The organism is Acidobacteriota bacterium, assembly GCA_016196035.1.
Taxonomy (GTDB): Bacteria; Acidobacteriota; Blastocatellia; order RBC074; family RBC074; genus JACPYM01.
The window spans coordinates 57,672-102,044 of sequence record JACPYM010000040.1 but is presented as its reverse complement, the minus strand read 5'-3'; the positions used below and the strand labels follow the sequence as shown (position 1 = coordinate 102,044).

Sequence of the window (44,373 nt, the reverse complement as noted above, 5' to 3'; positions counted from 1 at the left end):
GGCTTTGCACAAACCGCTCAATTTGCATAAGTCGTTCAAGGTTTGCACAAATCGGTTAGTTACATTGCCTTATTTTGCAAGGCGATATGAGTCCCCGATTTGTGCAAAAATCCGAGTTGCACAAATCGGGGACTGTTTTCGGGGCGCTTTGTGCAAAGCCGCGGTGCGTACCCAAAATGTAAGTTTCACCATTAACCCACAATCTAGCCACCGGCTAGCCACAAACGAGGAGCATCCCATGGCCAATGAAACACCAGCCAACCCTGCCACCCCTACGACAATGATGATTCCCGGCACGCCTGATACCGCCGCCGCGCCGCCCACGAAAAAGCTGTTTAAGGATGAGGTCAAGGTCCTCAGCGCCTTCAACATCAAACCGCCCTCGCGGGATGGCGGCCCTGCGGAATTTGTCACGCTCGACGCCAAGGATCTGGAAGGGAAAGTCGTCGAACTGGAATTCGAGAACGGGCAGAAATTGTGGGTCTCGGGCGAACGCCTCACCCAAAAGCTGGCCGCCGACAAACAGGCGGCGAAATCGCGCGGCTTGGCGACCGGCGAACCCGATTCGCAAGTGCGCCTGCCACACGCCTTTGCCTTGCCGGGCGCCACGCGCGGGATTGCCGGGACGGCAATTTTGAAAGCCCTGAAAGTCATCGGCTTCGACCCCGCTTTGGAAGTGGCGAAAGGCGCGGCCCGCCTCGCCGTGCGGCGCATTGAAGACCAATTGGTCGAGGGCACCTTAGAGAAAAGCCTGGCGCAACTCAACGAAGGCGATGCGGATCGTTCCGGCTGGCTGTTCCCCTTTGATGACAAGGTGCAACTTGTGGTGGACAAGCAGGTCACAGACGCCAAAACCATCGCGGGCGTCGAGCCTTATCTGCTCTTCATTCACGGCACGGCTTCGAGCAGCAACGGCAGTTTCGGCAAGCTCGCCAATACCGAGGAATGGAAACAACTGCGCGCCGATTACGGGTCGCGCATTCTCGCCTTTGAACATCGCTCGCTGAGCGTCAGCCCGATCAAAAATGCGCTGGATTTGTTGGAGGTCATTCCCGAAGGCGCGACGCTGCATCTCGTTTCGCACTCACGCGGCGGGCTGGTCGGCGAATTGCTTTGCCTCAGCCAGGTCGCGCGCAAGGAAGTGCAGCTCGAAGAGTTGCTGCAAGTTTACGCCAAGGCCAGCGCCGGTGATGGCGATGCGCAGGCCGCGCGTTCCAATGAACGCGAGTTGCTGAGCAAACTTTGGGAGGTGTCGGCGGGCAAGCGCTTAAACATCGAACGCTTTGTGCGCGTGGCCTGTCCGGCGCGCGGCACGACCTGGCTGGCGAATAATCTGGATTACTTTTTTTCGGCGCTGCTGCACGCCATCGAATTGGTGCCGGGGCTGAGCGAAAATCCGATCTACGATTTCATCAAGGCGACCATGACCGCGCTGGTCAAGTTGCGCGCCAATCCGGCGGAGTTGCCGGGCTTGGAAGCGATGATGCCGTCCTCGCCGCTGATCAGCTTTTTGAATCAACCGGGACTGACGACGGCGGCGGATTTGGCCGTCATTGCGGGCGACGGCGCCATCGGCGGCTCGCTGTCCAGTTCGCTGCTGACCTTGCTGAGCAACGCCGTGTTGTGGGAGCAAAACGATTGGGTCGTCAACACGCGCGCGATGGATGGCGGCCTCAAGCGGCAAGAGCAAGCCTGGCGCTTTTTTGACGAAGGCTCGGACGTCAATCACTTCAGTTACTTTTTCAATGCCGACTCGCGCCGCCGTTTGGCCATGCGGCTGGCGCTCAAGGCGCAGCCCTTCGAGCAAACCAAAGGCTTCGACAAACTGACGCAACGCGGCGGCGAGAAAATTGATGTCGCCGCCGCGCGTGGCGGCCCCGTCAGCAGGGATGGCAAGCCGGTGGCGGCCAAGGGCACCGTGTTCGTACTGCCTGGCATTATGGGCAGCGAACTGAAGTCTCAGGGCAACGCGGTCTGGCTCGATCATCTGGCGTTGTTGCGCGGGGGCATGAGCAAACTCACGATTGATCATCTCGCGCCTGAAGTGCTGCCGGAAGGCCTGATGGCGAGCGATTACAAACGCCTGGTCGAAGAGTTGAGCCGCAGCTATCGCGTGATTCCCTTTGCCTATGATTGGCGGCAATCGGTCAAAGAAGCGGGCGAAAATCTGGTGCGTGCGGTGCGCGGCGCGCTCGCCGATAGTGCTGGCAAACCCATTCATTTGGTCGCGCATTCGATGGGCGGGTTGGTCGCGCGTTCCATGATCGCGCACGATGGCGCTTTGTGGCAGGAACTCATCAAACAGCAAGGGCGCTTGATTATGCTCGGCACGCCCAATAACGGCGCGCACCAGATCGCCCGCATGCTGCTGGGCGAAGAAAAATTGCTGAAGATGCTGGCGCTGCTCGATTTCAAACACGACCTGACCGAGTTGCTGCAAATTCTGCGCGCCTATCCCGGCGTGCTCGATTTGTTGCCGGAGGAATACTTCGACCCCACCGCTTGGGAGAAGCTGAACGCGCCGCTCAAACCGGAAAATCAATTCCCCTTACCTGACAAGCAAGCGCTGGCGAATGCCCGCGCGTGGCGCACGGAATTGAAAACCAAAGCGGCAGGCCCAGCGCAAATGGTCTATGTCGCCGGTTTTGCCGAACGCACGCCGCTGGAATTGCGCCGCGCCGCCGACGGCGTGTTGGAAGTTACCGAAACCACGCAGGGCGATGGTCGCGTGCCTTACGTAATGGGCAAACTCGACAACGTGCCGACCTATTACGCCGATGTGGTGCACGGCGATATGGCCGATCATCCGCCGCTCTTCCCGGCCATCACTGATTTGCTGGAACAGGGCCGCACGGATCGGTTGCGGCAACAACCACGGCTGGACCGGGCAGGCGCGGCTGCCACGATTGTGACGCGCGCCGAAGAACTCGAACCCGTCTTCCCCACCGAAGAAGAATTGCAGGATGAGATTTCGGGTGGCCGCAGCCGCCTCACCGTCGGTGCCGCCGATTCGGCTTACACGGTGCAGGTCTCGGTGATGCACGGGCATTTGCGTTATGCCAAATACCCGGTCGCCGTCGGTCATTACACCAGCACCCCCATCGTCAATGCCGAAGCCGTACTGGATAAACGGCTCGGTGGACGTTTGTCCGAACGGCACAAACTCAATCGCTATCCCGGCCCGCAAAACACGGCGGCGGTCGTGTTGATGAAACCGGATAATCAACCGCCCGGCGCTCTGATCATCGGTTTGGGTGAGATCGGCGAAATCCGCGCCGATGTCGTGCGGCAAGGTGTGACGACGGCGGCACTGGAATATGCGCTGGCGCTGGCGGAATGTCCGGCGCGCGCCGCTGAAACGGGCGTGCGGTCAGCCGCGTTCAGCACGCTGATGATCGGCACCTATGGCGGCCACGCCTTGACCGTGGACGAATCCGTCGAAGCCATTTTGACCGGCATCGTCAATGCCAACCGCATCCTGCAAGCGCAAAAGCTGTGGGACAAGGTGCGCATTGATAAAGTCGAACTGGTCGAACTTTACGAAGACGTGGCGATTCAGGCCATTCACGCGACGCACCGCTTGCGCCTGAAACCGCCCGCCGAATTCGGCGATCAAGTGGGCATCGAGGTCGCGCCCAATTTGCTCAACCCGCAACGCGGCGGACGTTATCAGCGCCCCTACGCGCCTTACGCCAATGATTGGTGGCGGCGCATTCAGATTGTGGGGGTCAACAAACAGGCGGGCACCGCCATTTACCAGAGCTTCCCCGAATTGCTGCGCCAACTCAGGGCCGCCCCGGCGTCGCGCGAGACGCTGCGCGGATTGATCGAAAAAGTGATGGAGGAATCGGCGCGCGTGCCGGCGCAACGCGCCTATCTGATCGAACTCATCAACTGCCTGCATGAATTTGAAGTTGCCGCCCGCAAGGCCGAAGACGACAGCCTGGAATTTACAGTGCTGACCGACCGGGCGCGCGCCGAAAATCTGATGCAGGCGACGCAGCGGCTCTGGGTGGATCGCCTGGTGCGCGACTCGATTGCGCAACCGGCCTTCAATCCCAGTCTGGCGACCACGCTCTTTGAATTGCTGGTGCCGAACGAGCTGAAGAATCAATCTGAGAACACGCTGTTGGTGCTGGATCGCGAAGCCGCGCGTTACCCCTGGGAATTGCTGGCCGAACGCTCGCAGAAGGACAAACCCATCGTCACGCAAATCGGCATGTTGCGCCAGTTCAAGACGGTTGATTTCAGGCCCAACCCCATTCCCGCGCGCGAACGCAACGCGCTGGTGGTCGGCGATGCCGCCGATCATGGACTGCCCGAACTTTTCGGCGCGCAACAGGAAGCCCAGCTTGTGGCGGCGGCCCTCAAACCCGCGCAATTCGCGGTGACAGAAATGATCAAGCGCAATGGGGCCGATGTCATCACCGAATTATTCGCCCGCGAATATCAAATCCTGCACATCGCCGCGCACGGCGTCTTCGATCCCAACGAAAGCAAACGGCAGGGCGTCGTGCTGGGCCGCGAGCAATATCTGACCTCGACCGAAATCGTGAACTTGCGCGCCGTGCCGGAACTGGTTTTCATCAACTGTTGCCACTTGGGCCAACTCGACGCGCAAGCCCAAAGCGACCAGCGGCGGCTCAATACCGAATACCCGCACCGGTTGGCCGCGAGCGTGGCTGAAGAACTGATCAAGATCGGCGTCAAAGCCGTCATCGCCGCCGGTTGGGCTGTGGATGATGGCGCGGCGCTGACCTTTGCCGACGAGTTTTATCGCGAGATGCTCAGCGGCACACGCTTCGGCGAAGCGGTGCTGGCGGCGCGCCAACGCACGTTCCAACTGCACAGCCAAACCAATACCTGGGGCGCTTATCAGTGTTACGGCAACCCCAGTTTTACCCTCAACACCGGGTATAACCGCGGCGACGGCGACGGGAGTTTTTATTCGCGCCGTGAATATCGTGATGAAATCAAGAGCATTGCCGAACAACCCGACGCCACCGATCCGCTCAACAATCGCCGTTGGATCGAGTGGTTGGAACGTGTGCAGCAAGCGCTGCCGGACGGATTGCGTGATGGCGAAATGCTGACTGATCTTGGCGATACCTGGCGCGAGTTGGGCGAGTTCACCAAAGCGATTGAGGCTTACAAGCTGGCCGTCGAGAAGGACGATGCGCGTGCCTCTTTGCGCGCGGTCGAACGCCTCGCCAATCTGGAAAGCCGCCGCGTAGATAGTGAATTGCGCAAAGCCGAAACCGCCGGTCAGGACTTGGAGCCGGAGTTGGTGAAGCAGGCAGGCCCGGGTTTGAAGAAGGCTATCGCCCAGCTCACCTGGTTAAATGATGCGTTTGGCGAAACGACCGAACGGCTCTCGCTGTTGGGCCGTGTTTACAAGAGCCAGGCGCTGCTCGCGGCGCAGCAACAGCAGGAGTACGAAAAGCCCTTGCAACAGGCTGGCAAGTGGTACGAAAAGGCCAGTGAGCACAGCGTTGCCGGCGGCCAGCCGCGCGACAATTACTCCACCTTTAACTGGCTGGCCTGCCGCATTCTGCTGGGCGAACACGCGCCCGCACCGCCCAAACGCAAATCCGGTCGCGCCCGGAAAACCGCTACGCCCCCCGTGCAGCCAGAGTTTTTGCGCTTGCTGGAAGATTGCGTCAACGCCGCGCGCCAGAAACTGGCGGTGAAAGAAGACTTCTGGGTGCGCGTGGCGATCCCCGACGCCCTGGTGTTGCGGTACCTTTACCTCGGCACACTGCCCGAAAACAAAGAGCAGATCATCGCCGAATATCAAGCCACCTTTGGCACCGGCGCACGGCCCCACGAAGCAGATTCGGCGCTGAGCCAACTCGATTTCATGCGCACCATGCTGGCGCAGCAAAAAGCACAAGCGACGGTCGTCGAGGCCTTGGGCGAGATCAAAGGCCGGCTACTGCTAGGCGTACAAACTGTGAATGGATGAAATGATGATCTCCGCAAGAGGTGTTACTGAGAAAATTGCGGCGGCCCTGGGCGCGCGCACATCCTTGATTCTGTTGGCGAACCCCAAAATGTCCGACAAGCTGCCAGCTTGTCGGCGGCTGCGGCAGTGCGGCCAGTCGGTTGGCTGCCACGCCGCCGACAAGCTGGCAGCTTGTCGGACGCTCAAAGCGCGTTTGCCAGCAGAATCATCCTTGCGTGTGCACCCAGTGAAACGCCTGGCGTTATGCTTGCTGGCGTTGCTGTATGGGTTGCCAACCGGTCACGCCCAGCAATCACCCGCCAACCTTGCCACCGCCCAAACCGAATTTTTCGAGCAACGCATCCGCCCGTTGCTAGCCGCGCATTGTTACGATTGCCACGCCGACGCGGCCAAAGGCGGGTTGCGAGTGGACACCCGCGCCGCCTTGCTCAAAGGCGGCCAACGCGGCCCGGCCATCGTCAGCGGCGATCCCGCCAACAGTCTGTTGCTACAAGCCGTCAACCACACGCACGCCACGCTGCGCATGCCCAAAGGCGGCGCGAAACTCAGCGATGCGGAAATCGCCGATCTGACGCGCTGGATCAAAGGCGGCGCGCCTTGGCCCGTCACCCTCGCCACCAAAAACGAATACCTCATCAAACCCGAACACCAAGCCTTCTGGTCGTTTCAACCCGTGCGCCGGCCCGCCGTGCCCGCCGTCAAAGGCGCGACGAACAATCCGGTAGACGCCTTCCTACTGGCTGAACTCGAAGCCAAAGGCTTGAGCTTCAATCCGCCCGCCGACAAACGCACGTTGTTGCGGCGCGTGACTTTTGACCTGACCGGCTTGCCGCCGCCGCCCGCCGAAATGGAAGCCTTTCTGGCCGACCGTGCGCCTGATGCTTATGCGAAAGTTGTCGAACGGTTGTTAGCAAGCCCGCATTACGGCGAACGCTGGGGGCGGCACTGGCTCGATGTCGCGCGCTATTCCGATACGTTGGGCATGATTGACGCGGGCCGCAATCTGCAAGGCTGGTTCCCCTTTGCTTACACCTACCGCGACTGGGTGGTGCGCGCGTTGAACGAAGACATGCCTTACGACCAATTCATCGTGCAGCAACTGGCGGCGGACAAATTGCCCAACAATGACAGGCGTAATCTGGCGGCGCTCGGTTTCGTTTCGCTCAGCCGGGGCGGGCTGAATGTGAATCAGCACGAACGGCTGGATGACAAGATTGATGTCGTCTCGCGCGGCTTGCTGGGGCTGACGGTCAGTTGCGCGCGCTGCCACAATCACAAATTCGATCCGATTCCGACGCGCGATTACTACGCGCTTTACAACATCTTCAGCAATACGCGCGAGCCGAAACAATTGCCGCTGCTTGATCCGAACGCAGCCGTGGGCGGTGAGTTTGAAGCCGAAACCAAAGCCGAAGAAAAGAAGATCGAGACCGACATTCAAAAAAAGCGTGCGGCGCGCTTTCCCAAGTTGAAAGAGTTGTATGCCAGTGCGCCCGAACTGGCGAAATCGCTGCGCTTCGCCGCCGAGGCCCGCGCGTTGCCAGACAGTGAGTTACCAAAGTATGCCCAAGAGAAGGATTACAACGTTTACCTGCTGCGCCGTTGGCGCACTTACTTGCAACAAGCCAAAGACAATCCGGTTTGGGCCATCTGGCAACGCCTGAGCACGCTGCCCGCCGCGGAATTCAAAGTAAAGGCCGTTGCTGTGTTGACCGATCAGGCCGCCAATCCGCTGGTGCGCGCAGCGTTCAAAGAGCCGCCCGCTTCGCTGAACGAGGCGGCGGAAACATACGGCAAACTGCTTGCGCAATACGACAAGCCGGAAACGCTAACTGACGCCCACGTCGAAGCCTTGCGACAGGTGATTCGCGGCGCTGACTCGCCCCTCAACTTTCCCTTCAGCGATTACGAAGCGGTGCGCCTCTCGACCGACAAGCAAAACGAAGACGGCAGCCGCCGCAAGCTGGAAAGTCTCTTTTTAGCGCAAGCCTATCGCGGCGCGCCGCCGCGCGCGCAAAGCGTCGAGGATGCCGAAACGCCGCAATCCGGTTACGTCTTCCTGCGCGGCAAGCCTGAAAACAAAGGCGAGCAGGTGCAGCCGCAGTTCCTGCAAATCCTCGCCGGCCCTGACCGCAAGCCTTTCACGAACGGCAGCGGGCGTTTGGAACTGGCGCAGGCGATTGCCGACCCGCGCAATCCATTGACGGCGCGCGTCATGGTCAATCGCATCTGGCAGCATCATTTCGGCAATGGGTTGGTGCGCACCCCCAGCGATTTCGGCACACGCGGTGAAGCCCCCACGCATCCGGCGTTATTGGATTGGTTGGCCTCGACGTTTATGAACGACGCAGACAATCCGCAATCCGCAATCCGCAATCCGCAATCGGATGGCTGGTCACTGAAAAAGCTGCACCGGCTGTTGGTACTTTCACGCGCTTATCAGCAAAGCAGCACCGACAACGCGGCGGCCCGCCAGCGTGATCCGGAAAACAAGTTGCTGTGGCACATGAACCGGCGACGCTTGGATATTGAAGAGTTGCGCGACGCCTTGTTACAAGCCAGTGGCAAGCTTGATCTCAAGCTCGCCGGCTTGCCCGCCAGTGCTGAAGCGTGGCCGTTTATGCAGCGGCGCACGCTTTATTCGTTTATTGATCGCGCCATCGTGCCCGGCGATTTTCTGGCCTTCGATTTTGCCAGTCCCGAAGCGCACAGCCCGCAACGTTACCTGACCACCGTGCCGCAACAGGCGCTGTTGCTGCTGAACAGTCCATTTGTCATCGAACAGGCGCGCGCGCTGTTGCAGCGACCCGAAATCGCGACGGAAAAAAATCCGCGCCGCCGCATCGCGCAACTCTATCGCTTGCTATACAACCGTCGGCCTGGGGCTGGCGAGTTGGCGCTGGCGCTGCAATTCATCAACGAACCTGCCAACACCGACAAAGTTCTCTTGGACAACACGTACAGCCAGGCGTGGCAATACGGCCAGGGCGAATTGGATGAAAAGGCCGAGCGCGTCAAAACCTTCAAACCCTTCGCCTGGTTTTTGCAGGGCGAATGGCGCAACTCCGCGATGCCCGGCGACCCGCGCACCTCGCTGGCGTTGCTCAATAACAAGGGCGGGCTGATTTACGAAGGCAAAGCGAACGCGCTCATCCGCCGCTGGGTCGCGCCCTTTGATGGCCGCGTGAAGCTTGGTGGCGTGCTGGAACAGACCTTTGAGAACGGCTGCCGCAAGTGCGATGGCGTGCAGGCGCACATTGTTTCCAGCCGCAACGGTCGCGCGGGCAACTGGACGGCGCGGCCAGAGCAAACCTCGACTGCTGTTGCAGAAGTGGCCGTGCAACGCGGCGACACGCTCGATTTCGTCGCCGAGGTCAGCAAAGGCTCGGCGGGCAATGGCTTCAAATGGGCGGTGACGATTCAACGCCTAGCTGGCAACGATGCTGGCAGCGGCGAGACGTGGGATTCGCTGCGTGATTTTCGCGCGCCGTGGGTAACGCCGCTGACGGCGTGGGAACGCTACGCGCAAACCTTGCTGGCGGCGGCGGAATTTCTGGTGCTGGATTGAAGGAGGAGTTATGCCGATACAACAAACTGCGGATGATCGTGTTTCTGATGCGCAAGCTGAGATCGAAGCGTTGCTAGCAAAATGGGCAACGGCCGAACCACAACGTTGCCGTAAAGTTGATGGCCAGTTTGAGGCTTTGTATTTTGGCAACTGGCTTAAGGTGGATGCCGCGCGAGCGCATCACGGCAACATCATTGCGGCGGTGCTTGACGCGTGTCATGCCAATTCAATCTATTGCGAAATTGAATATACGCCGCGTTATGAGAAACAGCCTCCGTCCATTGAGGTCGGCTGCATCCCCAAGATGTTCCGTTGGGATGAAGGCGACGAGGTCATCGCTTCAATCCCAGAGTTACTGTTGACGGAGTATTTGGAGCGTGTGGATAAACGCCCGTTGAATTGATTGGAAAGAAAGGCCGGTTATGTTTCACCACAAAACTGAGTTGGCTGACAACTTCCTGACCCGCCGCGAACTGTTGCACCGTTGCGGCATGGGCTTTGGCGCGCTCGCCTTTGCGCAACTGTCCGATCAAACAGCGTTGGCCGAAGACAAGCGCCTCGCCAATCCGCTCGCGCCCAAAGCGCCGCATTTCGCGCCCAAGGTCAAACGTGTGATTCACCTGTTTATGAACGGCGGCCCGTCGCAGGTAGACACCTTCGATCCCAAGCCAATGTTGACCAAATACGACGGCCAGACGCTGCCGATTCACCTGAAGACCGAGCGCAAGACTGGCGTAGGTTTCGGCTCGCCCTTCAAGTTTGAAAAGCACGGGCAGAGCGGCATCGAGGTCAGCGAAATCTATCCGCACACGGCCCAGCACGTAGACGAACTGTGCGTGATTCGTTCGATGCACACCGACTTGCCCAATCACGAGCCGTCGCTGTTGCTGATGAATTGCGGCGACCCGCGCCAGTTGCGGCCCAGCTTCGGCGCATGGCTGACGTATGGCCTGGGCACCGAAAATCAAAACCTGCCCGGCTTTGTTGTGCTGTGCCCATTCGGCTATCCGGTCAGCGGCGTGCAAAATTGGACGGCGGGTTTTTTGCCGTCGGTCTATCAGGGCACGCACATTGACACCAAAGAAACCGAAGTCGAGCGGCTGATTCAGCACATCAAAAACGAATACACCTCGCGCCCGCAACAGCGCCGCCAACTCGATCTGCTGGCGCAACTCAATCGCCGCTATCAACAGCAACGTCAGGAAGACGCGCTGATCGAAGCGCAGATTCAATCCTACGAACTGGCCTATCGCATGCAGGCCGAAGCGACCGACGTGTTTGATGTCAGCCGTGAGCCGGAACACGTGCGCAAACTTTACGGCGAGAATCTCTATGGACGGCAGGTACTATTGGCGCGGCGGCTGTTGGAACACGGCGTGCGCTTCGTGCAGGTGTGGCAGGGCAAAGACCAACCCTGGGACAGCCACGACAATCTAGCCACCGCGCACAAACAACTCGCCCAAGCCACCGACCAAGCCATCGGCGCGCTGCTCACCGATCTCAAACAGCGCGGCATGCTCGACGACACGTTGGTCATCTGGGGCGGGGAATTCGGACGCACACCTGTCGTCGAATTGACCGGGCCATCCGGCGGCAGCAATCGCGCCGAATGGGGCCGCGATCACAACAACCACGGCTTCTCGATGTGGCTCGCCGGGGGCGGCGTGAAGCAAGGTTATGTGCACGGCGCGACCGATGAGTTTGGCTTTGCGGCGGCGGAAAAGCCTGTGCACGTACACGACCTGCACGCGACGGTTTTGAAGCTGTTGGGCTTTGATCACGAACGGCTGACGTATCGTTATGCTGGACGGGATTTCAGACTGACGGATGTGCAGGGGTTGGTGGTGGATGATTTGCTGGCGTAGCGGTCAAACGGCATTTGTGGCTAACACTTTTCCAGCAATTCGAAGTAACGCTCGCGACTGATCCCGGCAGTGCGCAAGTTGTTTTGATCATAAAAACCGGCAGGGCAGCGTATTTGGGAATCACGACTGGTCGCGGCACGCCCGGCTTGGTGAAAACCAGGTGATCGCCTTCCGTGCGGACGTGCGTAAAGCCGTCCAACTCGAAGATGCATTTCGGGACCTGATAAGAAACGGAGCTAAGCTTTGGCATTGGCAAACTGGAATGGCAAGGTAGCTTGCTGAACTGTGATGAATTTGGGGCCGACTAGCATTCCCTTGCGTTTGACATAACCAGCTTCTTCAAGAATTTGATTGAGTGTGCCCAGCTTTTCGGCTTCTTCCAAAAATAAACGGACTGCCTCATACAGATTACTCTTGGCCTTGGCCTCGGTTGGGCCGCACGAAGAGACGTCAAGTTCGGGTGCATAGGCAACGTAAAACTGGGCTTCCTTGAAAACCTGAAGGGTGAATTGAATCTGCATAACGATAACCTCTATGGGCGGGAATCTAACACTGCCCGGTCGCCGGCACAAAGCTCTATGCCGTCCGCCGATGAAATCAGCCACGACCTGCGCCAGTTCAGCGTTCTTGCTCACCTTGCAAGCTGGAGCGGCTGAGTCTGGTATTGGCACAACCATTATTTCATTTCTCGTGCCAGCGCGAGCGCAGAAAGTGCGCGGCCATCTTGGGCCGCCGGTCGCGCGTGAAGACGCCCTTCAAATTCATGCCGCCCATGCGAACGATGCCTTGCCCGGTTTTGAAATCGGCGAAGTTCCAGACCTGCAAGCCCGCGACGAAAGGCTTGCGCGCCGCCACGTCCAGATAACGGCGCAGGAATTCGACCTGATACTCTTCCGACCACATCTCATCGGGCTGACTGTGCACCCCGGCGACGGTGTCCGTGCCGAATTCGGTAATGATGACGGGCTTGCCAAAGGCTTGGTTGAGCGCGTCCAGTTCTTTTTCCAGCGCCTGTTCGGCTTGATCCAATTTCGCGCCCAGCGCATACCAGCCGTAATAGCGATTGATGCTGACCACATCGAAAATGCCCAGCCATTCCGGCGGGCCATTCATCACGCCGACCATCGTCACCGGACGCGAAGCATCAAGCTGGCGCGTTTGCGCGTACATTTTGCTGAAAAATTGTTTGCCCGCTTCGGTCGCTTTGGGGGAACCGCCGCCGGCCAGCGGATTGCCCGCCATCGGCTCATTCGCCACGCACCACATGATGACGCTCGGATGATTTTTGTCGCGTGCGACGAGTTCTGCGATCTGCTGTGTGCATTGTTTGAAACGCGCGGCGATCAAATCATCTGTGTCGTTGAAGTTCAAACTGACCGCGGGGATTTCGTCAATGATGAGCACGCCCAGCTTGTCGGCCAGCAGCATGGCTTCTTCGCTGTAGGGGTAATGCGAGGTGCGATAGGAATTCGCGCCAATCCATTTCAGTAATTCGTAATCGCGGATGACGAGCGGCAGATTCAGCCCGCGCCCGTTGATCGGAAAATCTTCGTGCTTGCCAAAGCCGGTGAGCTTGATGGGCTGGCCGTTGAGCAGAATTTGCGCGCCGCGCACTTCCACGGTGCGAATGCCGATGTCGAGCGCAAAGGCATCAGTGACGCGCGCGCCGTCATTCAGGGTCAAACTCAGCGGATAAAGATGCGGGTCTTGCGTGTTCCACAGTCGCGCGTTGGGCACGCGCAGTGTCGCTTCGGCGGTACCGTTGCGAAAGCTCAATTCCGTTTCATTGCCGTTGAGCCGGACTTTGCCTTTGCCGTTATAAGCGTCGTTGGTCGTGGCTTTGACGTTGACGATGCCGTCCTGGCCCTCGATTTTTGTGACCACCGTCACGTCGTCAAGATGCGTGGCGGGTGCGGAGAACAACAGTACGGGGCGATGCAGCCCGGCGTATGGGAAGAAGTCATACGTCGCTTCGGGATAACTGGCGAACAAACCGCTGAAAATGCCGCCGCCCGGCGAAGGCCCGGCGGGTACACGCTCTGGCAGCGGTTTGTTTTCGACCGCAATCGCAATGACGTTCGGTTTATCCCACACCAGTTGATTGGTGATGTCGGCGGCGAAGGGCAGATGGCCGCCCAGATGTTGCGCGACCAGATTGCCGTTGACCCAAACCTTCGCCGCGTAATTCGCTGAGCCGATGCGGATGAAAATACGCTGCCCGCGCCAGCCTTGCGGCACCCAGGTTTCGTTCAAATACCAGGCGGTGCCCAGATAATTTTTGGCGTCATCAAACAAATCGTTCCAACTGCACGGCACGGCGATTTGGCGCGGCGCGGGTAGGGCCTTGAACCAGTTGCCGCGTTCGCCTTCGTCTTGCGGGTCAAGCTGGAATTGCCACAAGCCGGAAAGATCGGTCAGGTTGCGTAGTTGGTTTTGCTGCGGATAGAGCAAGCCTGTGCGGCGCGGGGCAACGGAGGTGGTCTGGGTTGACGTGTTCTCGGCGTTGATGGATTCCGCCAACAGCGAAGCCGCGCCGACGCCGAGCGTGGTGTGCCGCAGAAAATCTCGCCGCGTCAGGTCATTCGTTGAATTGGTTTCGTCGCAGGATTGGTTATGCATAGATGTTCTGGTGCAGAACGGGGAGCGTAAGCGACCTGCGCCTCGCAAATGTGTCTGTTGCTGAGGCGCAGGTCGCTCACGCTCCCCGTCTGTAAAAAAGGGCGGGACGATTTGCCGAATCATCCCGCCTGCACTGGTTAGAATTTCAGCTTCATCGCCACCTGAATCTGGCGCGCCGTCGAGCCGAAGAGCAGGCTCGAAATCGTGCCCGCCGCCGCCGTGCCGATGGTGTTGCCCGGGTTGGCGAATTGTGCGTGATTGAAGGCGTTGAAGAACTCGAACTTCAATTGATGCTCGAAGCGTTCTTTGAAGCGCGTGTTCTTGACCAGCGACAGGTCAACGTTGACCTGCTTCGGTCCGCGCAAAATGTTGCGGCCCGAATTGCCGTAGGTGCCCGTGCTGTCGGGCACCACTTGAAATGCCGCTAGGTCGAACCACTTGTCAATTGTCGGATTGTCGAGCTTGCCCGAAGCCAGCCGGTTCGGGCGATTGCCCGTGCCAGTCGAGAGCACGCCTTGCGACTGATTGATGTTGAGGGGCAGGCCACCGCGCGCCAGCAGGATGCCGCTCAGTTGCCAGCCGCCGATGAATTTGTTGGCCAGCGCATTGGCCCCGCCGCCTAGCAATTTGCCTTTGCCGAAGGGCAGATCATACGACCAGCTCGACGTGAAGTTGTGCTTGACGTCGAAATCCGACACCGCGCGGTCGCGGTTGAAGTTGTAGGCGTTCTGCGTCGCGCCTTCGGTATCCGACACGATGTCAATCGTCTTACCAAAGGTGTACGAATTGACGAAGGCCAGGCCGTTCGAGAACCGGTTGGAGAATTTCACCAACAGCGCATTGTGATTGGAATAGCCACGGCTTTGCACTTGCGAGAGCGCGCGCAGGCCGGGCGCGAGTGTGATGAACGGACGGTTGACGTTCGAGTCGCGCACGCCGACCACGGGCGCCGCCTGGTTGATGTCCTGCTTGACGACCAGGTGTGTGCCCTTCGAGCCGACGTAGGAAACTTCGAGCGCATAGTCTTTGCCGAGTTGATGCGCGATGTTCAGATTCCACTGCTGCGCATAACCGTCCTTGAATTCAGGATCGAAGATCGAGCGCGTCGTGCCTGACGGTACGGCGGCCGGATTGAGCGCGGGCGGCGCAGGAATGCCGGCGCTCAGTTTCAGCGTTGGCAATAGCGTGGTCGTCTGCGCGTTTGACAATAAGAACGGCGGATTGCTCGGCTTCTGGGACGAAGTGCCGGTCAGCGGGTTGTTCCAGAAGATGCCGTAACCGCCGCGCACCACGGTTTTGCCGCCGCCGAAGACGTCGTAAGCGAAGCCGATGCGTGGCGCGAAGTCTTTCTTCGGCGTCGTCTGCAAGCCCCGCCCGACTTTGATGCCTTTGATCGTGGCGCTGTCAGACGCGACGACGAACCGGCCCGTGCTGGTGTCGAAATTCGCTTGCCGGTCGTACTGCTCGACGTATGGCACGAACACGTCGTAGCGCAACCCAAGGTTGAGCGTGAGCTTGCTGTTGACGCGCCAATCGTCTTGCACATAAGCGCCATATTCAGGCCGCCGTTCGCCGACCGTGCCTTGCATCAAGCCGCGGGTGACTGATGACGCATAGCCCAGCACAAAGCTGGCGAAGGAAAAGCCTGTGGTCGAATCGAGCGTGCACGCCGCCGTGACGCCCGCGCAATTGGAGGTCAACGCCGGTTGGAAGGTGAAGTTGCCGACCACGTTATCCACGTTGAACACATTGCGCCGCCGGAACGTCAGGCTCGCGCCCATCTTGAGGGTGTGCGCGCCGCGCGTGTGCGTGACGTTGTCGAAATACTGGTACGTGTCGAGGAAGGTCAACAACGGTTGATTCGAGTTCGCGCCCAGGTTGCGAATGTCGCCGGGGCCGAACTGAATTTGCGACAGGGCCGTGGCCGTGTCGGTAATGTTGACACCGGGAATGCCGACGGTCTTCGACAGATTGGTGCCAGCGTCAATCGAAGTCACCTTGAAGGCGATGCGGCTGAAACCGACGCGCACTTCATTCAACCAGGTCGGGCTGAACGTGTGCGTGTCGTTCAGGGCCACGCTCTGTGCGCGCACCAGCCCGTCGCCCGCGCCAAACGTCGTGCCCGAATCGCCGTGCGGCAAGGTCGCGGGCAGGAAGCGGTGCGTGCGCTCGAAGCTGTAACGGCCGAAGAAGTGATTGGCCGCCGAAAAGTAATTGTCAATCTTCCCGTCGAACTGATCGTCCTCGCGTTGCAGCACGGGGTTGTAAAGGAAGTTGTTGATGACCTGCCCGCTCGCCGCTCTGGTGCCCGCGACATTTGCCAACGGATAAAGCTGATCAATGATCGCTTTGGCCGCCGGGTCGAATTGCGCCGCCGGAATTACGTTACCAGTGAAAGGCTTGTTGGTCAGCGGGTCGTAGATGACGCGCGCGAGTTCAGAGAAATCGCCCGTGCGCATCTTGGCCGTCGGCACGGTCGAGAGATAGGTTTTGCTGTCGCGGATGCGCCCGCCCTGATAATCGCCGAAGAAAAACGTCTTGTCGCGGCGGATGTGCCCGCCCGCCGTCGCGCCGAATTGATTTTGCTTGAAGGGCGGTTTGGCGCGGCTATTCTTGTTGTTGAAAAAGTCGTTGGCATCCAGTTTGTCATTGCGCAGGAATTCAAACGCGCTGCCGTGAAAGGCATTCTGCCCCGATTTGATCTGGATGTTGACGACGCCGCCGGAAGAACGGCCGAACTCGGCGGAGTAGGTGCTGGTTTGCACCTTGAACTCTTCGAGCGCGTCAATGCTGGGGAAGATCACGACGGAGTTGAGCCAGGTTTCATTGTTGTCCACGCCGTCGAGCAGGAAGTTGTTGTCGCGCGTGCGCATGCCGTTGGCCGAAAACGACGCTGAGGCGCGCCAGGCCAGACTGCCCGCGCCGTCAATGTTCGCGCCGGGAATGCCGCGCTGCACGCCGGGCAGCGTGCGCGTCAGCACCACGAAATCGCGCCCGTTCAAAGGCAGGTTCACGATCTGCCGTTCGTTGATCGTGCCGCTCAGGTCGGAACTGTCGGTTTGCACCAGCGGCGTCGTGCCCTGGATAGTGACCGATTCGGTGGCGGCGCCGATTTCGAGTTTGACATCAAAGCGTGCCTTTTGGTCTACGCCGAGTTGCACATTGGTGAGCGATACTTTCTTGAAGCCGCTTGCCTCGACCGTGATGTTGTAAACGCCTGTCGGCAGCGAGGGCGCGATATATTCACCGCTTTCATCGGTACTGAGCGCGCGCGTCAAGCCGGTCGCGGTATGAATAAGCGTGACCTTGGCATTGGGCAAGGTGCCGCCATTCGCGTCTGTTACCGTGCCCAGAATCGTGCCGCTCACCGCCTGTGCCAAGACCGGCGGCCCCGCCAGCGCGAGCAGGCCGCTGAGCAGCACCAGCAAAGAAAAGCTGGTAGTAAAGTTGAGCTTACGTTTTTGCATATTGTCTCCTACTGAAAGTCGTGCCGATCCGATGACCAGGCTGTTTGTCGCGCAAGCACGCCACGCCGCCGGGCGCACAACCGCGAAACGAAGAGTGGAAGTGAATCCACCGGGAGGGCTGGCGCGCTTGATTCCGTGCTTTCTGCCCAGGCGTTCTTTCATGCTGTCGCCTGACCCCGTTCACAGCGCGCGCCCGCGCGGCTCGTCTGCCTGAAGCACTGTTTGCCAGCCCAGCGCCAGAACCGGCGCGCGAAGACACGCGGAACGCAAGGTTCCGCAGCCTATCCGCCCAGTTCTATTTCAAGCAGGATTTCTCCCGCAAAGCTAAATCAGTCCTATCTACAAGTGGTGAGCAAATACGCTACGGCGTAGCGCATTTCGAATTCATCAAGACAGCAAAGCAAGTGTGAATCAATCATCGTCTGGTTGGTGTCGCGCAAAATAATTGATGGTATAACCAAGTGTCAAGAATTTTTTCGGATAATCTTGAATCAGGTAATAGATTATCGGATAATCAGCCGCGTTAAATCAGCAACGCAAAGTGAACCGTGCCGCGATTAGCTCGCAACTGTACTCTTAAGAAGGAATCACGAGATGACCATCGGGTTTCAGAAGGTTGAGCCGATTTCCAAGCGCGTGCGCGTGGTGGCGACGCTCAAGGACGCCATCCTGGCGGGTGGTTTGAAGCCCGGCGAGCAGCTTGTCGAAACCAAAATCGCCCAGCAGTTCGGCGTCGGACAGGGCTTGATCCGCGAGGCGTTGATCGAACTCGAACATCAGGGCTTTGTCGAGCGCACGCCTTTTTCGGGCACGCACGTCACCAACCTCAAGCTGGCGGATACCCAGCAAATCTTTGATATTCGTCTGGAGTTGGAACCGCTGGCTTATGCGCTGGCCGCGCAGCACGCCAGCGCGGCGGAACTCGCCGCCATCGGGGAATTGTTCAAGACGATGAAACAGCAGCTTGCCGGTGAAAACCTGGCGCGCTTTTTTGAAGCGAATCTGGCTTGCCGCCGCAAAATTTGGGAAGCCTCGGGCAATCGCTTTCTCGCGCAGGCGCTTGAACGTCTGGTCGCGCCGCTGTTTGCGCTTTATGTCATCACCGAGAAGCATAACCACACGACGCATCTGCGCGTGGCACAAGTCAGCACCGCCGTACAGGAAAAAGCCGTCAAGGCACTGTGCGCCCGCGATGCGGTGGCCGCCGGACGCCTGACGCGCATGTTCCTGCAAGAAACCAAAGACAAACTGCACCAGTTGCTGACCCCGGAACGCGCCTGACCGATGTCATCTCAGCCCTGACATTGGTTCGCCGCGCCCTGTGCGTTCATTGCCTGCCTTATATAAGTTGAAATCAGCCGCCTTACCTGCAAGTGTTAGGTCGTGCGCGCCATGAAATCAACCACCACGCTTGCCACTTCTTCCCCTTTGTCTTCCTGCAAAAAATGACCTGCGCCAGTGATGGTGCTGTGCGGTTGGCCCTGCGCGCCGGGCACCAGCTTTTGAAAGACGCGCTCGCCGCCCCGCGTGACGGCGTCGCCATCGCTGAAGGCCGTCAGCAACGGCTTTTGCCAGCGGCGCAAGACTTCCCAGGCGGCGCGATTGGCTGCCGAGGCCGGGTCGTCGGGCGCGATGGGCACGAGCAGTGGGAACTGACGCGCGGCGGCTTTGTAACTGTCGTCGGGGAAGGGCGCGTTATAGGCGGCGATGACCGCAGGCGCGAGTTCGGTCACGCAACCGCCCTTGATGATGCCGCCGACGTGGAAGTGCTCGACCGTTTGCGAATACGCGCGCCAACGCATGAAGCCTTCGGTCATCGGTTGATCGCCCGTGGGCAGACCCGTGTTGGCGACGACGAGGCGGGCAAAACGGGCTTCGTTTTCCGCCGCCACGCGCAAGCCAATCAGTCCGCCCCAATCCTGTCCGAACAAGGTGATGTTTTGCAGGTCGAGCGCCTTGACAAAGGCGGTGATGAAGTCTACGTGCAATTGATAGGTGTATTGCTCGCGCTGCGGCAACTTGTCCGAACGCCCGAAGCCGATCAGGTCGGGCGCGATGGCGCGGTACCCGGCGGCGGCCAGCACCGGAATCATCTTGCGATATAGATAGCACCACGACGGTTCGCCGTGCAGCAGCAAGACAGGCGCGGCGTCTTTATTGGCGAGGGGCGGCCCTTCGTCCAGGTAATGTATGCGCAAGCCGTTAATCTCGACGTAATGCGGCGCGAAATCATACCCGGGCAGGTTGGTGAAGCGTTCATCGGGCGTGCGTAAAAATTCCATTGGGTGCTCCTCGTTGAATCGTTGTTTCCAAGGCAACTACGGAATTTTGCCACAGAGGCACAGAGACAAAGAGAGAGTTGTTGCAAAGCCAGAGAAAAGCTCAATATCTCTGTGCCTCTGTGGCAAAATTTTATTTGAACCCAGTCGTTGCGATGCCTTTAATAAACTGTTTCTGGCCCAGGAAAAAGAGCAACACGCTCGGCAGCGTCACAAACACCACCGCCGCCATCAACAAGGCGTAATCTACTTTGAACTGTTCCTGAAACACCGTCAGCCCCAATTGCACGGTGCGCATGCTCTTGGTTGAAGTGAAGACCAGCGGTTTGAACAGGTCATTCCATTCGGCGATGAATGTGAAGAGAAACAGCGTCGTAATGGCCGAACGCGACAACGGCACCATAATGCGCCACAACACCGTCCAGCGGCTTGCGCCATCCAGATATGCGGCCTCTTCCAATTCGTAAGGAATCGTTTTGAAAAACTGGGTGAACAGGAAAATGCCAAAGGCATTCGCCAGCGACGGCACGATCAACGCCCAATAGGTATTGATCCACGCGAGCTTGACCAGGATGATGAAAACCGGGATCACCAAAATCTGAAACGGAATAATCAGCGTGGCCAGCACCGTCATAAATAGTGCCCGCTTGCCAAAGAATTCCATGCGCGCAAACGCATAGCCCGCCAGCAGCGACGTGATGATCTGCCCCGCCGTCACGCCCAGCGCCATCACCAAACTGTTGACGAACTGGCGCGGGAAGTTCGTCGCCCGCCACGCCGCGACATAGTTTTGCCAGTGCAAGCTATCGGGCAGCAATGCAAACCCCGCCGCCGCTTTGGCCGGATCGCGCAACGAGGTCGTCAACATTGCCAACAAGGGCAAGGCGAACAGCAGCGCCACGCCAATCGCCAACGCATATTGAATCCAGTTTTGGGCTTTGCTCTCTTTGGTCATTGGCTTTCAATCTCAAATCCGTAATTTCAAATCTCTGCTTCCTTTTGCCCGCGAAATTGCAACCACGTAATCAACAGCACAATCCCCACCATTAACGTCGAGACCGCCGCCGCCTGCCCCATATTGCCGAACTTGAACGCCTTGTCGAAGATGTAATAGACCAGCGTCGTCGTCGCGCCCACCGGCCCGCCGCGCGTCATCACGAACATCTGCTCGAACGAACGAAACGCAAAGATGATCGAGATTACCAGCACGAAAAACGTCGTCGGCCACAGCAACGGCCAAGTGATGTGCCGGAAGGTTTGCCAGCCGCGTTTAGCTCCGTCAATTGCCGCCGCCTCGTAATACATCTCAGGAATGCCCTGCAAACCCGCCAGAAACAAGATCATGTTGTAGCCCGCCTGCTTCCAAATCGTCATCACGATCACCGCCGGCATCGCCCACGTCTCGCTTTGCAAAAAGTTGATGCGCATCGCGCCCAGCGCCGCCAACGCCGCATTCACCAAGCCCCGGTCGTAATCCATCAGCCAAATGAAAATCACGCCCGCCGCCACCGTCGAAGTCACAAACGGCGTAAAGACCAACGTGCGCAACAGGCCTACGCCTTTGAGCTTTTCATTCAGCAGCAGCGCCAGCCCCAGTGCCAACGCCAGCCCGACCGGCACCGTCACGGCGACAAAATAGAAGGTGTTGAACAGCGCCTGCCGAAAGCCTTCCTCTTTTAGGATCGCGCGGTAATTATCGAAGCCAACCCAGGTCATTTGATCTTTCAGGATGTTCCATTCGTTCAGGCTGACCCAGAGCAATTGCAGGAGCGGGTAGAGGATGAAGACGCCGAGCAGCAGCAGCGCGGGGAGCAGGAAGAGATAGGCAGTCAGGTTGTCTTTGCGTGCATTCATTTTGATCGGTTACGGCAAATCCAGCGCGGCAACTAAGCCCTGCTCCACTTTCGCCAGCCAGACAGCGGAAAGCGCGCCGATCTTTTGCAACAGCTTTGACCGGTCAAGTGTTGTCACTTGATGACACAACGCGACACTCTCCTGGGCTAATCCGCCTTCGCCAACCGGCAAAAGAACACCGGTTGCGCCGCGCTTGGCTTGTGCTTGCGAAGTCGAAGTCGGGACGACAATGACAGAGTTCCAGCCCCGCGACAGGTTAAATCCGTCGTGCGAAACAATGATGACGGGCCGCCGGCCCTTTTGTTCCGAGCCGGAACGCGGCGCGAGATCGGCCCAATAGACATCCCCGCGTTTCATTGCTCGTATTCTTCCAGCGTTAGCAAGTGCTCGACAGCGGCCTGTTCAAGCTCTTCGTCCAGGTCGGCATCCGTGCCCGCGTGTTGCGCGGCGTAAGCGGCAATCGCGTCAAAGCGCGCCTGTCGCGCGTTGCTGATGGCTTGCCCGGATTTCGACTCCAGCGAGTCCACCAAGGCTTCCACTTCAACCAGCATGTTCGGCGGTAGGCTTTTGATGCGTTCGATCAAAACTTCGGTTTGCATAATGTCCTCCTTGCCCCAGCAGGATGCCATCAATTTCCCGCCTTCTGCAATATCGCATTCACTTCCGTTGCCGCCTTGTCTAGCGCCTCTTGCGCCGACAGCTTGCCATACAACGCCGCTTCCAAATACTTCCCCAACGTCAGTGACAACGCCGGATATTGCGGGATCGAAGGCCGCGTCCGTCCCACCGGCATTTGATCGTTGTAGGCTTTGATAAACGGATTGGCTTGCAAGAACGCCTGATACGGCGCGCTGTTCGCGGCGGATTTCGAGACTGGCAAGTAGCCCGTCGCCATTGCCCAATCCACTTGAAAATCGGCGCTCATCACGAACTTCATAAACTCCCAGGCCGCGCGTTCGCGTTGCGCATTCGTTTTGAAAAGGAAGAGCGACTCGCCGCCGATGTTCGTCGCCGCGCGCTGTTGGCGGGGCAGCGCGAAGACGCCGATGTGCGGCTGCGTTTTCAGATCAGCGTAATTCCACGGCCCGTTGATGGTCATGGCAATGCGCCCGGCCAGGATGTTGTCGGTCTTGTAACCCGCATCGGTTTCGGAAAAGTTCGCCAGCTTTTCGTCGTAAAGCGACTTCCAGAAATCAAGCGCCGCGACGCCCGCCGCCGAATTGAACGCGGCCTGTTTTTTGTCCGGCGTCAGCAACTCGCCGCCCGCTTGCCAGAGATAGCATTGCCACGTCCAGACCGTCCATTCCGACGTGCCAATCGGGATTTGAAAGCCGTACACGCCGTTGCGCGTCAGCTTACGCGCGGTTGTTTTGAATTCATCCCAAGTCTGCGGCGGCTGCGCAATGCCGGCTTCGCTCAGCATCTGTTTGTTGTAATAGATGCCCAGGTTGTTGGCGGAAAACGGCGTGACATACAGCTTATTGTCGAAGCTGCCGAGTTCCCACAAGTAATCGTAAACATCGGCGCGGTCGAACGCCGCATCCTGCGCGATCAGCTCATCCAGATTACGCAACGCCCCCGCCGCCGCGTATTTGGGAAAGAAGGCGGGCGACCACCACAGCAAATCGGGCGGCGTCTTGCCCGCGACGGCGGCGTCGAGTTTCGGCCCCAACTGATCCGCCGCGCCATAGACCTGCGCGTCAATGAAAATGCCGGGATGCTGGGCGTTAAACAGGTCAAGCTTGGCTTGCAGCACCTGATTGTTCACGCCCGATTCCATGCCGTGCCAAAAGGTGACGATGGTTTTATTGTGTTTGGCAGTGTTGAGCGAGCAGGCAGTCAGGAAGGCAAAAGGCAAAAGGCAAAAGGCAAAAAGCAAAAGGACGGCACGCGCGCTTCCCATTTTTGATTTTTGATTTTTGCCTTTTGCCTTTTGCTTTTTCACCCCACCGCCTTTCCTGTCTGCGCGTCAAACAGCTTCACCCGTTCTAAATCAAAGCGCAGTTCAAGCGCCGCGTCAGTTTGCGCCCGTGTGCGTGGACTCAGCCGCGCCACGATTTCGTGACTGCCGAACGAACACGTCGCGAGCACTTCGCCGCCCAGCGGTTCCAAGATGTCCACACGGGCGCTGACGGCTGCGCCCGCGCCGGTGCGTTCGTGAATGTCTTCAGGCCGGATACCGAGCACAGCCTTGCGTTCGCCGTTGGTGAAGGCCGCCGCCAGGCTCGCGCGCTGGCTTTCCGGCAGTTGCAGATTCAGCCCGTCGCTGACGACAAACCAATCCGCGCCGCGCTGCTCGATTTCACAGTGGATGAAATTCATCGGCGGCGAACCGATAAATCCGGCGACGAACTGATTGGCGGGTTGGTTGTATATTTCGAGCGGCGCGCCGATCTGTTGCACGACGCCGTCCTTCAATACGATCAGCCGGTCGCCCATGCTCATCGCTTCGACTTGGTCGTGCGTGACATAAACCATCGTCGCGCCGAGGCGTTTGTGCAGCCGGATCAATTCGGCGCGCATCCCGACGCGCATCTTGGCGTCCAGATTGCTGAGCGGTTCATCAAACAGAAACAGCTTGGGCTGACGCACGATGGCGCGGCCCACCGCGACGCGCTGGCGCTGCCCGCCAGAGAGCGCTTTGGGTTTGCGTTGCAGGTATTCGGTCAAACCCAGAATCGCGGCGGCTTCCTGCACGCGCCGGTCAATCTCGCTTGGCGCGACTTTGCGCAGCTTCAGACCGAAGCCCATGTTTGCGGCGACGCTCATGTGCGGATAGAGCGCGTAATGTTGAAAGACCATCGCAATGTCGCGATCTTTGGCGTGTACGTCGTTGACAACGCGCCCATCAATCAGCACTGCGCCCGCGCTGATTTCTTCCAGGCCCGCGATCATGCGCAACAGCGTAGATTTACCGCAGCCGGACGGCCCAACCAGGATGATGAATTCACCGTCTGCGATTTCGGCGTTGACCGACGACACCGCGCGCACGCCGCCCGCATAGCTTTTGGAAACGTCGCGCAAACTCAGACTAGCCATGCGTTACCTCCAGCGCGCCGTCAGCGGCAAAGGTGACGAACTGCGCATCAGAAATGCCGCCGGTGAAATGCCCCGCCGCGTCGGCCCAGGGGAAGCCCAGCAACACGGGCCGCGCAGCGGTTTCGGGCCGCAACAGCTTGCCCGCATAAAGCCCCGCCGCCAGCAAGCGCGCAGGCTCTGGCAACTTCGGCACGCCTTGATAATCCAGCGGCAGCAACTCCGAATGCATGTAGTAAGTCCCGGTCGCGCACGCCAAGCCGCGTTGCCGCCGGGCACGTGAGCAATCTTTTTCCTGCGCACAAAAGAGCAGGTAAAACCGTTTGCCGCCCGCGCCCGCGCGCCAGAACACTTGCGGCACTTCCATCTGGTAAAACTCGTCCGAAGCCACTAACTGCCGCGTTTCTTCGACGCGCCAGTTATCCAGCGTTTCCGAACGCAGCCAGACAATCGCGCCGCCCGCGTCCAGACCGAAATGTTTGTTGTTGGCATCCAGCGGATTGAGCCGCGCGCAGATGAAGGCGTACCACGCGCCATCGTCGCCGCGCACGACGTAAGGATCGCGCCACGCCACGCCGTCCAGACCGAGCGGCTTGCCGAAATTCGGAATGACCGGTGTCGTGCCGATGCGCTCCCACACGCGCAAATCGCGCGAGATCGCCAAGCCGATATGTTGCGGGCGCTGCCATTCCGAAGGCGTCCACAGCGGCGCATCTGCGCGGCGGCGGGCGGTGTAAAACATGAAATACGGCGCGTTGGCTGCGGGTTGCACAATGCTGCCCGTCCAGATTGCCAGGTCATCCCAGGCGGCGTTGGGGGCAGGTTTCAAGGCAGGCGCGCCATTCAATTCCTGCCAGCCCCAGCGCGAGAGCACGGCGTGGCCGACCTCGGCCAGGTTGTGGCGCGCGTCGGGGTTATAGCCGCAGGCCGCCTGATCGGCCTGTAAATAAAAGGCGTGCAACTCTTCGCCCTGCCAGGCGAACCAGCTATCCCAGATGTATTTTTCGTGCGGTAACCACGGCATGGTTGTGATGCTTCCAGCTTGAGCTTGACGAATTTGGCGCGCTGATTAATGACTCTTGCCGTGGCAGAGGTGTTCAGAGTTCCGCCTTTAGGCGGTTCGCGCCGCAGGCGCGTTAAGGCGGCGCTATTGCGCCGTTAGCCGCCTAAAGGCGGAACTCTGAACACCGTACCCGTCAAGTTTCAGGAATTCTGAGCAAGCCAACTTCACTTGCCTAGTTGAGCTATTGTTTAGGTTGCAGGCGCGGATCCAATCCTTGTGCGCGTTTGAAGGCCGCCTGCGCCGCCGCGCGCTTGCCTTGTTTTTGCAACGCCAGCCCCAATTGGTAATGCGCCGGGGCATAATTCGGATCGAGCTTGAGAGCGGCTTCAAAACGTTCGAGCGCCGCCGCCAGTGCGCCTTCTTTCAATTTCTGGATGCCGGTGTTGGTCGCGAACATGGCGGCCTGATTGTCGGCTTTCAATTTGTTGAGCCGCGCCGCTTCGGCGAATTCGACGCGCGCGGCGGCCAACTCGCCTTTCTGCCTTAACGCGGTGCCCAGCGTGTTGTGCACTTGCGGCGAAAGCGGGGCGATGCGAATCGCTTCGCGAAAGGCTGCGATGGCGGCGTCCAGTTCGCCTTTTTGCTGCAAGGCCGTGCCGAGGGTGTAATGCGCTTCGGCGAAATCGGGCTTGGCGGTGAGCGCGCCGCGAAAGGCCGCGACGGCTTCGTCCAGTTTGCCTTGCTGCATGAAAGTCACGCCCAGTGAGTAATGCGCCTCTGGCAACGCCGGTTGCAATTCGATGCTGCGCTGAAACTCGGCGACGGCGGCGGCAAAGTCGTCTTTGTATTTCAGCGCCAGTCCGAGGTTGTAATGCGCCTCGGCATTGTCGGGCGCGAGCGCGAGCAATTGGCGATAGGTCACGAGCGCGGCGTTGTAATCGGCCTTTTGCATTTGCGATAGGCCAATGTTGTGCAGCGCCACGCGATTGTTCGGCTCCTGTTTGAGCACTTGTTGAAACGCGGCGATGGCGGCGTCGGCGTCGCGCTTTTGAATGTAGGTCAGCCCCAATTGATTGCGCGCCTCGATGTAATCGGGGCGAATCACGAGCGCCTGCCGCAGGGCCGCCTCGGCACCCTCCAAATCTTCATCGGCAAACAACGCCTCGCCCAAGGCGAGCTGGGCATCGGCGACTTGCGGGCCGAGCGCGACGGCGCGGCGCAATTCGCTGATCGCTTCGCGCACTGCGCCGGTGCGTTGCAGCGAACGGCCCAGATAAAAATGTGCTTCCAGATGAGTTGGTTTGAGGCGCACCGCTGCGCGCAGGGGCGCAATCGCATCGGCAAATTGGCCCGTCAGCCAGCGCGTGACGCCCAGGCGGAAGTGAGCTTCCTGCAATTGCGGGTCGGCTTTGATGGCTAATTCAAACTCGGCGATTGCAACGGCCAGATCGTTCTGCTGTCCCAACGCAAAGCCTAGCGCGCTGTGGGCGGCGGCGAAATTTGGTTGCAGTTGCAGTGCTTGACGAAAGGCCGCAATCGCTTCGGCGAGTTGGCCGTTTTGTTGCAGAGCCAGGCCGCGCGTGAGTTCTTGGGCGGCAGGCGAAGCGGGTTTGGTGTGCTGAACGCGTTTGGTTTGTGCGGCAATTTCCACCGGCAACCACAGCACGAGTGTGAGCGTGAATATGAGTGCGCTGCCCCTGGGTACGCAGCGCTTCCAGCGTGCAGGCTGGGCGGCAGATGTGTCGGTGCCGGAGGGGTGCCCTTCGGCATCAATTCGTCTTCTGCCAAGACTGCACGCTGGAAGCGCTGCGTACCCAGGGGCGTGCGTTGTCTTGTCTACGCAACCCATTACGGCTTCTCCTTCGCTAGTGGTTTGAACAGACCTGCGCCTTCTTTGACATACACCACCTGATTCACCGCCACATCATTGAGCGTATCCACCGCGCCGCTGGGCCAGTGCACTTCCAGCGTTTTGACCTTGGCGGCTTTGCCCAGGCCGAAATGCACGCGCAGGTCGTTTTGCGAATAGTAGCTGCCGCCGCTGCGCACTTCACCGATTTGCGTGCGGTCATCCGCGCTGACCTTAATCCGTGCGCCCAGGCCGCTGCGATTCGATTTGACGCCCAACGCGCGGACGGCCAGCCAGTTGTTACCGGCCTTCGCTGGTAGAGGAGCGTCACAGCGCAGCAGCACCGGCGTTTCGTTGACGGGGTTGATGATGACGTCTACGTCACCGTCATTGTCATAATCGCCGAAAGCACAACCACGGCTGGCGGTCGGTTCGATGAGCGCGCCGCCGATGGCTTCAGTGATGTCTTTGAAAGTGCCATTGCGCAGGTTTTGATAGAGCACCTTGCGTTGCGGGTACCCCGCCTCGGTCGTGAGCTTTTCGACTTCGGGGTAAACGTGACCGTTGACCAGCAGGATGTCGAGCCAGCCGTCGTTGTCGAAATCCAGAAAGCCGCAGCCCCAGCCCAGCCAGCGCGTGTTCAAGCCGATGCCGCTGGTGAAGGTCACATCGTCGAAAGTGAGTTTGCCCAGATTGTGGTAGAGCGTCGAGGTGTCGCCCGAAAAGTTGGTCTTAAAAATATCGAGCAGGCCATCACCGTCGTAATCGCCCGCCGCCACGCCCATCCCGGCTTGCGGCTTGCCGTCGCCGCTATAGGCCGCGCCCGCTTCCGCCGCGACATCGGTGAACGTGGCCCCTCCTGCACTGAGGCCGTTGTTGTGATAGAGCGCGGCGGGGGCGGAATCGTTCGCGACGTAAATATCCGTCCAACCGTCGTTGTCGAAATCCGCCGTCAGCACGCCCAGGCCGTAAGTACCGCTGGTGTTCGTGATGCCCGCTTTGACCGAGACATCGGTGAACACACCATTTCCTTCGTTGTGATAGAGAATGTTTTTGCCGCCCTGCAAACCCGGCGGGCCGCAGGCGACCATCACGCCTTTGTACAAACACGGGCCGGTTTCGGGCGTCGGCGCGGTCTTCAAATCCAGCTCAATGTAATTAGCGACAAACAGGTCAAGCCGTCCGTCTTTGTCGTAATCCAGAAAGGCGCTGCCCGAACCCCAGCGCGTTTTGGCGCCTGCGACACCGGCCTTTTCGGAAACATCGGTGAACGTGCCGTTGTTGTTGTTGTGATAGAGCGCGTTCTTGCCGAAGCAACTGACGAACAGGTCTTCAAAGCCATCGTTGTCGTAATCGCCGATGCAGACGCTCTGGCCCCAGCCGGTGCGCGCCAGTCCGGCTTGCTTGGTTACATCGGTGAATGTGCCATCGCGATTGTTGTGGTACAGATGGGCGGTCGGTTCGCTGCCTTTCGGAAACAGTTTTGGATCGAGGTTCAGCCGCGTGCCGTTGACGAAATAGAGATCGAGCCAGCCGTCGTTGTCGTAATCGAACCAAGCCACGCCGCAGCCGGTCGTTTCGAGCAAGTATTTGTTTTTGTGTTCGTCGCCATAAATCGTTTTGTGCGTCAGCCCGGCTTGTTTGGCGGCATTGGTGAAGGTGACGTTGAATGATGGCTTCTCCTGCGCAGCCACGCTCACCAGCCAAACCAGTAGCGCTCCCACGAAGACACACGAAGGGGCACGCAGCCAGACAAAGCTCGTAGCGTTCGTTAGCCGTAAATTTCTCAGGGCTGGTAAAAGCTGGGTGGCTTCCTGGGAGCGCAGGCATCCTTGCCTGCTGTCGAAAGAAGTCGCGCAGCGTTCCTTATCTTCGTATCGGCGAGTTGCGATGGCAGGGAAAAGGAAAGCTGCGCAGCTTTTTTTACAGCAGGCAGGGATGCCTGCACTCCCAGGAAGCAGCCTTGAATTCTTTATCGGCAGAAACTTCCTCAGCATTCCTCACTTCTCCTCGGCATTGCCTTGCAGCTTTTCGGCAATGGCGAACTCGCGTTTGGCGTCTTCGGCGTGTCCGGTCTGTTGGTAGACCTGGGCGAGCATGTAATGCGCCGATTTGTTATTCGGATCGAATTGAAGCGCGCGTTTGAGCATTGCTTCGGCATTCGGCATCTGTCGTTTTTTCATGTACGACTTGCCCAGCAGGATGTACGGGCCGCTGTAAAACGGATAGAGCCAGACGGATTTTTGCAGCGCGGCGATGGCTTCGTCCCATTTGAGCTGGCGCGTGTAAGCATCGCCGAGTTTGTAATAGGCGTTGGCGTTGCCGGGATTGAGCGCGAGTTCGCGTTCGAGCAAGGCGATGCCTTCGTCCACGCGGCCTTTGTAAACGGCGATTTGGCCCAACAGGTAATTAGCCTGCGGCAACTTGGGATCGAGTTCGAGTGCCTGCTTCAATTCGGCTTCGGCGAATTCTTCAAACTCGACGCGCACCATCATCTGAGCGGTCAGCAGATGCGCCGCCGCCGAAGCGGGCGCAACCTGGAACATGCGCGCAAAGGCGGCGCGCGCGCGGTCGGGTTGGCGCGTCTGGATGCAGGCCATGCCTAGCGCATAACTCAGTTCGTGGCTGTTGGGCAGCCCGGCTGACGCCTGTTCGAGCAACGGGACGGCTTCGGCGAGATGGCCGAGCAGGTAATGCGACAGGCCGAGCACCTGAATGCTTTCGCGGTACTCGCGGATGATGGGGCTATTGCCGGGCGCTTCATTGCCAGCGCGCAGGACGGTTTGTAAATACGGAATGGCGCGCTGGTACTCGCGTTTTTGATACCAGGACATGCCCAGCAGATAGGCGGCCTCTCTGTCAGCGGTTGGCGGATTGGCGGACGCGCTCAGCTTTTGAATGACTTCATCGTAGCGGCCCGCATCGAAAAGTGCGCGCGCTTCGGCCAAGGGGCTGGCGGGCGTTTGCGCCCAGGCGCAAGACGCAATGCTGAAGAGCAGGATGACGGCGAGCCACAATTGTTTCATGGTCAGGGATGCAGGTTTGGGTTGTCGGTCGCCAGTCCATTTTTCGTGGCTGGGTCGGTGAGCGCGTCTACCCGGGCCGAACCGCGCTCAGGGACATGTCTTTTGACGAGAACGCTGCTGTCAGCATAGTAAATCGCCATCAGCGCCCCTCACGCTCTTCAAGAATGATCTCGGACAATGGCTTCCCCGCAGCGAAAAGCCGGCCTAGCCGTTCTTGTTCCTGCCGCGAGATGGGGTTTTCAGGCGGCGGATATACGGTCGGCTGGTTTGCCAGCAAGCCAGCTTCTGCCATCGCCTGGATGACGCGGCTTCTTTCGTCTGCCGCTGCCGGTGCGGCTGCGGCGGGAATGGATTGAGAGCCTTTCCTGATTTCAATCTCCACCTGCTCTTCTTCCTGTAGTTGCACGGGAGCATTGGGCCGTAAGTTTCCCTTACTGTATGTGGCGGTAATGACTTGATTCATGCTTTCCCCCTTTGCTTGATCTTGCTGTGTCGAGCCATCTTGTCGAGCCATCTTAATGATAGCACGAAGCCCGCCCGCGTCCGTAAAGCGCGAAGAGCCTGCGTTGCGACAGGCTCCTCGCGGAAAGGGAAGCGGCGTGTCCCCACAACAAGCCGCTCCCGCTGCTGAATGATTGGGTTAGAACTGCAAGCGCAGGCCGAACTGCATGCGGCGTTGCGTCGAACCGAAGGCGGTGCCTTCGATCTTGCCCGACGTGCCGCCCGTGCCCAGCGAGCAATCCACGCAGGTGTTCGGTTGGCCCAGATTGACGTGGTTGAAGAAGTTGAACATCTCCCAGTGGAAGGTGCCGCGAATCCGTTCCGTCACGATCAAGCTCTTGGTCAACGACAGATCGGTCTGCCAATACCAGGGGCCACGGAAGGCGTTGCGCCCCGAGGTGCCCAGCGTGCCGCGTGTTGGCCGGGTGAAGATGCCGTTGGTGGCGCCCGGTGCGGCCAGCACTGCCGAAGCGGGCGTGAACCAGATGCGGCGTCCGGCGGCATCCAGACTGCCGTCACCCGTGGCGACATCGCCCGTGACGTTGACGCGGCAAGGGCCAGCGTCGCGGTCGTCGCCACAGTTTTGATAACTGAGCGAGAAGGGCAGGCCGCTCGACAGGTTGGTGGATTGATTGATCTGCCAACCGCCCACGATCAGGTTGGCCGCGCGCGATGCGTTGCCGAGGAACTTCTTGCCCTTGCCCACTGGCAGTTCATACAAGTTCGTCAGCACGATCACATGCGTGCGGTCGGTGTCGTTCGGGCCATAAGCGACCCGCGCGTCAATCGGAAAGTAATCGCCGTCGAAATTGTAGTTGCGCGACGCGGTGTAATGCGCCAGCAACGAATAACCGCCGGAGAAGCGTTTTTCGGCTTTCAACTGCAAGGCGTTGTAATTGTTCGACGAGCAGTTGCAGAAGTAATCCAGGCCCTGCGACAGGCCGAACTGTTGGAAGAACGGCTTGCGCGTGTTGGTGTCGGTGCGTTGACCGGCGGCATTCAGGAAGCCCACCAGCGTCGGCTGATTGGCGTTGAAGGCCGGGCCGCCGCCGGCAAAGACGTGCGTGCCTTTGTTGCCGACATACGCCGCTTCCACCGAAATGCTGTTGGTGATCTGATGCTGCACGGTGACGTTCCAGGCATCCACCGAAGCCAGCCGCATGCGTTCGGGGCGAATGCGCGCAAAGACGCCGTCCGGCAGGAAGAAGCGCCCGTTGGAAGGCAGCGAGGCGTTGGCCGTGCCGCCGTTTTTCGGCGTCTTGTTCAAGCCGAAGTAGTTGGTGAATTGCGGCGGGCCGTCTTTTAGGTTGAAGGCCGCGTTGAAGCTGTTGCCGCCCGCGCCGCGCACTTCCTGTACGGCCAGCACGGGCAGGTTCTGCGTCACGGCGTGGCCGAAGACCGAACCGAAAACGCCGATGTCATAACTGCGGCCATAACCCGCGCGGATGACCGTCTTCTCGCTCAGCTTGTAAGACAGGCCCAAGCGCGGCGCGAAGTTTTTATAGTTCATCTTGATATTGCCGTTGCTGCCGATGTCGCCGACACCGGCCACACGGATTTCGCCCGTGGCAATATCAAAGAAGCCGCCGTTGCCCGCCGCGTTCAGCGTTTCAGGGAAAGTCAAATCCCAACGCAGACCGTAATTGAGCGTCAGTTTGGGCGAGACGCGCCAGGTGTCCTGACCATAAAAGAAGATGCGTTTTTGCCGCTCAGCCGCCGTGGTGGCCGTGCTGACATAACGATTCAGGAACGTCGTGTCGCCCAGCAAGAAGGTGGCGATGCCCAAACCGCCGCCCGCGCCGCCGACTTGCGACGTGCGGTCGTTGTTGAAACTCAACTGGCCCGAACGATGCGCGTCGGAAGGCACGCGCAGGTTCTGCGCCCAACGCAGGTCGGTGCCGAACTTGACCGAATGCGCGCCGCGCGTGTTCGTCCAGTTGTTGACGTATTGGAACTGCTGCTCCTGTTCGTCGAGCGGACAGTTGCAACGGCTGGCGTCAAGGCCCGAACCGGCCAGGAAACCGCCCTTGCCGTTGATGTTCAATTGCGGCAGGCCCGACGTGAAGGTGTTGTCGAAATTCAGGCCCGGAATGCCCGCGTCCTTCGCCGGTTGCGTGCCGTAATCGAAGGGCAGCACCGCCACGCGATAACGCAGGAAGCCGAAGCGGAAATCGGTCAGCCAGTTGTTGCTGACAGTTTTGTCGAAGCCCGCCGCAATGCTCTGGTTGCGCACGTCGGATTTGCCGCCGAGCGTGCCCAGCGCCGCGCCGCCGCCTTTGCCAAAGGCGTTCGGGCCGTCAATCTTGAAGGCTGCGAAGCTATAGCGCCCGAAGATGTGCATCTTCTCGCTGCTGTAATAATCGCCGCGTGTGTTAAAGGCATTGGTGTTGAAGGCCTGCGTGCCGGAGACGGTGAAATTGTTTTCCACGCCCGCGCCCGCCACGTTCGGCAGCGGAATCAGCTTGAGCAGGTTGAGCGCCTGCGTCGAGAGGCGCGCCGTTGGGATAACGTTGGCCTTGCCGCCCGTGACGAATTGTGTGCGGCCCGTGCCGTTGGTTTGATTGCCGCTCAACGGGTCGTAGATGTTGACGCCGTACTCGCTCAGATCGCCCGTGCGCGCCAACGCCGTCGGCACGCTCAAACGAGTCGAACCGCCTTCGGCGCTGCGTTGGCCTTGATAGTCGCCGAAATAGAAAAGCTTGTTCTTGACGATGGTGCCGCCCAATGAACCGCCGAACTGGCCCCAGCGCGTTTGCGGCACGCTCTTCGGCTCGGTGAAGGGATTGCGCGCTTGCCCGAAGCCGCTGCGGCGGTAACCAAAGCCGCTGCCGTGCAATTCGTTGGTGCCCGACTTGGTTTGCGCGGTGACGACGCCGGCATTCGCCATGCCGAATTCGGCGTCGTAGTTTTGCGTGGTGACTTTGGCTTCGCTGACCGATTCCAAGGTCGGGTTGATGACGATGATGCCGAGAATCGGGTCGCGATTGTCGGTGCCGTCAAGCTGATAAGACGTGCCGCTGAAGTGCTGGCCGTTGACGTTGATCTGTAACGAGCCTTGTGGGTTTTCGCTCGCCGCGTGATCCCAACCGGCGCAGCAACGCGCTGCGCCGGGCGTGAGCAATTCGAAGCGCGTGAAGTTGCGGTCAAAGGTCGGCAGGTCGGTGAACAGTTTCTGCTCGAAGGTCGTCGCCACATCGGCGCGGTCGGCCTTGAGCAAGGGCGCTTCGGCGGTGACCGTCACCTGTTCGCTGACCTGGCCGGTTTGCAGCGTGATAGTGACTTGCGTCGAAACATCAACGTTGACGGCGACGCTTTCCTGCACGGCGGTTTTGAAGCCGTCCTTTTTAACTTCGACCTTGTAAAGGCCGAGCACCAGCCGTTGTTTGTTGAAATAGCCTTGCTCGTTGGTGGTTTCGGTAAAGCTGACGTTCTTGGCGACATCGGTGATCGTCACCGTCGCGCCCGGCACTGCCGCGCCGTTGCTGTCAGTCACCGAACCGTAGATGCTGCCGAAAACGGCTTGTCCAAACGTTAGTGTAGACAAGCCGGTCAAGGCCAGCACTACGCACAACGAGAGCAAAGCAGATTTCCATGCTTCTCTCATAAATCGTCCTCCTGATTGCGTTCCAGCACAGCCGCCTGAACGCGCAGACCAATCCTTGGGTTGGGAAGAAAATTGAAGGCGGCCTTGCCTCAAAGCAGCAAAGCCAAAAGGCTGTTGACCAGTCGTCAGCAGCCCAAACGAAAGCCAGCAAAGCAAATTGGATAGCTTGTCTTCAGGGTTTCACAGGAGGCGCCGCTTCAACGGAACAGCCTTATCCGCTTGCAACGGCGTGCCTGAAGATCATGTTGTGTCACAGCAAAGCGATTAGATCGGGGGCAGAGCATATAAGCGGGCAGGTTGTTTTGGGAGTTACGGCACGTATAATACGGTTACACTTTGACCAGGACATTTCCCCCCTGATTTTCCAATGAGTTGGCAGGCAGCGAAACCAGGTTACATACGTCTCTGTAACAATCGCTGCTGTTGGTAACTGCTGTATGAACATTTCCAATGAGGAAAAGCTGGCGCAACTGGAACGCGTTATGCAAAGCCGTGCGTTGCATAACGCGGAAACCCTGCGCGCTTTTTTGCGGTTCATCGTGGCGAAAGCTTTGGAAGGGCAGGAAGGTCAGCTCAAGGAATATGTCATCGCGACCGAAGTCTTTGGCCGCAATCGTGACTTCGATCCACGCATTGATTCGGTCGTGCGCGTGCAGGCCGGCCGCTTGCGCTCGAAGTTGTTAGAGTATTACGCCACCGAAGGCAAAACCGACCCCTTGCTGATTGCTCTGCCTAAAGGCCAATACACGCCGGTTTTTTCACTCGTGCCGAGCGTAGCGGTTGAAAGTACGGTGGAAGCGATTGCCGTGCCTGAAGCCAAAGAGCACCGCTTGCCAGCGAACGGCCTGCAAGCCGTGCTGCCCTTTTGGAGCGAGTTGTTGCGTCCGCCCGAACCCGTATTGGTGGTCTTTAGCAATACGATTTTTCATGGCAGTTACGAAGAAGGCATGAAGCTCTTCAATTCACTGAATGCGCGAGCCGATCACCCCGACGCGCCCGTACTGGCCCAAGGCATGGCGGGCGCTCAGGCGGCGCGACAGCCGATGATTGATCACTACACCGGCATCGGCGAAGCGATGGGCATTTACTTCCTCGGCGAATTTTTTGCGCGCGCCCAGCATCCGTTTCGCGTTAAACGCAGCCTGTTATTGACCTGGGACGATGCCAAACTGGAAAACATCGTCGTGCTCGGTTCACCCGCCGAAAACCTGTTTTTGCTGGAATTGCCGCAACGGCAGGAATTCGTCTTCGGCTGGGTTAAAGACGAACACGGCCACGATGTCAACGCCATCATTAACACCGACCCCCAACCGGGCGAGCAGGAGCGCTACGTCGCCAAACAGTTCGGCGCTTCGCCCAGTCAGATTTCCGAAGATTACGCGCTGGTCAGTTTGTTGCAGGGGCTCAGCGATAAAAACCGCCTGTTGATCCTGGCGGGTATTAACACCTACGGCACACAGGCCGCCGCTGAATATGTCACGCGGCCCGAATACATCAAGGATTTGATCGCCCATTTGAACCTTGCGCTTGCGGAAGAAACGCCGCGGTTACCCGCCTTCTATCAAATCCTGCTCAGGGTGAAAGTGAACGGCGGCGTGCCGGTGCAAATCTCTTACGTGACGCATCACGTGTTGAATCAGTAAGCCGCCACCTCGCCAGGGCCGCCGCCTTGGGCTATGATGCCGCGCGTCAATCTCCCCGCTCACCACGGATTACTCCTATGACAACTTGGTTGCCGAATTTTGCCCGCGCTCGTTTGGGCTGGTTGTTGCTTTGGCTGTTCGTCCTGCCGTGCGCCGTGCAATGGCTGGCTGTCCGCGCGCGCGCCACGCTGGCCGCGCCCGAAGTCAGCAAAGTCGAACCACCTAACTGGTGGGCTGGACATTCGCTCAATCCGGTGCGTGTGCTGTTGCGCGGGCGCAATTTGCAAGGCGCGCGTGTGACCGCGACGCGCGCGGGCGTGACGCCCCGCGCCATCCGCATCAATGACGCAGGCACGTACCTGTTCGTAGCTGTGCAGATCGAACGCCGCGCCGCGCCTGGCAGCTATCCGCTGCGCCTTACGACGGCGGCGGGCACGACCCAAGTGCCATTTGAAATCACCCCCGCTTTGCCGCGCGCCGGCAATTTTCAAGGCTTCACGTCCGACGATGTGATTTACCTGTTGATGCCCGACCGCTTTTGCAATGGCGATACGGCCAACGACGACCCGGCGGTGTCGCGCGGTTTGTTTGATCGCAGCAAAGGGCGCCGCTATCACGGCGGCGATTTGCAAGGCGTCATCAATCGCTTGCCGTATTTGAAAGAACTCGGCGTGACGGCCCTCTGGCTCAATCCGATCTACGACAACAACAATCAGCTCGATCAAAAAGAGGTTTACGACAACGAGCCGACGACCGGCTATCACGGCTATGGCGCGGTGGATTTTTACGCTGTCGAAGAGCACTTCGGCGACCTGCGCAAGTTCCGCGAACTGGTCGCTGCCGCGCACCGGCTTGGCCTCAAGGTGATTCAAGACCAAGTCGCCAATCACGCTGGTCCTTATCATCCCTGGGTCAAAGATGCGCCCACACCCACCTGGTTCAACGGCACAGCGGCTGCGCATCTTGACGAAAACTGGCAAACGCATTGGCTGATGGATCCGCACGCCACGCCCGAATTGTTGCGGCCCGTGCTGGACGGCTGGTTCATCAACTTGTTGCCTGACCTGAACCAGAACGATCCCGAAACGGCGCGCTATCTAACGCAAAACACGCTCTGGTGGCTCGGGATGACGGGCCTCGATGCGATTCGGCAAGACACGCTGCCTTACGTACCGCGCAAGTTTTGGCGCGACTGGATGATGGCCATCAAACGCGAATACCCGCGCGTCAACGTCGTCGGCGAAACGCTGGATGGCTTGCCCGCGCAGGTGGCGTTCTTTCAAGGCGGTGCGCCGCGTTTAGACGGGGTTGATTCAAAGATTGATACCGAGTTCGATTACCCGCTGTTTTACCCGCTGCGCCGCGTCTTTGCCGAAGGCCAATCCATGCGCCAACTGACCGAGATTCTCAATCAAGACTACCTGTACCCCGCGCCCGAAAAGTTGGTCACCTTGCTCGGTTCGCACGATGTGCCACGCTTTCTGAACGAACGCGGCGCAACGGTGGAGGGCTTGAAACTGGCCTTCACGTTTATTCTCACGGTGCGCGGCACGCCGCAGTTGTATTACGGCGATGAGATCGCGTTGCGCGGCGGCGCTGATCCCGACAACCGGCGCGATTTTCCCGGTGGTTGGCCGGACGATGCGCGCAATGCTTTCACCGACGAGGGCCGCACGGAAGAAGAGCGCGACGTGTTTGCGCACGTTCAGAAAGCCTTGCGCCTGCGGGCGGAACTCGAACCGCTGCGGCGCGGGCGCATGGCGCATCTGGCGGTCAACGATCAGACCTATCTCTTTGCTCGTTACACTGCCCATAAAACAGTGCTCGTTGCGTTCAATAACCACAGCGAACCGCAAACAATCGAGGCCGTCATCCCGCGTCAGTTGAAGCTGGCCGATGGCACGGTGCTCAGGAATCGGTTAGGCGCTGGTGCCGCAGTCAAACTCGAAAATGGCAAAATCAAATTTACGTTGGATCGGCGCGCGGCGGTGATTCTCGCCCCCGCTCCATAAGCAAAGTGGAGTGAAACCTTGAGCTGTGGGAATCAGGCTGGCTCCTGATTCCCGATTCCCGATTCCCGATTCCTGATAGCCTGAAATGATGGATGATTTTTCAAGGAGCCAGGAGTCAGGAACCCGGGATCAGGAGCCAGGTTGCAAGCGCGCCACCCCGTCAGGCAATGAACTTTGGCCTCACTGAATCTGAATAGCAGCGCACGAACACCCGTTGTAGCACACCGTTCCGCCAAGAACAGGACACCCTTTATGCATAAACCGCGACTAAGCTTTTGGCAGATTTGGAACATGAGCTTTGGCTTCATGGGCATACAGTTCGGCTGGGGGCTGCAACTGGCGAATATGAGCGGTATTTATTCCCAGCTTGGCGCCGAGCCTGACAAAATTCCGCTGCTCTGGCTGGCGGGGCCGATGACCGGCTTGCTCGTGCAACCGATCATCGGTTCGTTGAGCGACCGCACCTGGAACCGTTTGGGACGGCGGCGGCCTTACTTTCTGGTCGGCGCGCTTCTGAGTTCAATGGCGTTGTTTCTGATGCCCAATTCAGGCGCGTTGTGGATGGCCGCCGGCTTGTTGTGGGTGCTCGATGCCAGCATCAACGTTTCGATGGAGCCGTTCCGCGCCTTTGTCGCGGACAAGTTGCCCGAAGAGCAGCGCACGACCGGCTTTGTGATGCAATCGTTTTTCATCGGCATAGGCCAAACCGTCGCCAATGTGTTGCCATACTTGTTTGCCCGCCTTGGCGTCACCGGCACCACGGCCAGCGGCGTCTCGTTGACGGTCAAATACGCCTTTCAACTCGGCGCGTTGGCCTTTCTGCTCTGCGTGCTGTACACCGTGTTGACCACGCAAGAATACCCGCCCGAAGACTTGAAGGAATTCAACCGGCGCAAAGCCGAGCAGCGCGGTCTGGGCCACTTTCTGGCCGAAATCGCCGAGGCCGTCAAAGCCATGCCCGCGACGATGAAGCAACTGGCCGCCGTCCAAATCTTCACCTGGCTCGGTCTGTTTTGTATGTGGATGTTTTTCGGGTTGATGACTTCGTACCACGTTTTCAATGCGCCGAATGCGCAATCCGAGTTGTTCCGGCAAGGCGGCGAATGGACGGGCATTTGTTTCGCTGTCTATTCGGTTGTGTGCTTTATCGTGGCTTTTGCGCTGCCGAAATTTGCGGCTCTGACCAGTCGCAAGACAGTGCACGCTTTCGCGCTGGTGTGCGGCGCGGTCGGGTTGCTCTCAACCTATTTCATCCAAAATCAATACGTGCTCTTGCTGACGATGGTGGGCGTAGGCATCGCGTGGGCTTCGATCCTGTCTATGCCCTACGCTATTTTGTCGGGCGCGCTACCGCCAGAGCGGATGGGCGTTTATATGGGCATCTTCAATTTCTCGATTGTCATTCCTGAAATCGTGGCCTCGCTGACATTCCAGCCGCTGGTCAAACACGTCTTTCAGAACAATCCGCTCTATGTGGTGATGCTGGGCGGCGCGAGTATGTTGGTGGCGGCGCTGTTGGTCAGCCGCGTGCGTGAACATTACGCTGAAGTGGTCACGCTGAAAGAAGCCACGGCATAAGCGGTGAAAGTGCAATGCGAATTCAACCAAGAAGCATTTTGTCATTTAGCAACCAGCTTAGAACCCGTCAGAATCTGAGCGCCGCTCTGGGAGCGCAAGCATCCTTGCTTGCTATCAAAGAAGCCGCGCGGCGTTCCGTTTCCCTCGCTTTACGAAAATCGGGGACGGAGCTAAGGAAGCTGCGCGGCTTTTCTTTTTGCAGGCGAGACGCCCGCGCTCCCAGGGAAGGCGTCGTGCTCTTTTCATTCGTATTTCTTTGCTTGATCGTTGGGCTGCTCAGTGTTGCCGCCAATCCGCAACCATCAACGCCCCAGGGCCGCCCGCCGCAATTCACCGACATCGCCGCGCAAGCGGGCCTGACCTCTCCCAGTCTTTACGGTGCGCCGCTCGCCAAACGCTACATCATCGAAACCAATGGCTGTGGCGTCGCTTTTTACGATTACGATAAAGACGGCTGGCTGGACGTGCTGGTGTTGAGCGGCACGCGGTTGGAAGGCAATGAACAAGCGACGAATCGCCTCTATCGCAACAATCGCAACGGCACGTTTACCGACGTGACCGCCAAAGCCGGACTGACGCGCACCGGCTGGGCTTCGGGCCTGTGCATCGGCGATTACGACAACGACGGCAACGACGATTTGTTCATCACGTATTGGGGCGCGAACGTGCTTTATAAAAATAACGGCAACGGCACGTTCACGGATGTCACAACCAAAGCCAAACTGGATTTTGCCGGCACACGCTGGGGTTCAGGCTGCACGTTTATTGATTATGACCGCGACGGCAAGCTCGATCTGTTCGTCTCGAACTATCTCAGCTTCGATTTGAAAACCGCGCCGGTGCCGGGCGTCTCGGCCAATTGCGCGTGGAAGGGCATCCCGGTGAATTGCGGGCCGAAGGGGTTGCCCTACGCGCGCAACTGGCTCTATCACAACAACGGCGACGGCACGTTCAGCGATGTCTCGGAAAAATCCGGCATCAGCAAAGTCTTCGAGCGTTACCCGATGACCGCCGTGGCCGCCGATTTCAACGAAGACGGCTGGCTGGATTTGTACGTCGCCTGCGATTCAACGGCCAGCATTCTGTATCGCAACAACGGCGACGGCACTTTTACTGACGTCGCGTTGGAAAGCGGCGCGGCTTATAACGAAGACGGCCAGCCGCAAGCCGGGATGGGCCTGGGGCTGGGCGATTATAACAACGACGGCCATCTGGATATTTTCAAAACGCACTTCGCCGATGACACGCCGATCCTTTATCGCAATGTTGGCAAAATGATTTTTGAAGATGTGACGATGTTCGCGGGCTTTGGCGCGGCGACGAAATACGTGTGCTGGGGCGCGGGGATGCCCGATCTCGATAACGACGGCTGGCCCGATGTGGCCTTCGTCACCGGCAACGTTTACCCCGAAGTCGAGCAGCATTTCAAAGAGTATCCGCACCGCAGCCCGCGCGTCGTCTTCCGCAATCTGGGCAATGGCAAATTCGCCGATGTCAGCCAAGTGAGCGGCCCCGGCGTGCTCGCGCCGCACAGCAGCCGGGGCGCGGCCTTCGGCGACTTTGACAACGACGGCGACCAGGATTGGCTGGTGATGAATATGAACGAGCCGCCTTCGCTGTTACGCAACGCTTACGACGGCAAAAACAACTGGCTCAAAATCAAAACCGTCGGCGTCAAATCCAATCGCACCGGCCTGGGCGCGCGCGTCGTCGTGACTGTGGGCGAACGCAGCCAAACGCAAACCGTGCTGAGCCAGAGCAGCTATTATTCGCACGATGATTTGCGCCTGCATTTCGGCTTGGGCGACAAGGCCAAGGCCGACCGCGTCACGATCTATTGGCCGAGCGGACAGGTGGATGTGTGGAAAGACGTGGCGGCGCGGCAGGTTTTTGTGGCCAGAGAAGGACAAGGGAAGTAGCCACTGGCAACGCCACCTCACGCTCTTCCGCAAAAGCCCTAGCTGTCGCCTGCGGCGCGCCCGGCGGGTTTCTGGAAGATCAGGCAGTACATCTGCTTGCCATACTCCGCGTCGTAAAACCCTGGGCGGCTTTCTTTGAAGACGAAGCCGCCGTGCGTGACTTCTTCGCGCACCAAGTCCGCCGGAATGACGTGCAAGCGGTGATATTCGGTGCGGGGTCTGCCCGCTGGGCCTGCGCCGTCAATCAGCACCAAGCGCCCGCCGGGTTTCAACGCGCGAAACACGGCTTGCAGCGTTTGGTCGTATGCGCGGAATTCGTGATAGCTGTCCACGATCAGCACGGCGTCCAAGCCATCCAGCAAATGCGGGTCGGCGCTCTCACCCTGAATCGGTTCGATTTGCGGCAGCTTTTCCTGTTCCTGCCGCGCCCGCAATTTCTTGAGCGCGGCTTCGTCAATGTCCACCGCATAAACCCTACCTTCAACGCCGACGCGCGCGGCCAGGTGAAAAGTGAAATAACCGGAGCCGCAGCCGAGGTCGGCGACGCGCTGGCCGGCTTTGGCGCCCAAGGCATCCAGCACTTCGGCAGGCCGTTGCCATTCATCGCGCTGGCGGTCGCGTTCGGTTGGGCTTGGTTGAGGCTCGTTCTGTCCCGCGCTTCGACGTTGTTGCCCGAACGTGGCGCCTGTCCATTGCAAAGCAGTGACAGTCAGCAAAACAAACACAGCGAAAAATGCCTTGTCAGCTTTCATTTCGTGATCCCTCGTAAATTGCATTGGTGGTTGGTTGCCGCGCGCTCATTTGCGCACGCGTCTAAAAGTGAACGCCGGCAGTAGCGGTTTCGTTCCGTCGGGCAGCCTGAACTCGACGCCGCCAAAGCGCATCTTTCCGGTGAGCGTATCGCCTGTGCGTGTGCCTTCGTAAAGGATCACGCCACGCGGGCGCATGCCATTCATGTAGCCGAAGTTCAGCCCCGCCGGAGTGAGGCGCAAATGTTCGACGCGCCGGATGCGATAAGCAGCGGGCAGCTTGGCGTCTTCGACTTCGGCAACGACACGCCCAGCCACGACTTTGATGTGCAAGGTTAAGCGGGGAACCGCCGATTCGCCCGGCTGGCGCTGTTCGTCGCCAACCCAATCGCCGATGTAATCGCGCGCTTCTTCCGGTGTGGGGAACGGCGTGGCCAGCAATCCTTCCACCGTTTCAGCCGGCGGTGGGCGGCGTTCGACGGCGGCAATTTGCGCCAGCAATTCGGCACTGTCTGCTGGCGCGCCATAGCCTGCCGCAAGTGTGTTGTAGGCGGCGCGCGCCGCCGCGCCGCGTCCTTCGAGCAGCAGGTCTTCGACGACGTTCTGAATCAGCTTGCGCGGTGGAATCACTGGTGCGCCCAACGCGGCGCCGACTTTGGCGTAATACGGCAGGATGCTCGTCGTGGGGTAGATTGGCGCGGCTAGCATGGAGTAATCGCTGAACGCCTCGCGCAAGCCGAGATACATCGCAAGCATGCCGATAGACTCATGCGACTCTTTCGGCTTGAGCGATTCGCGGTGAAGCTGCCACGACACGGGCGCGGCGGCGGCCAGTGCCTTCCATGTCTCGTCTGTCCAGCCGAAACGCGCTTCGAGCGAAACGTAGCGTAGCGGTGTGGTGGCGGATTTGGCCCGCGCGATCAATTGCTTTACCAGCCAGTCGTCGTCGAGATGAGTCGGCGTATCAATGGCCACCACGGCACGATAGCTGGAGCGCGTGGCCGCCGCATACGTCACGAGAATGCCGCCGGAAGAATGCCCGATGAACGTGCGCGGTGCGCCGCCGCGAAACTGGCGCTCAACGGCGGGCAATAGTTCTTTTTCGATGAAGTCCAGAAAGCGGTCGCCGCCTTCGTTGCGGCTGCTGCCGCTGACTGAAAGGCCGGGCGGCGTCAGGTCGCGCAAGCGTCCGTCCAGCGGGTCAAGGTTCGGGATGGCGACGATCACCGATTCGGGAATCTGGCCGTTGCGGCTGAGTTCGTGGCTGACGGCGGCGGCAGGCGGCACGTTCGCCTCGCCATCGAGCACAAGCGTCACGGGATAGCGGCGGTCGGGCGCGCTGTGCGTGTATGAAACCGGCAGCACGATATAGATGGGCCGCGTCTCTTTCAAAATCGCCGAAGTGATTTGAAACGCCTGTGCCCCAGCGCCGCGCGAGTCGCGGATTGTCTGTCCGGGTGCGGCAATTAACGTTGGCGGTTCCTGTGCTTGATAGCTTGCTGCCAGCAGACACACCACAACCAACGCCCAATGTGATTGAGTCTTCATTGTTTGCTCTCCTTGTCCCGATGAAGTTTTTCTAGTCCCACCGGATTTTGTGGTTTGGTGTTTTCCAGCGCCAGCGGCGCGAAATGTTTATAGCAACCAGCCAAATCTAGGCGCTTAGCTCCGTCAGGAGCGACATCTGAGCGCCGGCAGATACCGCCCCGCTGGGGCTCGCGTGCCTTTTCGCACTCCAACTATAAACATTTCGCCCCGCCGGGGCTGTCACCACAAAATCCGATGTGACCAGAAGTTTTTGAAGTGGTTAGAACTACGTTCAGCGTGCGCCAGCGA

Annotated in this window: 28 protein-coding genes (1 of these 28 cut by a window edge); 9 read left to right on the top strand and 19 right to left on the bottom strand. The window is 59.1% G+C overall.

What is annotated here, in order from left to right:
* Positions 1-238: 238 nt before the first annotated feature.
* From HY011_14115 to HY011_14100, 4 genes are read left to right on the top strand one after another with little or no spacing between them, the layout of a single operon-like run.
* Positions 239-5,965 (top strand): CHAT domain-containing protein, encoded by a 5,727-nt coding sequence (locus HY011_14115; GenBank protein MBI3424066.1) that lies wholly within the window; start codon positions 239-241, stop codon positions 5,963-5,965.
* A 1-nt stretch (position 5,966) separates the two neighbouring features.
* Positions 5,967-9,533 carry a PSD1 domain-containing protein gene (locus HY011_14110; protein ID MBI3424065.1) on the top strand — a complete coding sequence of 1,189 codons (3,567 nt, stop codon included), beginning with the start codon at positions 5,967-5,969 and terminating at the stop codon, positions 9,531-9,533.
* A 10-nt stretch (positions 9,534-9,543) separates the two neighbouring features.
* Positions 9,544-9,936, top strand: coding sequence for a hypothetical protein (locus tag HY011_14105; protein ID MBI3424064.1), 393 nt, complete (start codon positions 9,544-9,546; stop codon positions 9,934-9,936).
* A gap of 19 nt (positions 9,937-9,955) precedes the next feature.
* Positions 9,956-11,398 carry a DUF1501 domain-containing protein gene (locus HY011_14100; GenBank protein ID MBI3424063.1) on the top strand — a complete coding sequence of 481 codons (1,443 nt, stop codon included), beginning with the start codon at positions 9,956-9,958 and terminating at the stop codon, positions 11,396-11,398.
* 236 nt (positions 11,399-11,634) lie between these two features.
* Here the strand turns inward: HY011_14100 and HY011_14095 are convergent, their stop codons facing one another.
* From HY011_14095 to HY011_14085, 3 genes are all read right to left on the bottom strand, one after another.
* Entirely contained in the window at positions 11,635-11,919 is a 285-nt protein-coding gene (locus tag HY011_14095; protein ID MBI3424062.1) for a hypothetical protein, read from the bottom strand.
* A gap of 160 nt (positions 11,920-12,079) precedes the next feature.
* Positions 12,080-14,017, bottom strand: a complete 1,938-nt coding sequence (gene uidA / locus HY011_14090) for a beta-glucuronidase (GenBank protein MBI3424061.1) — start codon at positions 14,015-14,017, stop codon at positions 12,080-12,082.
* 137 nt (positions 14,018-14,154) lie between these two features.
* On the bottom strand, positions 14,155-17,484 hold the full coding sequence (locus HY011_14085; GenBank protein ID MBI3424060.1) for a carboxypeptidase regulatory-like domain-containing protein: 3,330 nt from the start codon (positions 17,482-17,484) through the stop codon (positions 14,155-14,157).
* 594 nt (positions 17,485-18,078) lie between these two features.
* Between HY011_14085 and HY011_14080 the strand changes: the two genes are divergently transcribed.
* Positions 18,079-18,765 (top strand): GntR family transcriptional regulator, encoded by a 687-nt coding sequence (locus HY011_14080; protein MBI3424059.1) that lies wholly within the window; start codon positions 18,079-18,081, stop codon positions 18,763-18,765.
* Between the two features lie 95 nt (positions 18,766-18,860).
* Here HY011_14080 and HY011_14075 read toward each other — a convergent pair whose 3' ends face one another.
* From HY011_14075 to HY011_14015, 13 genes are all read right to left on the bottom strand, one after another.
* Complete coding sequence (locus HY011_14075; GenBank protein MBI3424058.1) at positions 18,861-19,766, bottom strand: haloalkane dehalogenase; 906 nt, start codon at positions 19,764-19,766, stop codon at positions 18,861-18,863.
* A gap of 130 nt (positions 19,767-19,896) precedes the next feature.
* Entirely contained in the window at positions 19,897-20,718 is an 822-nt protein-coding gene (locus tag HY011_14070) for a carbohydrate ABC transporter permease (protein ID MBI3424057.1), read from the bottom strand.
* Between the two features lie 26 nt (positions 20,719-20,744).
* Positions 20,745-21,617: a sugar ABC transporter permease gene (locus HY011_14065; GenBank protein ID MBI3424056.1), complete on the bottom strand. Its 873-nt coding sequence runs from the start codon at positions 21,615-21,617 to the stop codon at positions 20,745-20,747.
* A gap of 9 nt (positions 21,618-21,626) precedes the next feature.
* Positions 21,627-21,974, bottom strand: coding sequence for a type II toxin-antitoxin system PemK/MazF family toxin (locus tag HY011_14060; GenBank protein ID MBI3424055.1), 348 nt, complete (start codon positions 21,972-21,974; stop codon positions 21,627-21,629).
* Positions 21,971-22,216, bottom strand: a complete 246-nt coding sequence (locus HY011_14055) for a hypothetical protein (protein ID MBI3424054.1) — start codon at positions 22,214-22,216, stop codon at positions 21,971-21,973. The genes HY011_14060 and HY011_14055 overlap by 4 nt, the downstream gene beginning before the upstream one ends.
* Positions 22,217-22,245: 29 nt before the next feature.
* Positions 22,246-23,475 carry an ABC transporter substrate-binding protein gene (locus tag HY011_14050; protein ID MBI3424053.1) on the bottom strand — a complete coding sequence of 410 codons (1,230 nt, stop codon included), beginning with the start codon at positions 23,473-23,475 and terminating at the stop codon, positions 22,246-22,248.
* 83 nt (positions 23,476-23,558) lie between these two features.
* On the bottom strand, positions 23,559-24,656 hold the full coding sequence (gene ugpC / locus HY011_14045) for a sn-glycerol-3-phosphate ABC transporter ATP-binding protein UgpC (GenBank protein ID MBI3424052.1): 1,098 nt from the start codon (positions 24,654-24,656) through the stop codon (positions 23,559-23,561).
* Positions 24,649-25,677, bottom strand: a complete 1,029-nt coding sequence (locus HY011_14040) for a hypothetical protein (protein ID MBI3424051.1) — start codon at positions 25,675-25,677, stop codon at positions 24,649-24,651. Before HY011_14040 ends, ugpC begins: the two co-directional genes overlap by 8 nt.
* 220 nt (positions 25,678-25,897) lie before the next feature.
* The gene (locus HY011_14035) at positions 25,898-27,307 is read right to left on the bottom strand and encodes a tetratricopeptide repeat protein (GenBank protein MBI3424050.1); all 1,410 of its coding nucleotides are present in this window, start codon (positions 27,305-27,307) and stop codon (positions 25,898-25,900) included.
* Positions 27,308-27,504: 197 nt separating this feature from the next.
* On the bottom strand, positions 27,505-29,502 hold the full coding sequence (locus HY011_14030; GenBank protein ID MBI3424049.1) for a CRTAC1 family protein: 1,998 nt from the start codon (positions 29,500-29,502) through the stop codon (positions 27,505-27,507).
* Positions 29,503-29,505: 3 nt separating this feature from the next.
* Positions 29,506-30,531 carry a tetratricopeptide repeat protein gene (locus HY011_14025; GenBank protein ID MBI3424048.1) on the bottom strand — a complete coding sequence of 342 codons (1,026 nt, stop codon included), beginning with the start codon at positions 30,529-30,531 and terminating at the stop codon, positions 29,506-29,508.
* Positions 30,532-30,670: 139 nt separating this feature from the next.
* A complete protein-coding gene (locus HY011_14020) occupies positions 30,671-30,994 on the bottom strand; it encodes a DUF104 domain-containing protein (GenBank protein ID MBI3424047.1) in 324 nt (107 codons plus the stop codon).
* Positions 30,995-31,171: 177 nt separating this feature from the next.
* Positions 31,172-34,636, bottom strand: a complete 3,465-nt coding sequence (locus HY011_14015; GenBank protein MBI3424046.1) for a TonB-dependent receptor — start codon at positions 34,634-34,636, stop codon at positions 31,172-31,174.
* A 437-nt stretch (positions 34,637-35,073) separates the two neighbouring features.
* Between HY011_14015 and HY011_14010 the strand changes: the two genes are divergently transcribed.
* The 4 genes from HY011_14010 (at position 35,074) to HY011_13995 (ending at position 41,788) form a co-directional block, all read left to right on the top strand.
* Positions 35,074-36,279, top strand: coding sequence for a hypothetical protein (locus HY011_14010; protein ID MBI3424045.1), 1,206 nt, complete (start codon positions 35,074-35,076; stop codon positions 36,277-36,279).
* A gap of 77 nt (positions 36,280-36,356) precedes the next feature.
* On the top strand, positions 36,357-38,291 hold the full coding sequence (locus tag HY011_14005) for a cyclomaltodextrinase N-terminal domain-containing protein (GenBank protein ID MBI3424044.1): 1,935 nt from the start codon (positions 36,357-36,359) through the stop codon (positions 38,289-38,291).
* 252 nt (positions 38,292-38,543) lie between these two features.
* Positions 38,544-39,869 (top strand): MFS transporter, encoded by a 1,326-nt coding sequence (locus tag HY011_14000; protein ID MBI3424043.1) that lies wholly within the window; start codon positions 38,544-38,546, stop codon positions 39,867-39,869.
* A 14-nt stretch (positions 39,870-39,883) separates the two neighbouring features.
* Positions 39,884-41,788, top strand: coding sequence for a CRTAC1 family protein (locus HY011_13995; GenBank protein ID MBI3424042.1), 1,905 nt, complete (start codon positions 39,884-39,886; stop codon positions 41,786-41,788).
* Between the two features lie 38 nt (positions 41,789-41,826).
* On the opposite strand, the gene HY011_13990 is transcribed toward HY011_13995, so the two are convergent.
* The 3 genes from HY011_13990 to HY011_13980 form a co-directional block, all read right to left on the bottom strand.
* Complete coding sequence (locus HY011_13990; protein ID MBI3424041.1) at positions 41,827-42,540, bottom strand: methyltransferase domain-containing protein; 714 nt, start codon at positions 42,538-42,540, stop codon at positions 41,827-41,829.
* 45 nt (positions 42,541-42,585) lie between these two features.
* The gene (locus tag HY011_13985) at positions 42,586-44,085 is read right to left on the bottom strand and encodes a hypothetical protein (protein ID MBI3424040.1); all 1,500 of its coding nucleotides are present in this window, start codon (positions 44,083-44,085) and stop codon (positions 42,586-42,588) included.
* 271 nt (positions 44,086-44,356) lie between these two features.
* Positions 44,357-44,373, bottom strand: the 3' end of a protein-coding gene (locus HY011_13980) for a response regulator transcription factor (GenBank protein MBI3424039.1). 799 nt of this gene lie beyond the right edge of the window; only the last 17 of its 816 coding nucleotides appear in the window; its start codon lies beyond the right edge, outside the window; it ends in the stop codon at positions 44,357-44,359.

Bases quoted from the DNA above. Each gene is read 5' to 3' on its own strand.
- HY011_14070 (MBI3424057.1), bottom strand. From the start codon at position 20,718: ATGACCAAAGAGAGCAAAGCCCAAAACTGGATTCAATATGCGTTGGCG.
- HY011_14105 (MBI3424064.1), top strand. From the start codon at position 9,544: ATGCCGATACAACAAACTGCGGATGATCGTGTTTCTGATGCGCAAGCT.
- HY011_13985 (MBI3424040.1), bottom strand. From the start codon at position 44,085: ATGAAGACTCAATCACATTGGGCGTTGGTTGTGGTGTGTCTGCTGGCA.
- HY011_14030 (MBI3424049.1), bottom strand. From the start codon at position 29,502: ATGCTGAGGAAGTTTCTGCCGATAAAGAATTCAAGGCTGCTTCCTGGG.
- HY011_14110 (MBI3424065.1), top strand. From the start codon at position 5,967: ATGATGATCTCCGCAAGAGGTGTTACTGAGAAAATTGCGGCGGCCCTG.
- HY011_14015 (MBI3424046.1), bottom strand. From the start codon at position 34,636: ATGAGAGAAGCATGGAAATCTGCTTTGCTCTCGTTGTGCGTAGTGCTG.
- HY011_14010 (MBI3424045.1), top strand. From the start codon at position 35,074: ATGAACATTTCCAATGAGGAAAAGCTGGCGCAACTGGAACGCGTTATG.
- HY011_14085 (MBI3424060.1), bottom strand. From the start codon at position 17,484: ATGCAAAAACGTAAGCTCAACTTTACTACCAGCTTTTCTTTGCTGGTG.
- HY011_14055 (MBI3424054.1), bottom strand. From the start codon at position 22,216: ATGCAAACCGAAGTTTTGATCGAACGCATCAAAAGCCTACCGCCGAAC.
- HY011_14025 (MBI3424048.1), bottom strand. From the start codon at position 30,531: ATGAAACAATTGTGGCTCGCCGTCATCCTGCTCTTCAGCATTGCGTCT.
- HY011_14000 (MBI3424043.1), top strand. From the start codon at position 38,544: ATGCATAAACCGCGACTAAGCTTTTGGCAGATTTGGAACATGAGCTTT.
- HY011_14040 (MBI3424051.1), bottom strand. From the start codon at position 25,677: ATGCCGTGGTTACCGCACGAAAAATACATCTGGGATAGCTGGTTCGCC.
- HY011_14115 (MBI3424066.1), top strand. From the start codon at position 239: ATGGCCAATGAAACACCAGCCAACCCTGCCACCCCTACGACAATGATG.
- HY011_14075 (MBI3424058.1), bottom strand. From the start codon at position 19,766: ATGGAATTTTTACGCACGCCCGATGAACGCTTCACCAACCTGCCCGGG.
- HY011_14080 (MBI3424059.1), top strand. From the start codon at position 18,079: ATGACCATCGGGTTTCAGAAGGTTGAGCCGATTTCCAAGCGCGTGCGC.
- HY011_14020 (MBI3424047.1), bottom strand. From the start codon at position 30,994: ATGAATCAAGTCATTACCGCCACATACAGTAAGGGAAACTTACGGCCC.
- HY011_14100 (MBI3424063.1), top strand. From the start codon at position 9,956: ATGTTTCACCACAAAACTGAGTTGGCTGACAACTTCCTGACCCGCCGC.
- uidA (MBI3424061.1), bottom strand. From the start codon at position 14,017: ATGCATAACCAATCCTGCGACGAAACCAATTCAACGAATGACCTGACG.
- ugpC (MBI3424052.1), bottom strand. From the start codon at position 24,656: ATGGCTAGTCTGAGTTTGCGCGACGTTTCCAAAAGCTATGCGGGCGGC.
- HY011_13990 (MBI3424041.1), bottom strand. From the start codon at position 42,540: ATGAAAGCTGACAAGGCATTTTTCGCTGTGTTTGTTTTGCTGACTGTC.
- HY011_13995 (MBI3424042.1), top strand. From the start codon at position 39,884: ATGCGAATTCAACCAAGAAGCATTTTGTCATTTAGCAACCAGCTTAGA.
- HY011_14095 (MBI3424062.1), bottom strand. From the start codon at position 11,919: ATGCAGATTCAATTCACCCTTCAGGTTTTCAAGGAAGCCCAGTTTTAC.
- HY011_14005 (MBI3424044.1), top strand. From the start codon at position 36,357: ATGACAACTTGGTTGCCGAATTTTGCCCGCGCTCGTTTGGGCTGGTTG.
- HY011_14060 (MBI3424055.1), bottom strand. From the start codon at position 21,974: ATGAAACGCGGGGATGTCTATTGGGCCGATCTCGCGCCGCGTTCCGGC.
- HY011_14065 (MBI3424056.1), bottom strand. From the start codon at position 21,617: ATGAATGCACGCAAAGACAACCTGACTGCCTATCTCTTCCTGCTCCCC.